Annotated in this window: 50 protein-coding genes (1 of these 50 only partly in view); 24 read left to right on the top strand and 26 right to left on the bottom strand. The window is 67.9% G+C overall.

All coding sequences use genetic code 11. The features are described from left to right. Positions 1–38: 38 nt before the first annotated feature. Positions 39–998: a GntR family transcriptional regulator gene (locus ACLQ28_RS26585; RefSeq protein ID WP_425688993.1), complete on the bottom strand. Its 960-nt coding sequence runs from the start codon at positions 996–998 to the stop codon at positions 39–41. A gap of 138 nt (positions 999–1136) precedes the next feature. Here ACLQ28_RS26585 and ACLQ28_RS26580 point away from each other — a divergent pair, with 138 nt between their 5' ends. Both ACLQ28_RS26580 and ACLQ28_RS26575 read left to right on the top strand, forming a co-directional pair. Continuing rightward, positions 1137–1748: a GNAT family N-acetyltransferase gene (locus ACLQ28_RS26580; protein WP_425688992.1), complete on the top strand. Its 612-nt coding sequence runs from the start codon at positions 1137–1139 to the stop codon at positions 1746–1748. A 38-nt stretch (positions 1749–1786) separates the two neighbouring features. Beyond that, the gene (locus ACLQ28_RS26575; RefSeq protein WP_425688991.1) at positions 1787–2665 is read left to right on the top strand and encodes an alpha/beta hydrolase; all 879 of its coding nucleotides are present in this window, start codon (positions 1787–1789) and stop codon (positions 2663–2665) included. Between the two features lie 40 nt (positions 2666–2705). On the opposite strand, the gene ACLQ28_RS26570 is transcribed toward ACLQ28_RS26575, so the two are convergent. Both ACLQ28_RS26570 and ACLQ28_RS26565 read right to left on the bottom strand, forming a co-directional pair. After that, positions 2706–3461 (bottom strand): MFS transporter, encoded by a 756-nt coding sequence (locus ACLQ28_RS26570; protein WP_425688990.1) that lies wholly within the window; start codon positions 3459–3461, stop codon positions 2706–2708. A 35-nt stretch (positions 3462–3496) separates the two neighbouring features. After that, on the bottom strand, positions 3497–3841 hold the full coding sequence (locus ACLQ28_RS26565; RefSeq protein WP_425689016.1) for a YybH family protein: 345 nt from the start codon (positions 3839–3841) through the stop codon (positions 3497–3499). A 119-nt stretch (positions 3842–3960) separates the two neighbouring features. Here ACLQ28_RS26565 and ACLQ28_RS26560 point away from each other — a divergent pair, with 119 nt between their 5' ends. Next, complete coding sequence (locus tag ACLQ28_RS26560; protein WP_425688989.1) at positions 3961–4851, top strand: LysR family transcriptional regulator; 891 nt, start codon at positions 3961–3963, stop codon at positions 4849–4851. 692 nt (positions 4852–5543) lie between these two features. Further along, positions 5544–8381, top strand: a complete 2838-nt coding sequence (locus ACLQ28_RS26555; RefSeq protein WP_425688988.1) for an immunoglobulin-like domain-containing protein — start codon at positions 5544–5546, stop codon at positions 8379–8381. Positions 8382–8469: 88 nt separating this feature from the next. Here ACLQ28_RS26555 and ACLQ28_RS26550 read toward each other — a convergent pair whose 3' ends face one another. Continuing rightward, on the bottom strand, positions 8470–10224 hold the full coding sequence (locus ACLQ28_RS26550; protein WP_425688987.1) for a family 43 glycosylhydrolase: 1755 nt from the start codon (positions 10222–10224) through the stop codon (positions 8470–8472). 523 nt (positions 10225–10747) lie between these two features. Between ACLQ28_RS26550 and ACLQ28_RS26545 the strand changes: the two genes are divergently transcribed. After that, a complete protein-coding gene (locus tag ACLQ28_RS26545) occupies positions 10748–11110 on the top strand; it encodes a hypothetical protein (RefSeq protein ID WP_425688986.1) in 363 nt (120 codons plus the stop codon). Between the two features lie 132 nt (positions 11111–11242). On the opposite strand, the gene ACLQ28_RS26540 is transcribed toward ACLQ28_RS26545, so the two are convergent. The 6 genes from ACLQ28_RS26540 to ACLQ28_RS26515 form a co-directional block, all read right to left on the bottom strand. Then, positions 11243–12175 (bottom strand): diacylglycerol/lipid kinase family protein, encoded by a 933-nt coding sequence (locus tag ACLQ28_RS26540; protein WP_425688985.1) that lies wholly within the window; start codon positions 12173–12175, stop codon positions 11243–11245. Positions 12176–12288: 113 nt separating this feature from the next. Further along, positions 12289–12921, bottom strand: a complete 633-nt coding sequence (locus ACLQ28_RS26535) for a hypothetical protein (RefSeq protein ID WP_425688984.1) — start codon at positions 12919–12921, stop codon at positions 12289–12291. 376 nt (positions 12922–13297) lie between these two features. Next, positions 13298–13981, bottom strand: a complete 684-nt coding sequence (locus ACLQ28_RS26530) for a hypothetical protein (protein ID WP_425688983.1) — start codon at positions 13979–13981, stop codon at positions 13298–13300. Between the two features lie 150 nt (positions 13982–14131). Continuing rightward, positions 14132–14644 carry a hypothetical protein gene (locus ACLQ28_RS26525; RefSeq protein WP_425688982.1) on the bottom strand — a complete coding sequence of 171 codons (513 nt, stop codon included), beginning with the start codon at positions 14642–14644 and terminating at the stop codon, positions 14132–14134. After that, positions 14634–16433, bottom strand: a complete 1800-nt coding sequence (locus ACLQ28_RS26520; RefSeq protein WP_425688981.1) for a RyR domain-containing protein — start codon at positions 16431–16433, stop codon at positions 14634–14636. Before ACLQ28_RS26520 ends, ACLQ28_RS26525 begins: the two co-directional genes overlap by 11 nt. Before the next feature lie 76 nt (positions 16434–16509). Next, on the bottom strand, positions 16510–20724 hold the full coding sequence (locus tag ACLQ28_RS26515; protein ID WP_425688980.1) for a HEAT repeat domain-containing protein: 4215 nt from the start codon (positions 20722–20724) through the stop codon (positions 16510–16512). A gap of 296 nt (positions 20725–21020) precedes the next feature. Here ACLQ28_RS26515 and ACLQ28_RS26510 point away from each other — a divergent pair, with 296 nt between their 5' ends. Further along, entirely contained in the window at positions 21021–21977 is a 957-nt protein-coding gene (locus ACLQ28_RS26510) for an SCO2521 family protein (RefSeq protein ID WP_425688979.1), read from the top strand. Positions 21978–21983: 6 nt separating this feature from the next. Here ACLQ28_RS26510 and ACLQ28_RS26505 read toward each other — a convergent pair whose 3' ends face one another. The 4 genes from ACLQ28_RS26505 to ACLQ28_RS26490 form a co-directional block, all read right to left on the bottom strand. Then, a complete protein-coding gene (locus ACLQ28_RS26505) occupies positions 21984–22961 on the bottom strand; it encodes an SCO2522 family protein (RefSeq protein WP_425688978.1) in 978 nt (325 codons plus the stop codon). Beyond that, positions 22946–23875, bottom strand: coding sequence for an SCO2523 family variant P-loop protein (locus tag ACLQ28_RS26500; RefSeq protein ID WP_425688977.1), 930 nt, complete (start codon positions 23873–23875; stop codon positions 22946–22948). Before ACLQ28_RS26500 ends, ACLQ28_RS26505 begins: the two co-directional genes overlap by 16 nt. Further along, on the bottom strand, positions 23876–25717 hold the full coding sequence (locus tag ACLQ28_RS26495) for an SCO2524 family protein (protein WP_425688976.1): 1842 nt from the start codon (positions 25715–25717) through the stop codon (positions 23876–23878). It abuts the gene before it with no gap. 163 nt (positions 25718–25880) lie between these two features. After that, positions 25881–26672 (bottom strand): SCO2525 family SAM-dependent methyltransferase, encoded by a 792-nt coding sequence (locus ACLQ28_RS26490; protein ID WP_425688975.1) that lies wholly within the window; start codon positions 26670–26672, stop codon positions 25881–25883. A 398-nt stretch (positions 26673–27070) separates the two neighbouring features. Here ACLQ28_RS26490 and ACLQ28_RS26485 point away from each other — a divergent pair, with 398 nt between their 5' ends. The 4 genes from ACLQ28_RS26485 to ACLQ28_RS26470 all read left to right on the top strand — a co-directional run bounded on the left by ACLQ28_RS26485 (position 27071) and on the right by ACLQ28_RS26470 (position 30484). Then, positions 27071–27547: a hypothetical protein gene (locus ACLQ28_RS26485; RefSeq protein WP_425688974.1), complete on the top strand. Its 477-nt coding sequence runs from the start codon at positions 27071–27073 to the stop codon at positions 27545–27547. A 33-nt stretch (positions 27548–27580) separates the two neighbouring features. After that, positions 27581–29407 (top strand): glycoside hydrolase family 15 protein, encoded by a 1827-nt coding sequence (locus ACLQ28_RS26480; protein ID WP_425688973.1) that lies wholly within the window; start codon positions 27581–27583, stop codon positions 29405–29407. A gap of 299 nt (positions 29408–29706) precedes the next feature. After that, on the top strand, positions 29707–29991 hold the full coding sequence (locus tag ACLQ28_RS26475; RefSeq protein ID WP_425688972.1) for a hypothetical protein: 285 nt from the start codon (positions 29707–29709) through the stop codon (positions 29989–29991). A gap of 241 nt (positions 29992–30232) precedes the next feature. After that, the gene (locus ACLQ28_RS26470) at positions 30233–30484 is read left to right on the top strand and encodes a transcriptional regulator (RefSeq protein ID WP_425688971.1); all 252 of its coding nucleotides are present in this window, start codon (positions 30233–30235) and stop codon (positions 30482–30484) included. Positions 30485–31621: 1137 nt separating this feature from the next. On the opposite strand, the gene iolB is transcribed toward ACLQ28_RS26470, so the two are convergent. The 7 genes from iolB to ACLQ28_RS26435 form a co-directional block, all read right to left on the bottom strand. After that, a complete protein-coding gene (iolB, locus tag ACLQ28_RS26465) occupies positions 31622–32446 on the bottom strand; it encodes a 5-deoxy-glucuronate isomerase (protein ID WP_425688970.1) in 825 nt (274 codons plus the stop codon). Positions 32447–32490: 44 nt separating this feature from the next. After that, positions 32491–33675 carry a glycoside hydrolase family 88 protein gene (locus ACLQ28_RS26460; protein ID WP_425688969.1) on the bottom strand — a complete coding sequence of 395 codons (1185 nt, stop codon included), beginning with the start codon at positions 33673–33675 and terminating at the stop codon, positions 32491–32493. Positions 33676–33758: 83 nt separating this feature from the next. After that, positions 33759–34436: a hypothetical protein gene (locus tag ACLQ28_RS26455; protein WP_425688968.1), complete on the bottom strand. Its 678-nt coding sequence runs from the start codon at positions 34434–34436 to the stop codon at positions 33759–33761. Positions 34437–34441: 5 nt separating this feature from the next. Further along, positions 34442–35338: a carbohydrate ABC transporter permease gene (locus ACLQ28_RS26450; RefSeq protein WP_425688967.1), complete on the bottom strand. Its 897-nt coding sequence runs from the start codon at positions 35336–35338 to the stop codon at positions 34442–34444. Then, complete coding sequence (locus ACLQ28_RS26445; protein WP_425688966.1) at positions 35338–36201, bottom strand: carbohydrate ABC transporter permease; 864 nt, start codon at positions 36199–36201, stop codon at positions 35338–35340. Before ACLQ28_RS26445 ends, ACLQ28_RS26450 begins: the two co-directional genes overlap by 1 nt. A 116-nt stretch (positions 36202–36317) precedes the next feature. Further along, complete coding sequence (locus ACLQ28_RS26440) at positions 36318–37622, bottom strand: ABC transporter substrate-binding protein (RefSeq protein ID WP_425688965.1); 1305 nt, start codon at positions 37620–37622, stop codon at positions 36318–36320. 41 nt (positions 37623–37663) lie between these two features. Further along, a complete protein-coding gene (locus ACLQ28_RS26435; protein ID WP_425688964.1) occupies positions 37664–39667 on the bottom strand; it encodes a DUF2264 domain-containing protein in 2004 nt (667 codons plus the stop codon). A 242-nt stretch (positions 39668–39909) separates the two neighbouring features. Here ACLQ28_RS26435 and ACLQ28_RS26430 point away from each other — a divergent pair, with 242 nt between their 5' ends. From ACLQ28_RS26430 to ACLQ28_RS26415, 4 genes are all read left to right on the top strand, one after another. Then, positions 39910–40326 carry a hypothetical protein gene (locus tag ACLQ28_RS26430; protein WP_425688963.1) on the top strand — a complete coding sequence of 139 codons (417 nt, stop codon included), beginning with the start codon at positions 39910–39912 and terminating at the stop codon, positions 40324–40326. Continuing rightward, positions 40323–41462 (top strand): substrate-binding domain-containing protein, encoded by a 1140-nt coding sequence (locus ACLQ28_RS26425; RefSeq protein ID WP_425688962.1) that lies wholly within the window; start codon positions 40323–40325, stop codon positions 41460–41462. The genes ACLQ28_RS26430 and ACLQ28_RS26425 overlap by 4 nt, the downstream gene beginning before the upstream one ends. Positions 41463–41765: 303 nt before the next feature. Next, positions 41766–42839: an MFS transporter gene (locus ACLQ28_RS26420; protein WP_425688961.1), complete on the top strand. Its 1074-nt coding sequence runs from the start codon at positions 41766–41768 to the stop codon at positions 42837–42839. 40 nt (positions 42840–42879) lie between these two features. Beyond that, positions 42880–43050, top strand: coding sequence for a cation transporter (locus ACLQ28_RS26415; protein ID WP_425688960.1), 171 nt, complete (start codon positions 42880–42882; stop codon positions 43048–43050). A 14-nt stretch (positions 43051–43064) separates the two neighbouring features. Here ACLQ28_RS26415 and ACLQ28_RS26410 read toward each other — a convergent pair whose 3' ends face one another. Then, positions 43065–43592, bottom strand: coding sequence for a MarR family winged helix-turn-helix transcriptional regulator (locus ACLQ28_RS26410; RefSeq protein ID WP_425688959.1), 528 nt, complete (start codon positions 43590–43592; stop codon positions 43065–43067). Between the two features lie 66 nt (positions 43593–43658). Here ACLQ28_RS26410 and ACLQ28_RS26405 point away from each other — a divergent pair, with 66 nt between their 5' ends. The 5 genes from ACLQ28_RS26405 to ACLQ28_RS26385 all read left to right on the top strand — a co-directional run bounded on the left by ACLQ28_RS26405 (position 43659) and on the right by ACLQ28_RS26385 (position 49686). Then, positions 43659–44303 (top strand): NAD(P)-dependent oxidoreductase, encoded by a 645-nt coding sequence (locus tag ACLQ28_RS26405; RefSeq protein WP_425688958.1) that lies wholly within the window; start codon positions 43659–43661, stop codon positions 44301–44303. Between the two features lie 36 nt (positions 44304–44339). Further along, the gene (locus ACLQ28_RS26400; protein WP_425688957.1) at positions 44340–45017 is read left to right on the top strand and encodes a hypothetical protein; all 678 of its coding nucleotides are present in this window, start codon (positions 44340–44342) and stop codon (positions 45015–45017) included. 22 nt (positions 45018–45039) lie between these two features. Next, on the top strand, positions 45040–45753 hold the full coding sequence (locus ACLQ28_RS26395) for a hypothetical protein (RefSeq protein ID WP_425688956.1): 714 nt from the start codon (positions 45040–45042) through the stop codon (positions 45751–45753). 1032 nt (positions 45754–46785) lie between these two features. Further along, positions 46786–47055 carry a MauE/DoxX family redox-associated membrane protein gene (locus ACLQ28_RS26390; RefSeq protein WP_425688955.1) on the top strand — a complete coding sequence of 90 codons (270 nt, stop codon included), beginning with the start codon at positions 46786–46788 and terminating at the stop codon, positions 47053–47055. Between the two features lie 111 nt (positions 47056–47166). Then, a complete protein-coding gene (locus ACLQ28_RS26385) occupies positions 47167–49686 on the top strand; it encodes a S8 family peptidase (RefSeq protein WP_425688954.1) in 2520 nt (839 codons plus the stop codon). Between the two features lie 321 nt (positions 49687–50007). Here ACLQ28_RS26385 and ACLQ28_RS26380 read toward each other — a convergent pair whose 3' ends face one another. The 3 genes from ACLQ28_RS26380 to ACLQ28_RS26370 form a co-directional block, all read right to left on the bottom strand. Further along, the gene (locus tag ACLQ28_RS26380) at positions 50008–50478 is read right to left on the bottom strand and encodes a UPF0158 family protein (protein WP_425688953.1); all 471 of its coding nucleotides are present in this window, start codon (positions 50476–50478) and stop codon (positions 50008–50010) included. 219 nt (positions 50479–50697) lie between these two features. After that, positions 50698–51315, bottom strand: coding sequence for a hypothetical protein (locus ACLQ28_RS26375; RefSeq protein WP_425689015.1), 618 nt, complete (start codon positions 51313–51315; stop codon positions 50698–50700). 94 nt (positions 51316–51409) lie between these two features. Next, positions 51410–51817, bottom strand: a complete 408-nt coding sequence (locus ACLQ28_RS26370) for a nitroreductase family deazaflavin-dependent oxidoreductase (protein WP_425688952.1) — start codon at positions 51815–51817, stop codon at positions 51410–51412. A 391-nt stretch (positions 51818–52208) separates the two neighbouring features. Between ACLQ28_RS26370 and ACLQ28_RS26365 the strand changes: the two genes are divergently transcribed. From ACLQ28_RS26365 to ACLQ28_RS26345, 5 genes are all read left to right on the top strand, one after another. Beyond that, a complete protein-coding gene (locus ACLQ28_RS26365; RefSeq protein ID WP_425688951.1) occupies positions 52209–52853 on the top strand; it encodes an alpha/beta fold hydrolase in 645 nt (214 codons plus the stop codon). 224 nt (positions 52854–53077) lie between these two features. Continuing rightward, positions 53078–53602 carry an NUDIX domain-containing protein gene (locus ACLQ28_RS26360; RefSeq protein ID WP_425688950.1) on the top strand — a complete coding sequence of 175 codons (525 nt, stop codon included), beginning with the start codon at positions 53078–53080 and terminating at the stop codon, positions 53600–53602. Positions 53603–53921: 319 nt separating this feature from the next. Beyond that, positions 53922–54125: a transcription antiterminator/RNA stability regulator CspE gene (cspE, locus tag ACLQ28_RS26355; protein WP_043326981.1), complete on the top strand. Its 204-nt coding sequence runs from the start codon at positions 53922–53924 to the stop codon at positions 54123–54125. A 244-nt stretch (positions 54126–54369) separates the two neighbouring features. After that, on the top strand, positions 54370–55413 hold the full coding sequence (locus ACLQ28_RS26350; RefSeq protein ID WP_425689014.1) for an NAD(P)-dependent alcohol dehydrogenase: 1044 nt from the start codon (positions 54370–54372) through the stop codon (positions 55411–55413). Between the two features lie 188 nt (positions 55414–55601). Then, entirely contained in the window at positions 55602–56531 is a 930-nt protein-coding gene (locus ACLQ28_RS26345) for a cation diffusion facilitator family transporter (protein WP_425688949.1), read from the top strand. 39 nt (positions 56532–56570) lie between these two features. Here the strand turns inward: ACLQ28_RS26345 and ACLQ28_RS26340 are convergent, their stop codons facing one another. Further along, positions 56571–56762 carry the 3' portion of a hypothetical protein gene (locus ACLQ28_RS26340; protein WP_425688948.1) on the bottom strand. The gene runs 156 nt beyond the window's last position, so only the last 192 of its 348 coding nucleotides appear in the window; the start codon falls outside the window, past its right edge; its stop codon occupies positions 56571–56573.

Raw genomic sequence — 56762 nt, 5'->3', positions numbered from 1 at the left:
GCTAGAGGACCCGGGCTCCCGGACGGTCCGTCGCGCCCTCATGGCCTCGTTCGGGCATGCCCCTGTACCAGGGTGGCGAAGCCGTCGAGATGGCGTGCGAGACCGTACTCGAACAGTCCGTTGAGGTCCGAGGCCGTCTCCGGCGGGATGGTCGCCAGCAGGGGAAATCTTCCACTGTCGAGTGTCTGGTCGGCTCGCTTCTGCTGTGCCAGCAACCACCCGTCGAGCGTGACACCGGTCTCCTGCTCCGATTCGACCTCGGCCGCCGTGGACAGCGCGACGGTGGCGACCAGTCCGTGAAGCGTGAGCGCCTCGCGGATCCGTGTCGTCATGGGCAGCTCGAGTCCGTCGAGCGCGCGCAGGATCCACTCGGTGTGCGCCATCATGTTGGGCACAAGCGCCGGACGGGTGAACGAGACGGCTCTGGGCAGCCAGAGGTGTCGCCGGCACAGTTCCCACTGTTGGTGGGCGACGAGCTCGAGCTTCGCCCGCCAGCCGGGTGGTCCGGGGTCAGGCAGTTCGGATTCGCCGAAGACCTCGTCGGCCATCTGCGTCACCAGATCGTCCTTGTTCGCCACGTGCCGGTAGAGCGACATCGGGCCGGCGCCGAGGTCGACCGCGAGACGTCGCATCGACACCGCATCGAGTCCCTCGGCGTCAGCGATCGCGATGGCGGCGCGCAGGACGTGCATCCGGCCCAGTGGCTGCTTGAACGCGCGAGCCTGCCGCTGCGGCACGGCCGGGCTCACCGGGTACTTGCGGCGGGTGTGGCTGCTGACCACCGTGCCGGAACCGACAGTCGTTTCGACCAGCCCGCTGTCGCGGAGAGTCGCCATCGCTCGGGACGCAGTCGCTGCCGCGACGCCCCATCGCTGGGCGATCTGCCGGACTGAAGGTATCCGGTCCCCCGGCCGCAGGTCGCCGGTCAGGATTCGGCCGCGGATCTCTTCGACGATCCGCCGGAACGGCGGATCCGGGCGCGGCGTCGGCGAAGGCATGTCTGCCCTCCGATCTAGTGGTGGGGTTGGCGCAGGACCGGACTGTACTAGGTCAGCCAGCCTCTGGCTAGTACACTTAAACGGCCCAGAGGAGCTGCATCGACGCGGGTTCGCCGGGTGCGGCGATACGTTGTACGCATGACGAAAGAAACGCCGTACGCACCGCTGCGGCAGGCGGATGCCGCAGAACGGCAGACGGTTTCCGACATCCTCACCGAGGCGTTCATGGACGACCCGGTCGCCTGTTGGCTCTTCCCCGCACCGGATGAGCGCGGCCGCCTCCAGCCGCACTTCTACGGTCAGCTGCTGGATCGGAGCGCCGCCGAGGCATACCTGATCGGTCGTGACGAGGGTGCCTCGGTGTGGCTGGCGTTGGCGGCCGGCCAGGCACCCGACGGGGAACATCCAAACGCGCCCGACATGGGCCAGAACTCGATCTTTGGCGAGCACGGCGTGCGGTTGCGGACCCTCGGGCGGGCACTGACCGAACGGCACCCCCGGGGTGAACCGCGCCTCTACCTCTCGTGCATGGGGGTGGTGGGCGAGCGGCAGAGCGCCGGACTCGGCTCGGCGATGTTGCGCCACCGGTTGGAGCGAGCGGACACCGACGGACGCGCCGCCTACCTGGAGGCGAGTTCACCCCGAAGCCGCGCCCTCTACCTGCGACACGGCTTCGCGGACCTCGGCGAACCGGTACGCGTCGCGGACAGCCCACTGCTGTGGCCGATGTGGCGCCAACCGAGCCGTTGACCACCCCAGCAACTCCACAACCACAAGGGAGAATCTCGATGACGACGAAAGACACCGCCGGCGACCGTCGACCGCCGACCCTGGTCTTCGTACACGGCACCAACTCCTCGTCGTACTTCTGCTCGGGACTGATCACCGAACTCACCTTGCGGGGGCACCGGTGCGTGGCCGTCGACCTACCGGGACACGGGACGGAAGGGTTCTTCCCCCGCTCGTACCAGGCCCCGCAGGACCTCGCAGGGCTGGCAACCGAGCCGTCACCGCTCGCCAAGATCACTATCGACGACTACGTCGAGCACGTCGTGGACGTAGTGCGCCGCGCTCGCCGCCACGGGCCCGTGATCCTGGCTGGCGCCAGCCAGGGCGGCGTCACCGTGAGCAGGGTCGGCAACGCCATCCCCGAACTGCTCGACCGGGTCGTCTACATGGCCGCGTACTGCTGCGTCGACCTGCCGACCATGACGGCCTACCTTGCCACGCCAGAGAACAGCGACAGCCTGCTCCCCCTGGTGACCCAGGCAGTGGTCGCCGATCCGGAGATCCTGGGGGTGGCCCGGATCAACTGGCGATCGGCCGACCCTTCGGTGTTCAACGGCATCAAGCAGTGCCTCGCCGGCGACTTCACCGACGAGGCGGTGAGCCGGCTGCTCAACACCCTTGAGCCTGACGAACCCGCCAGCATCCCCCTGGCCGACGGCCGCGGTGAAGCAGGCACCTGGGGCCGGATTCCCCGGACGTACGTGCGCTTCACCCGCGACCGGCTGATCCCACCTGCGCTACAGGACCGGTTCATCACCGAGGCCGACCGCCTCACCCCGGACAACCCGACCGAGGTACGAAGCGTCGCGGCACCCCACGTCGGCCCGTTCGACCGCCCCGAACTGGTGGAGATCTTCGCCGAACTCGCCAGCCGCTGACCAGACCCACAACGACAGCCCTTCACCACCGAGCCCGTGCTCAGCTGGTGGAAGCAATCTGGCTGGTCAGGAGTTCGGCGAAGACTTCTTTGGGTTTCTTGTAGGCGAGGATGCGCCGGGGTCGGTTGTTGAGTCTGTCGGCGATGGCGTTGAGGTGCTCGTGGTCGTTGGGGATGACGGTGCCGGCTGCCGCGGCGGTAAAGCTGGCCATGCCACCGACGTCCACCCTGCCGCGGGCCGGTGCCTGGGCGTCGGCGAGCGTCGTAACGCACAGCACGATGGCAATGGCGCTGAATGGCAGGTTGACGAAGAAGATCCAGCGCCACGACACGCCGTCGGTGAGCAGCCCGCCGAGGATCGGGCCGACCGCGGCCGAGGCGCCTGCCACCGCACCCCAGATGCCGTAGGCGCTACCCCGGTCACGGCCGGCATAGGCGCTGTTGAGCAGCGCGAATGTGGTCGCGAACATGGCCGCCGCGCCGATGCCCTGCACCGTGCGCGCGGCGATCAGCGCGCCCGTGTTGGGTGTGAGACCGCACATCAGTGACGAGATCGCGAAGATCACGAGCCCGGTGATGTAGGCGCGGCGGTGCCCGATGCGGTCGGCGATCGAGCCCGCGCCCAGCACCAGAGCGGCCAGCGCGAGGGCGTAGGCGTTGATGACCCATTGCAGCGCCCCGAAGGACGCGCCCAGGTCGCCGACCATGTCGGGCAAGGCGACGTTCACGATCGTGACGTCGATCAGCAGCATGAACGTACCCAGGCAGACCGTCAGCAGCGGCAGCCACTTGCGCATTCTGATACCTATGCTTCCCACGGTGGACGGATGGTTCAGGGGGTGCGCGAGACGAACTCGGGCTGGTCGAGCATGCGTAGCCAACTGCCGTCAGGCTGGCGCCGGACGACCTGCGCGCGGGCGCCGGTCCCGTCCTTCGCTATGGTCGAGGTGAGGGCGATGTCGCCGCTCACCAACGTCGGCAGCGGTGGTTCCGGCTCGAAGTGGGGACGGTTGGCCAGCACCTTCTCCCACATCGCGCGGATCGCCTCCCGGCCCACCGTCCGGCCGTCGGGCGGGTAGGCAATGACCGCATCCTCCTCGTAGAGTGCGGCGGCTCCGGCCGCGTCACCGGCGTTGGATCGCTCGACGAACAAGCGGGTGATGTCTTCGGGCCGCATGGCCTTCTCGTACTCCGGCATGGATTCCTCCCGATGTGGGGCTTCAGCACGTCCCAGCGTGCTCGCCCACTGATCAGAAGTACAACAGCTAGATCTACTGCGAGCTAGAATCTCCAGTTATGGAACTGAGGCAGCTGGAGTACTTCGTCGCGGTCGCCGAGGAGCAGAACTTCACCCGGGCGGCCGAGCGGGTGCACATCAGCCAGTCCGGCATCAGCGCCCAGATCCGCCAGCTGGAACGCGAACTCGGTACCGAGCTGATTGACCGGTCCGCGCGTACCGCCACCCTTACCGTCGCAGGGAGGGCCGCGCTCGAACACGCCCGTACCGCGCTCGCCGCGGCTGGGGCGCTCAACCAGGCGGTGAGTGAGGTGAGCGGCCTGATCCGGGGCCGGCTCACCGTCGGGATGGTGATCGGCTGCACCGTCACGCCGCTGTTCGACGCCCTCGCCGCGTTCCACCGGGCGCATCCCGGGGTGGAAATCTCGCTACTCGAGGACAACTCCGACCGGCTCGTCGACGGCGTGCGCGCAGGCACCATCGACCTGGCCCTCATCGGGACCGCAACCGCCACCCCCGACGGGCTGGACGCGTTGACGATCATCAGCGAGCGGCTCGTCGTGGCAGTCCCGGCCGGGCACCCCTTGGCGCAACAACGGCGGGTCACCCTGCGCGACCTGGTCGCCTACCCGATCGTGTGTATGCCACCCGGCACCGGCCTGCGCACGCTACTCGACCAGGCCTGCGCCTCGCAGAGCATCCAACCCGTGATCGCGCTGCAGGCCAGCGCCGCGGATGCCATCGCCGACCTCGCCACCCGCGGGCTCGCCGCCGCCGTCCTCAGCGAGTCGATGGCCGAGCGCTACCGCGACCGGCTCACCGCCCGCACTATCGACGACGTCGAAATACCCGCCCTACTCGCCCTGATCTGGAAGACGACGCACAGCCCCGCAGCACGTGAGTTGCTCGTGTACAGCCGGCAAGCATTCACCAAGCCCGACCCTCGTTAGCAGAACGCCCTTCAAGATTCCGTGTGGGTTCAGGCTCACCCGGGGGTGCACAACCCGGAGTGACGATCCACCGATGTCCTCGGACCACAGTGCCCGAAGAGGGCGGAACACCGCGTCTACCGCTTCGCCAAAAACACTCAACCGCCTTGAGTTCGGCGCGGTGGACCCCTCAGAAATCGTGAACTCGGGGCGGTCACGAGGGCATGCACCACTCCTTGACAACGGGTCGAACGGGTAGGCGACCAGACCGCTCCAGGGCTGCCACCCTGCGCACAGTCCCGGCACGTATCGGGTGTTACCCAGCTTCGTGCGGGCCGCTGGCAGCGCGGGCGCCATCCGGCGGCGTACGTCTCGGTGATGACCGGTGCCGACCCGGGACGGTGACCAGCGCAGAGGATCTCGTACCGCATCACCAGCTGAACCCCGACAGGGCGACCGGTGGGGCACATCAGCCACGGGGGCTCCGTGGGCTCGGGGCGCAACTCGTTGCGTTGACCTGGCAGCACACCGTAGTTAGCGTCAACAAACCTCGTCCACTTTAGAGGGAGCCCACCGCCAAGGAGGATCAATTGAGACTGCGACAACGAAGGCCCCGTCCCAGGCCGAGTCGGAAGGCTAAAGGTGTCGCGGTCCTGGCACTGGGTGCGCTTCTTTCGGTCTCGTTCGCGGCGACGCCCTCGCAGGCTGCCGAGGTGCAGCTCAACGAGGGTCTGGTGCACCACTTCGCGCTCGATGAGACCAGTGGGACGACGTTGGTCAACTCGGGTAGCGCGGGCTCAGCGGCGAACGCCACGCTCGTGAATCCCGAGAAGGCGACATTGACCGGCGAAGGAGTCAGGTTCAACCCCGACTCCTACGAGAGCGCCCTCGACGGCGCGTACGTGGCGCTGCCGAACGACATTACCGCCGGTATGTCCAACCTCACCGTCGACTACGACGTGTGGGTCGACCCGGCGAACGTCGGCGACCACCAGATGTGGGGTTTTGGCCGTAAGTCCGGCTCGTGCGACGTCGACACCGGCGCCGAGGGCTCCATCTTCGCGTCGAACACCCAGCGGTTCCGCGTCGCGGTGGGTCCGGTGAACCTGCAACAGAACCGAGTCCGCATGCTCGAGGGAGCGTGGACTCATGTCACCTACACCCAGTCACTGGACTCGAACGGTACGACCTGGACCGGCAGGCTCTACCTCGACGGCGTACTGCACGCGACGTCGACGAACCTGACCACGGCGCCGTCGGTGAACGCTGCGGGGACCAACTGCAACTTTCTCGGTCGCTCGCAGACGTCGGGCCACTACTCGTTCCGGGGAACAATCCGGGACTTCCGGGTGTACGACCGGGCAGTGAGTCTCGACGAGACGCTCGCCCTGGCAGAGAAGACCGTCTCCGATGGCGTTCGCGCCGACGCCGCGGCCATCGACCTCGGCCTGACCAGTGCGGTCGTACACGACATCGTTCTGCCCAAGGTGGGCTCCGTGGCGGGCTCGGCCATCACCTGGACGAGTTCGGACCCGTCGGTCGTCGAGGTCGACACCCCACCAGCCCTCGCCAGCGCACGCAAGGTTGCGGTGACCGGCAGGATCACCCGGCCCGCGCAGGGGCAGCCCGACGCGACAGCCACGCTCACGGCGACTGTCCGCAAGGGCGCCCAGGAGGTCACCACACGGGAGATCCCCGTCGTGGTGAAGGCCGAGTTCGACGATGCGCAGGCGGTCGACCGGGACGCCTTCGACCTGACCCTGGACGCTACCGACGACGTACGCGGAAACCTCGACCTCGCTGCCAAGGGCGAGTTCGGATCCACGATCACCTGGAAATCGACCACCGGCCTCGTCACCCCGACGGGTGAGGTCAAACGCCCGGCCTTCGGCCATGAGGATGTTGCCGCCACCCTGACGGCGACCATCACCAAGGGTAGGGCCTCGAAGAAGAAGTCGTTCCCGGTGACCATCACCGCCATGCCGCGAACCGAAGAGTACGAGCGGTACTTCATGGGGTACTTCAAGGGCGAGGGAATTGCCGACGGCGAGCAGATCATGTTCGCCACATCCAACGGAAACACCGCTCTGGACTGGACCGGTCTGACCGGAGGCCGGCCGTCACTCATCTCCCAGCTGGGCGACCAGGGGCTTCGTGACCCGCACATCGTCCGCTCACCCAACGGCGACACGTTCTACATGATCGCCACCGACCTGAACTGGTACGACCAGGGTGGATACGCCATCAACGACACCCAGTACATCGAGGTGTTCGAGTCGCACGATCTTGTGAACTGGACCCCTCAGCGGCACGTGAAGGTCGCGCCCGACAACGCGGGCAACGCCTTCGCACCAGAGTCGCTGTGGGTCGAGGAGATCGGCGCCTACGTCGTGTTCTGGGCCCAGTCGCTGTGGAACGACCCCGTGAACCGCACCGGTCAGGGGAACGCGCAGATGTGGTATGCCACGACGCGAGACTTCCAGACGTTCTCCGCTCCCCGGGTCTGGCAGAACCCTGCCCCGCTGTCGCGGATCGACACGACCGCGATCCGGGTCGGTGACAACTACTACCGGGTGACCAAGAACGAGGCAGGCAACCAGGGCTCGGACATCTTCTCGGAGAAGCACACCGACTTCCTGGACAGCAACATCGACAACTGGACGTTGGTCGCGCCGGCTCTGGGGCGCACGACGTGGGCCGCCAACCAGGGGTACGAGGGACCGGTCATCTTCAAGGCCAACCCCGGTGACACCTCCTGCCCCGGCCAGTTCTACCTCTGGGGCGACCGGTACACGAACGGTGGGGGTTACCAGGCCGCGTGCCACGAGAACATCGAGGCTCCGACCTGGAACGCCAAGGCGATCACGATGACCAACGCGGGTGTCGTGCGTCCGCGTCACGGCACCGTGATCCCGCTGACCGTCCGCGAGTGGAACGACATCCGTGGAAACCCGAACAGCGACGTCACGACCACCACCGAGGTGGCTGTCGAGCCGTACGCGAGTGGGGCCCAGACGACCAGGGCCACCGTGACAGTCACGGCAGCTGACGGGTTCGAGACCGGCGGTCAGGTGCGGTTCAGCATCGGCTCGTGGTCGAAGCTCGCCCACCTGAGCGACGGCGCGGCCACGGTCACGCTGCCGACGGGTCTGCCTGCGGGTGCCCGGACGGTCAAGGCCGAGTACCTCGGCTTCGACTACCTGAAGGCGTCGGAAGGTACGGCGTCGTTCGGGGTGCCCTCCGGCTCGGCCGCCGTCAAGGTCCAGGCGAAAGCCGCGCCGGCGTCGGTTGTCCGCGGGGACACGTTCCGATTGAACGTGACAGTTGGTCCGGCGGGCGGGCCGAAGCACCACGCTCCGGTCCCGACCGGCGAGGTCACCGTGACCTTCGGCGGCGCCGTGCAAGTCGTGCCACTGGCGGCCGGTAAGGCCGTCGTCGAACTGCAGACCGCCGATCTGCAGCCTGGGGCCTACCAGGTCCACGTTGCCTACTCGGGCAACCCGACCTACCGGCCCTACGCCGCCAACTACCAAAAGTTGACGGTGCGGTAGCCCCGAGGCGTGCTAAACCGCGCCACAAGAAGGAGCGGGCGAGATCCATTGATCTCGCCCGCTCCTACTGCACGGCCCAGCATCCGGACTATGGAGTGATCATGCCCTTCTCGACGGCCAGGTTGTAGTTCTCCCCGAACACGTTGAGTTCGTGGACTCCGACCTTGACGCTCTCGGTCGTACCCAGGACCTTCAGCCTGACTGCGTTCGTCAGCACCCGGTCGAAGGTGACGTAGTCAGCCGTGTACGCGGTGGTGTTCGTACTCCTGTCGACCAGGGGTCGCCACGTGTTGGTGGGGATGTCCTTGTACTCCAGCGTGTACTTCACCGCGTTGTCCTTGGTGAACGTGCGTCCGAGCTCCTTCCACTGGATCTGCGCGGCGGAGATGTGGAAAACGGTCCCGAAGCCCCTGATGTACGTGGGCGCGGTATCGCTGTCAGCCGGCTCCCACCAGGTGGAGAGGGAGCGGTCGCTTCCGTAGTACGGGTTGCGCCCGGGCGCATAGCTGCTTGCCCAGTACGCCTGGCTGTTGGTGGCCACGTTGTAGAGTCCGACGTCGTCCCTACCCGAGATCTTCTTCCCCGGAGCCAGTTGCGGCGTGTTGGACAATTCGCAATCGATTGCTCCCCGCTTCGGACCGGCGGGGGTCACGTTGCAGATGTCCATTCCCAGTCGCCGCTCGAAGAACTCCTCGTACGCGATGACATAGGTGTAGAAGAAGACCAGGTTGCCGGACTTGTCGAGTACGAAACTGCCGTGCCCGGCGTTCGGATATACCGCACTCGGGTGGTTGTTTCCGTAGCCGATCGGGTTTTGCTGAGTGACCTTGAACCCGGATAGCGGTTTTTTCGACGTCATCACGCCGGTCGCGTACGTGGTGAACTCCGTGCCACCGGACGCGACCGAGAGGTAATACGTGTCCCCCACCTTGAACAACTGCGAACCCTCCACGTACCCATGCGTGTAGGTCGCCTTGTTGTCACCGATGTGCTGCCACTCCTGGCGCGGGTCAAAAGTCCAGAGCACGACCGGGTCGCTGATGAGCTGCCGAGGATTGTTCGGGTCGAGTTCGACGCCCATGATCGGCGAGCCGATGTTGTACGTCAAGTACAGCCGGCCGTCCGTGTCGGGGAAGAACTGCACGTCGCCAACGCTCAGGGTCTGGCCGTTCGGGCGCAGGAAATTCCCCATGCTGGTCCACGGCCCGGTGGGTGAGTCCGCTTGATAGACCGGCGTGTTGTTGCCGGCCATGTAGAACTTGTCGCCAAGCTGCACGACGGTTGGTGCGACCAGGCCCAGGTTCATCTGATGGGGCGTCCACGTAAGGTAGTCGGTAGTGGACCAGACGGTGCGGTTGTTGTTCGGTGCATTCTGCATGGCACCGGATGCATAGAGATAGATGGTCCCGTCGACGTTCAGCGCGGACCAGTCCGCCCCGGTCCGTGCAGAGTTCTCCGAAATCCTGCTGAACCCGACGGTGGATCGGCCCGCGAGAGTCCGCCCGGACGCCGCCGTCCACGTCTCCAGGTCCAAGCTGGCCGGGATTTGCGAAGTGTTTGCGACGTTCTCGTCCGTAGGCGGCATCGTCCCTACGATGTTGCGCACGGCCATCCCGGGCAAATTGATCGGGTTCACATACGTCTGGGCCATGTCGACACCGGCCAGTGGCACCTTGGCGGACGGGGTTTGAGGTCCGACGCCCGGCGGCGCCGGCGGCACCGGCTTCTCCGCCGAGGCCGGCAGGATCGGTGTCAGTTGACCCACCCCGACCCCTATCGCGAGAGCAAGGCCAATAGCCGCTAAACCTCGACGTCGATTGCCGGCAGCCCACTCGATAACCATCAGGTCCTACCTTCCGTCTAGGCGTATTAGCGCTAACAACGGGCAGAAGTGTCCGACTTTCCGGATAACCGGCCTAGCATGGTTAATTGCAGGGTGTGAGGCAGCCTTCGAAGGTGCGAAGGGTAGGAGAAAGCTTGTCCGCTCGACCAGTTGAGCTTCCAGCGCGCGCGTCTATCGGCTCGGTCTCGTCCAGCGCGGATCAGCGTCCGGCGGCTGTTAGCGCTAACAATGTTGCGGTGATGTTAACGGTGTTTTCTGGAGCGTGTCAAGAGCATCAATGTCCTATGGCTAGGCTGGATCATGGTGTCGGTCTGTTGTGGTGGTTGCGGCCGGGGTCGCCCGCGCACCGGTCTGGATGACCATCGTCGAAGGCCGGCACGGCCCAAAGGTCCGACACGAAGATGGCCGCTCGCCGGTGGTGGGCCCGACGGTCCGTAGCAGCCCGATCTCTACGAGAAGCGAGAGGTAGAGCACCTCTATCGATATACGCTGGGCTGAAATTCGCCTCTGAGGAGGGAGAACGATGACCACGCGACGAATGAGTGCTCGGCTGGCAGGTATCGCGCTACTCGCGGCGGCGGTGACCTACGTTGTGCCCGCGACACCGGCGGCGGCGGCCTGCGGGCAGGGCTGGTCGGACCGGAGCAGCCGTACGGCCGTGGCGACGGGAGCCGGTGTCCGTTACCGCACCGGGCCGCATACTTCCTGCACAGCCTATGGCCAGGTGAATCGCGGCGTGACGGCGTACCTGGACTGCGCCACGCGCGGCGACACGGTCAACGGCATCGCCGTCTGGTGGCACGCGCGCTTTAGCACCGGCGGATCCGGCTTCATCAGCGCGGCATACCTCAGCCCGTGGGTCCCGTACACCACCGAGAACTGCTGATCGGCCGATCGGCCGGGACCAGGGCTCGACACGACGAACGACCTGGTCCCGGTCGATCGACGGTTCGACGTGGGACTCCGGCTCGGGGCGGGCCGTCGACGCTGTTCTCACCGCGAGGCGAGCCGGCGCAGGTCAGGCGGGGTGCTCGGGGCAGCAGACGGTGAGCGCGCCGGGCACCGAGCGCACCTTGAGCTTCCGAACCGCCGTACGCGCCCCGCCGTCGAGCTCATACGTCCGCGGCTCGGCGAAGCGGACCGTCATCCGGCGGCCCCGGGTGATCCGGACGAAGGGCGAGTCCGTCGACCGGCCGGCGGCCATCCGGCCGAGGGTCCGGGCCCAGTCGATCGCCCCGCTCGCAGTCGAAACGCCCACCTCCAGACAGCCGTCGTCGGCTCGTGCGTCGTCGAAGGCGGGGATGCCGCCGGTGATCGTGCCGACGTTGCCGAAGAGCACGCAGCTCGCCTCGCCGTCGAACCAAGTGACCCCGTCCACCCGGATGCGGGTGTCCACCAGCTCGCCCCGGACGTGCCGCAGCCCCGTCCAGACGTACGCCAGCTGGCCGAGCCGCCCCTTGAGGTCCCGGTCCGCCTCACGGATCAGGTCACCGTCGAACCCGGCCCCGGCCATCACCGCGAAGTGCTCGCCGTTGAGCCGGCCCAGGTCCAGCCGGCGTCGCCGGCCGTGCAGGCCGATCCGCACCGCCTCCGCCAGGTCCTCGGGGATGCCGAGGTTGGCGGCGAAGAGGTTCGCGGTGCCGGCCGGCAGGATCGCCATCGGGGTCCCCGAGGCGGCCAGGGTGTCCGCGCAACGCTGCACCATGCCGTCCCCACCCCACACGAAGACCAGCTCGGCGCCCTTCGTCAGCGCCTTGCGGACCTTCTTCGGCGCCTTGCGACTCTTCGGCACCTCGTACCAGAGCAGGTCGTCGATGCCGGCGCCCGCGAGGGTCGCCCGCAGCTCGTCAAGGCCGCCACCGAGGCTCTTGCGGCGGTGGGCGACCACGGCGACCGCGCCCAGCCGGGCGGCGGTCACGGGCGTGGTGGGGGCAGCGGTACTCGTGCTCATGACCGCCGGTGTTACCCAGCCAGCCGGTCCGCTACGCCTCGGGTCGTGAACGACCATGTTGAGATCAATAGACAAGAGGGCCATACCCTCTGGGTCGTATCCCGGCGCGATGGCTACCCCTCGGGGGTCTCCCAGACCGTCACGTCGGCCAGATACGTGCCGCTCGCCCGGTCGAACTTCTTGATGGCGAGGTAGGCGACCCGATCCGCCGCCGTCCTGACGCAGAAGCGGCTGTCGTCGGCGATCGGGAGGGTCTCGGTCCCCTGCGTGGAGATGAGGTCGGCGCACTGCTCGCGGGTGGGCCGCGGCACCTCCTCCCAGGCGGCGATGCTGGGCTTCGTGGTGAAGAAGCCGCCGTTGAGGCCGTAGAGCACGTTTTCCGAGGTGCCGTAGTTGACCCAGACGCTCGCCTTGTCGTTGCCGCTCAGCACCTGGGCCGGGACCGAGTCGAGGTCGACGAAGGTCAACCGCACCGGATGCGCCCAGCGAACCTTGTCCGCCGACGAGGAAGGTGTCCCACCCGGATCGGAGGGAGTGGGGCTCGCGCTGACGGTTCCCACTCCGGGACCGGCCGGCAAACCTGCCGACGGGCTCGCGGTGTCCACCTTGGGCGCCGAGGCATTTTCCGGAGGGGGAAAGAGGGTGAACACGCCGGCGATGAGGGCGGCCACGATGGCGAAGACACCACCGATGACAGCCGGCAACACCCCTGCCCGGTGCCCCTGTCGTTCCGCAGGTGCCGGCACCGGTGGGACGGACGTGTTCCCTCGTGGTAACTCCCCCATGGATCCTCCGGTCTGACGCGATCGACGGGCGCCAGTGTATCGACCAGGCGCCCCTCGCTGCCCCGCGGACCGGTGCGGATCGCTGCGACCGTGCGGCCGAAACTCGCTCACCGCGCACCGTGGGCTTCCGGAGTGGTGGTGCCCATGACGGTCTGAGGCAGGCCGGCGGGCGGTCTTCCCGCCTGAGCCCGGCCCGGCCGCTGGACCAGCTGTTGCACGCCCGGCAGTGCGCCCACAGGTGGTAGGGCGCACTGTCGGTGACGATCTACCGGTTGCCGCCCTGGTCGTGTGGGACGGTGACGGTGACGGTGCAGCCTAAAGGTGGGTGAGGACGGACTCAGGCCTCCGTTTGGGCCATGACGCTTGGCGGACCGGCGGATGCCGGTGAACTGCGGGTGGCCCCATCGATGTTGTGCTCGGTGATGAGTGCGGGAAACCAGGTGACGTCCTCAGGGGTGCCGTCATGGGTGCCGCGGTTGTCGTTGGCCAGGTCAGCGACTCGTTGTGCATCGTCGAGGGTGGTCAGCAGCGCAGCACTCCCCGGCCGGATGCCGAGCTTGTCGGGTGTCTGGGTGTCCAGCCGGTAGCAGAGCCAGCTGTGGAAGCGGCCGGTGCCAAAGCCGAGTACCTCGAATCCGAGAATCGTGCCGGGTGGGGTGGCCACAGGTTGCGCGAGGTTCATCCGGATTGGATGTGGAAGGTCGCCGATCCACTTCTCGATCATGGTCGCCAGCTCGGTGGCCACCGTTGCCACCACGCTCATGCTCAGCACGTGAGCGGTGCGGGAGTCCGAAGGCGCGTGCCCCACGGCGTTGGCTGCGTGACGGAAGGATCGGTGCCACGGCTCGAACAGAGGCTGTTGCCACGGCTCGATGTCCCGATCGGCCGGGAGAAAATCGGCAAGGCAGTCGCTGACAGTGGGGACGACGCGCGGTAGGTCGGCGGTCCAGTCCTGTCCGGCTGGTATCCAGCGGAAGCCAGCCACGAACCCGGCCAGCGTGTAGCTCTCGGTGCGCGTCACCTGCTCATGATCGGCGAAGCCGAGCTGTTTCCTGCCCCTGTCGTTCGGATGATCCGTGGGGCGTCGGCGGACCGCTGATAGGGACACGGCCACCCGTGTTGGGGTAGGTCTCTTCGTAACGTGGCTGCCGGCATTAGCAGGACCGGCCCATCAGCCCTCGATGGGCGTTCGGCGGGCACCGACGGGCCAGAGGATCGTGGTCGGGACGCCGTGGTGCCGTGCCCTGTCGATGGTCCGGTCCGTCGACGCGGGGTGCCGGCCAGGTTTGCCGTCCCACACCGCCACGAGTCGCTGCACCCGTCGGACCAGCTCCCGGTTGGCGACCACGTAGGCGGCGGTGTCCGAGCGGTCGTAACCGGTGTGGACGACCGCTGCCGCCCGGTCGAGCAGCTCGTCGAAGGCCAGCCGATTCTCCGGCCTGATCACTGCGGCCCGGTAGTCGCGGGCCGGCAGGATCACCTCGTAGGTGCCGCCCAGTTCGAGGATCGTGCGCGCGAAGACCTGGTCCGCGCCGGCCGCCAGGCAGGTCACGCCGTGCACGGGCCGGTCGCTGATCCGGCCCAATTCGACGCGGAGCGCGTCGGCGACGAGCAGCTCGGTGTCGCGGGTCAGGTTGATGTGCCCGGTCACGCCGACGCGGACCGGGCCGTGGTCAGGCGGCATCCCTCGGGCCTCTCCGCTGCGCGGGCACCGGGGGTGCCAGCCGAATCAGCTCGAACCCGCTGTCGGACAGCACGTCGGGCAATGCCCGGATCCCCTCGCGATTCTGCTCCTGCACGTCGGATGGCAACTCTTGCCACGGCCGCAAGGCGGGATGCCGCCGCTGGACGTCATCACGCGGGTCGCCGTACGTCCAGCCGTCCCCGCGCCGTTCCCGGCACCACCGGTCGTGCTCCAGGCGGGCGAGTTCCTCGATCCGGTCGTCGATGGCCTGCCCGGCGGCCGAGGCGTCACCGGTGCCACCGTGCCGGGGCGCCACGACGCAACCGAGATCCAACAGCTTGGCGGCGATGTCCTGCACGTGGGCCCGGTTGGCCCGCCGCAACGACTCGGGTAGTCGTGACCAGTCCACCATCGCCGGGGCATCGCCGAGTCCTACCCCGGCGCGCTGCTGGGCCTGGACGTACCGCTCGTGGATCTGCCGGGCCAGCCGCTCGGTGAGGTCCTCGGCGATCAGCCGGGCGTCGCAGGCGTGGGTGAGCACCGGATAGAGGCGGAGCTTGCCGTGCACCTCGTCGAGCAGGTCGTGACGGGAGTCGCCGTGGAAGGCCGCGGCGAGCGCCGCCTGCCGGTAGACCGGCACGAAGACGGCACTGTCGGCGACCTGCCACAGGGCGGGCGTGTTCAGCACGAACTGCAGGCCGCTGATCTCGTCCGGTGCGCAGACGTAGATGCGGTCGTAGCGGTCGCGGCCGAGACCGACGACACCGTCGAGATCCAGGTCGTACGCGGTCAACTGGCAGACGGTGGCCAGGAACGGGTAGCGCGACGACGCTAGGGCGATCTCGGTGCCGGCATCCGGTGCCACGACGTCCACCCGCAGGGGTGGCACGGCGTGGCCCCCGGGGGTGTCGGCTCGGGATGCGCGCCAGTGCCGGGCGGTCTCCACCAGGAGAGCCCGGCGGAAGGTGCCGGTGCCCGCGATGAGGATCCTGGTTGGTTGGTCTCCCGCGCTGGGCAGCGGGTGGTGCCGGTGCAGTGCGCGTGCGGCGACGTCGTCGACGTGGAAGTAGTCCAGCCGCAGCCGGCTGGACCCGGCGGCACCGAGTCGTCGGGCCTGCAGGGACAGACACATCTCCGAGTCGTGAACCAGGATGTAGACCCGCGGTGGCTGCCGTCGGTCCTGGATGAGCCGGTTGGCGGTGTTGGCGATGGCGTGGTTGCGGTCGTCGTCCTCGCTGCAGGCGTAAATGGTGTGGGCTCGGGGCAGGCCGGCGCCGCGCAACACCTCAGGGCTGGTCGGGTCGCCGACCACGCCGAGGTACCGGCGCCACCGGTACTCCAGCGGCCCGAATGGCTCGGAGCGCACCACCACCACACGTTCACCATCGGCGAAGAGCCGGTCGGCGAGCATGTGGGCGAACTGGGAGTCGCCGCAGACCAGGACGTGACCACGTGCCCGCCGGGCGCGCAGGCGGCGACTCTCGGCGGCCAGCAGCAGCCGGCTGGCCTCGGCCACGGCGAGGAGCGTGAACAGCGGGGCGGCGAACCGGGCGACCTGCAGCTGCCACGGGTAGGGGCCGGCGTTCTGGAAGGGTTCGGCGCCGAAGACGAAGAGTTGCAGGTCGTAGTAGAGCACGTCGTACGGATCGTGGGCGACGTCCGGTCGGGCTTGGAGCAGGCGCTCGAAGCCGACATAGCCGAGGACGAGAGCGGCCAGCCCGATCACTCCGAAGAGGACCCGCAGACTCCAGCCAGCCGGGCGAGACGAGCCGGCGACCGGATCCGTCATGAGCCCATGGTATTTGACGAGGTCGATCGGATCCTCGCTCGACGCGCACGCGCGTGCACCTACGGCTCCGGATCGATCACGGAAAGTCGTCGGGTCGGGTGTCGGGCAGCGTGGCCAGCAGTTGCCCCGCCAGCCGCCGCACCGCGCCGTCATCCTCCTGATGCGCCAGCCGCACGAGCACCTCCCGGGTCCGGGTGTCCCTGTCGTAGTGACGGGTCAACGCGAGCAGCGCGGTCCGGCGGATCTCCCAGTCATCGTCGTCAGCCAGCCGCAGCAGCAGGTCCCGTACCCCCGTGCGGCCGGCCAGGCTGGCGCCCAGCTGCTCCACGGCCCGGCGGCGCACCTCCAGGGCCGGATCGTCGCGGACCAGCCCGACCAGCAGCACCTGAACCTCCGGGTCGGCGCCGAAGTGCTCGCCGAGCGCGGCGGCGATGCGGGCGCGGATCGCCGGGTCCTGGTCCGACAGGCGGCGCATGAGCCGCAGCGTCACCGCCATGGACGCCGAGCCCTGCTCGGTCAGACAGCGTACGGCCGCATCGAACACGGTCGGGTCGGTGTCGGACTCGACGCATTCCAGCAGCACGTCGGTCACCAGTTCCGGGCTCCCGTACGCGCAGAGGGTCTGTACGGCGGCCAACCGGATGCCGACGTAGCTGTCTCGGCGGGCCCGCCGGCACAGTGTCTCCATCAGGCCCGGGGCGTCGCCGTGGCGGGCGAGCGCCTGGGCGGCGGCGCACAGCACGTTCGGGTCGGGGTCCCGACTGACCTGCTCGGCAAGGCACTCCCGCGCCTCTTGGTCTGGTGGGTCGGCGAGACGGGCCAGGCTACGGGTGACCCGCAGCCGGACGATCGGGTCCCGCTCCTGGGAGGCGCGGCTGATGAGCAGATCTCGGGTCGCGTGGCCGAACAGCGGTCGCCCGGTGAGCAGGTCGACCGCGGCGAGCCGGACGCTCGCGGTCGGATCGCGTCGAGCGCTCTCCAGCAGCAGTTCCCCGGTGCGGTGGTCCGGGTAGGCCTCGGCCAGCGCGCGCACCGCGGCGAGGCGTACCGTCGCGTCCTCGTCGACGTGAGCCGAGCGGGCCACCACGGTCCACCCGGTGTCGTCGGCGCGGTCCCGGTCGATCAGAGCGGTGACCGCGGCGGCCCGCACGGAGGACTCCTCGTCCTGCTCAATCTGATCGATCAGCCGGGCCCGGCAGCGCCCCTCCGGGTCGGGTACGAGCGCCAACCGCTGCACGGCGACCGCGCGGACCCGCGCGGACGTGTCCGAGCAGGCCAGCTTCAGCAACAGCTCGGTGCTCTCCGGGCTGGGTCGCTCCGGCAGCAGCTCGGTCAGAATGCAGCGTCGGACCTCGTCCGGGGAATCGCCGGTGACCCGCTGCAACGCCGTGGTTCGTGCGGTCTCGGCGTACTCCGGCAGAATCAGCAGACCCTTCAGCACGCACTGCACCACACCGGGGTCGGTGTCGGTGGCCAACAGTCGCTGCATCGTCTCGGGTGCGTCCGGCAGGTCGGCGCAACGCGCGGTGAGCACTCCGGCGGCGGCTCGTCGCACCGCGACGGCGGTGTCCCCGGTGGCCGTGGCCAACACCTGACGGACGTCGTCGGAGAGTTCGGACCGGCTGCCGAGGGACTGCACGGCCAGCGCCCGCACCGCGAGATCGGGGGAGTTGGCGAGGTCGCGCAGCACGTCCACGAGGTCGAGGTCGGCGCCGAAGTGGGCGACCAGTGCGCGTACAGCGGCCTGCCGCACCGCGGTGGAGACCTCGGCCTGTGCCTGGGCGAGCAGGAGGTCCCGGCATCGGCGACTGCTGCCGCCGGTGGCCTCGAGGCGGCCGGCGGCCTCGGCCAGCCCGGCGACCAGGGTGAGGTGGGCCTGCCGCTCTCGGCCCTGCCCCAGCTCCCGGACGAGCAGCTCCTCCATCTGCTCCTCGGCGGTGGACAGCACCGCCGCGACCCGGGTGGCGAAGGGAGAGCCGGATCGCCAACTGGTCCGGACCCCACGGCGGCGGTACCAGTGCAGGAAGATCTCCCGGCCGGGCCAACTCGGGCCGAGCGCCCGGATCGAGGACAGCAGCTCCTGCTCGGTGAGATCCACCAGGTTCGGGTCGTCGGCGGAGATGCCATGCTCGATGAGACGCACGACCTGGCGCAGCACGGCGTCGCCCGCGCCGGCCAGTTCGGCGGGCTGCGGCGCCTCGGCCACGCACTGCGCCGCCAACACCAGGTTCCACGGCGGCCCGGTCAGGTTCAGCGGCGGCCACGGTTGAGTGGCCTCGGTGGCGAGCAGGGTGACCAGCTCGTTGGCGGTCTGGGCGGGCAGGGCGCTGGCGACCAGTCGGAGCACCTCCCGCCACGACGGATCGGTCCAGTGCTCGCGAAACAGCGAACGCAGATGATCGAGGCCCCAGGTGGTCGGATCGTGCTCGCATCTGTCCACGATCTCCTCGGCACAGAAGAACTCCAGGAACGCGCGGTGCACGAACCCGAACAGTCGCAGTCCGTACCGTTCCAGGATGAAGCTTCGCTGCCGCAATTTGTCGATCATCGAGTAAGCCATGGCGAGCGCCCGCTCATTCTCAAAACCGTAGAACGCGACGAGGTGGTCCCGGAAGATGCGCGCCAGCTCGTCGGATTCAATGTAGTTTCCGGCAGGGCCGGACTCGCGGAACTGCATCCAATACGCCAGGTGGCGCAGCAGCCGACGCTTCGCCTGCAGGTCCAGCGACGGCACGTCGCCGTGGCTCTCGCGCAGTTGCTTGGTCACATCCCACTCGGAGATCAGTACGTCGGTCACGTGCGCGTAGAGCCGGCGTCGGTTGCGGGGCAGCGGGTGACCCCGGCCGACGATCGCCATGAGCATCAGCAGCAGGGGGTTGCCGGCGATCTCGCGCATCGCTCGGGAACTGCCCACCACGTCGAGGATCTGCCGCCGCTGCCGCTCTGCCTCCGCGGCCGGTGTGGGCATCACGTAGCGGTACCAGTTGCCGAGGAACCTCGCGATCTGCTCGTCGTCGAGATCCTCCAGGGTGAAGTGGTCGAAGCCGGTGTTGGCAAAGGTGTGCCGCTGGTAGCCGGCCGCCCGCGAGGTGACCACGGTCAGCACCCCCGGGTACTCGTTGGCGAACGTGGCGATCTGCGCGGCCACCTCTTCCCGCTGCGCCGGGTCGAAAACCTCGTCCAGGCCGTCGAACAGGAACAGCGCCTGGCCGCCCTGGCGCAGGTACGCCTCCAGCACGTCCTGGTCGACACCGGCCAGCCCCTGCTGGTGGCGGTGGCCGACGTAGTCGAGCAAACCGTCGCACCGGCCGTCCCCGTGATGGGCGGCGTAGGAGCGCAGCTCGATCAGGACGGGAAGGTACCGGTCCAGCGCACTCAGTCGAGGCTCGACGCAGACCCCGGCCAGCGTCAGCGCCATGTACCGCGCGGCCGCGGACTTGCCGGAGCCGGGGTCGCCGAGCAGCACGATCGTGCGGCGGCCCGGGTCGGACACCACATCGAACAACGACAGCTCGTCCTTGGCCGCGTACTCTTCCCAGAGCCGCTCCACCTCCTCCGGGTTGACTACCCCGGGCAGCCCGCCGACGTCGTCGCCCGGCGTGGACCCGGCCCAACGCCACCACGCCAGCGGCATCTCCGGTCGCGCGTCCTCGTGGACGCGGGGCTCCACGAACACCTTGGGCAGCCCGACGGTGAGATAGCCGATGGTGGGACGCGGTGAGACCGCGTCCACCGAGACGGCCTGGTATCTCAGCGACAACTGCTTGTAGTACTGGTTGCGGACGGCCGTCGGCAGGTGGGTGTCCGGGTCGGCGGGCTCGCGCGCCGGGGACCTGCCACTGCGTACGTCGGCCAGTGCGGCGGTCACCTTGGCGGTGAGGTCGTCCACGCCGGAGAAGAAGGCGCAGAGGTGGCGCTCCTTGAGCTCACGGCGCAACGCGACGATTTGCTGCCAGTCGGCATCCCGGTCGATCATGTCGACCGGCCAGGGCGTGTCCTCCGCGAGCAGGAAGACCAGGCAGGGCTTGCCCGCCGCGAGCGCCTCCCGGTATTCCAACTCCGTGATGGAGGACTCCTGGCCGGGCGGCCGGAACCCGTACCGCCAGGCGAACAGCCCCACGTAGAGGTCACACCGGCGCACGTCAGCGAGGCAGCGTTCCAGAGGCGGCCGGATGTCGGCGCCGTACGCCTCCATGGCCACGTCGTCGATCTCCAGACGGCGAGCCACGGCGTGCACGGCAGCGCGGTATTCCAGCAGGTCCTTTTGAGTGGCCGAAATGTAGACCTTCATGAACGGCAAACTCCAGGGGGTGGCTGGCGACCGCACCATTGAAAATATCAGCCGTTGTCACGTCCGTCCGACCCGCGAACACTCCGAACGCCCGCCGTAGATGGGATTCCCGTCGACCCCGGGCCTATGATGCCATCAACAGACACGGATCCGGGCGGTCGAATCTCGTACTCGTGAGTTTCGGGTTGTCCGACGCGGATCCGCGTCAGTGCCGGTCGCGAGGGGTGTACGTCAATCAGCATGAGCCGCATCCCGCGGGATGAACGCAGGTCGGTGGCAGCGTTGCGGAGGAAGCCATGCTCACGGTCGGTGAGGTGCACACCAGCCTTCTGCAGCACAGCACGGCGTTGGCCCAGGAGCAGAGCGCCGAAGTACTCAGCCTGATCGAGGGCGAGGCCGTGTTGACCTCCCGGCGTCCATCGCTGTACGCGGTGTCACCCGATGTCCGCACCGGTGTCGACTGCTGGCTCCCGAGCGCCAGAAAGCGCCAGTTACGTGGGGTGGGAGCCGTCGTCACCCGGGCCATCATCACCGGCGGCCGGATCGTGCAGGCCTCCTCGGTCATCCACGTCGTCGCCGGTGAGCGCCGCCAGCCGTGGTCGCACTATCTGGCCAACCCCGGCGTCCTGGAGACGGTCGGCAAGCTGGACGTCGCCGACCTGAGCGCGGGCTTCCTGCAGGGCAACAACGCCGACGTGCTGAACCTGGAGGCGATCACCAGCAGGGTGCTCGACGGTGTGCAGATGTCCGACCTGCTGGACCGACGCCCGCCTCTGCGCACCGCCCGCACACGGCTGCGCTGGACCGCGCAGGCCGACGAGCGTCCGAACCGGGACGTCTCGGCGGTGGTCACCGTGGACTCGCCCACCCTGCGTACGGTCGAACTCGTGCTCGACCCGCAGGACGTGCCGGCCGCCGTGGCCGGGCTCTGCGAAGATCTCGCGTTGCACGACTGGCTGCTGACCGTGCTGTCCTCGCTGGTGGAGTCCGCGGTCACCCGATCGGCCTCCGGGCAGGAGCACGTCGACCGGCTGCGGCCGGTGCTGGAGCACCTGCTGCACCTGTGGCTGCCCGGCGCGCGAGTGCACCCGCGGCTGCGGCCCATCTGGGACCAGTTGGAGCAGGTACCCGGGTTCAGCCGTCAGTGGAACTCGTCGGTCAACTGGATCCGGGATCAGATCAGCGTGAGCAACATGGCTCTGCTGCGCGACCTGGCCGGCCGGGTGGCCGTCGACGAGCCGTGCGGACGCTGAGCACGCTCAGTCGCTGATGAACACGTAGCTCAGCCGGTCGACCAGCTCGCTGGGCAGGTGCAGGCCCTCGCCACCGGCCCGTTTGGCGACCTGCTGCGCGACCGCCGGCGGCACCGCCACCTGGCCGAGGATGGTCCGTACAGCCAGCTCCACCGGCAGGTACTGGGTGCCCATCAGGGTCAGCGTGCGATACGCGCAGAACGGCGCGGCCGCCGGGTTCAGCTGGACGATCGCCGGCAGTTCGTCCCAGTCCGTCGGCAGCTCGCCGGTGAGCCGGCACGGCTGCGTCATCGTCTCGCCCCGATGCCGTAGCACGCCGAGTCGGGTCATCTGCCAGACCGAGGCGAGCAGGGCGCAGGCCCACACGCGGGCGTCCGGCTCGTCGGACCAGAGCTCGATGTCGACGAAGATGGAGTGCCGGGGATCGCCGGACTGCAACGGCGGAGACCACGGACGTGGCAGGGTCATCGCCGGCGCGTCGACGTGCCCGGGGGACCGCTTACCGTTGGACAGCCAACCCGACTCGCTCAACGGTGGACGACTCCCGGTGGTGTGCCGAGGTGGTTCCACCACCAGTGTGTCGACCACCAACCGGGCCAGTTCGGCACCGTCGTGTCGGGCGAAGCTGGACTCCCGGGCCACGTAGTCCAAGATCAGGCCGTGCTCCGCTGCGGCGCTCTGCACCTGCGGGATCACCTCGCGGGGGGTACCGAAGCGGTGGAAGTAGTCGTCCAACATGAAGCAGGTGCTGATCCGCGGCTCCCGGTGTGCAGGCAGCCCTCGTCGGGCCAGAGCCGGGATCGCGGCCGACCAGTCCGCGATCCGCTCGAACTTGCGCCTCAGCTCCTCACACCCGTCGCCGAAGTCCTCCGCGTAGAAGTGCCCCAGTTCCACGGACAGATGCGAGTACGCCACGCTCTCTGTACGACGCACCGCAGCTGCCTCCTGGAACCTGACATCCATGCCGATCACGCGGTGTCCCATGCCGTCTCGTCGAAAAGCTTCTCGGTCAGGTCAACGAAGGCGTCCACCGTCTTGACGTTGGCAATCTTGGATTGCACGTCGTGATCGGAGATCAGCTGCTCCCGCCACTGCAGCAGAGGATCCAGCGGCACCACGCCGAGCAGCGTCGTACGCCCGACACCTCGTCGTCGGGCCAGCTCCGACAGCTCCGCGTCGCACTTACGCAGGAAGGCCTGCTGGGCGAGGCCGAGGTGACCGACCTCCGGGCCACGTGAGTCGATCACCGCCGTACGGATGAAGCGCAGCGACTCCCGTAGCCTGTCCGGCTCGTGGCCGTACTCCTTGCCCATGGCCACGATCCCACCCGCCTCGAAGGCCAGGTCCGCCGCTGCGGTGACGTGCTGGGGAGTCCACCGGTGGAAGACCAGCCAGCGCACGGAGACCTTGCGCAGGGTCGAGGTCGCGGTGGCGGCCAGCGCGATCTGACTGGCGTACGACCGGCCGGCGCTGAGGTCCACCAGGGTCAGGTCGAACTCCTCCTCCAGCCGGAGGAAGAGCTCGGCGCAGCGCTTGGCGATGTCGTTGGTGAAACCGAACTCGCTACCGTTGCGTTGCCCCGGCAAGAGCACCAGCGGACCGGACCCGATGGGCCTCTGACGCAGGCTGGCACGTTCGGAGGTGCCCCACACGTCCAACTGCTCCGGAGACGGGATCTCCCCGCGCAAATATCGGTGCAGGCCGCCACCGTTGGGCCCGGCGCCCTCCACGCCATTGACGGCCTGCGGAATCTGGAACGTGATGCCGGCGGTCGGCGAGCCGAAGTCGTAATCCAGGTAGCAGGTGGGGCGACCGGACAACGCGCTGCGGTAGGCGATGTTCGCCGCGGTCACCGACCGTCCGGTGCCGCCCTTGTGCGACGTGACGAAGACCAGCATTCAGATCCCCTCGCTGGCCTTCTGCTGCCCGGTGGCGACGTCGTTGAGCAGCAGCAGGAGAGTGTTCACCAGAGCGGCCGCCGTGCCGGGACGCTCGTCAACCAGCAGCTGTGCCTGGCCCAGACTGGCTCGGATGCTGCGCATGCTGCGCTGCATCGCGTCACCGTCGAAGGTGCCGCGCATCAACTCCCGGTCGAACAGGTATTCGGCCTCGTCGATGAGATCCTGCGCGTAGCCGGCCAGCCGGCCGGCTCGTGGGAACGGCCGCTCCCACAGCAGCTGACCGGAGGTGACCAGAGCCTGCACCACCCGCTCGGTCAGATACCAGGAGGGTGCGTCCGGCTTCGGCGCCAGGCCGGGAAAAGCACCACCGGCGTGGTCCCACAGCCCCTGGTGCCGGCCGTCCGGGATGCGCCGCAGCAGCAGGTGGTCCCACACCTCGTCGGCCAACTCGAGCAGTTCACTGCGCCGTCGGGCGTTGCTCAGCAGACCGGCGACGGTGGACGCCCGCTGCAGCAGCACCGTGGAGAACTCGTTCACGTTCCACGTCATGATCGGCTTTGACGTGTCGTCGTTCAGGGTCACCCGCTTGCCTGGCGCGTGCACGAACAGCGCTGGCTCACCGGGCGACGCCCGCCGGGTGATCCGCGCCCGCTGCGCCAGCTCCACCAGCACCGAGGCGATCCGCCCGAGCTCCTCGTCACCGCCGCGCCCGACGGCGATCAGGCCCTTCACCGCCAGCGACGTGGCCTGGAGGGTGTAGTAGTCGGTCCGGTCACCGTCGGTCGTCCGCCAGGGGATGTCCTCGATGGGCCACCGCCGCCGGTTGCCGAAGGTCGCCACCGTCGCCCAGTACGTCCGGGTGAGCTCCCAGCGCAGTTGCAGCGCCCGGGACAGCCGCTGCTGCTCCTCGTTGAGCAACCCGAGCAGCCGGGTGCGTTCGGAGTTCAGGTCCTCGATCGCGTCCATCGCGATCACCGTGAAGTAGAGGTAAGGAGCGTTCTCCGCAGAGCCCTCACGCTGCGGGCCGATCGGCTCGGTGGTCGGAACCTCCTCGGCCCCGGAGATGATCCCCCACGACCAGCCGCACTCGAACAGCATCTCGCTGTTGTCCAGGTCCTCGGTCACCCGACCCGACCCGATGACCACGCTACGCAGGCTCGCCATCGTGTCCCGCAACTGCTCGCGCAGCGCCGCCACCAGCTCGCGGCGCGGCAGCTCGTCCTGGTTGACCATGTCGCACAGACGAATGCCGTACTCGTCGGTGGAGGTGAAGACGAAGGTGCTGAAGCTGCGGAGCAGGCCGACCATCGCCGCCGTGAGGCGCGCGCTCGCCATCGCCTCCAGTTCATCCAGTTGCGCCAAGGTGTCGCGCCGCTGGGTGGAGCTCCGGTAGACCTTGGCGAAACCGATCGTCGCCAGCGTGAGCGTGATCGACACCGCGAACGAGTCGACGATGTCCAGGGAACGCTGCTCGTCGGTGAGCTCCGGGCCGCCTTCCAGTGGGGTGAGGTAACTGCCCCCGCCGAAGACCGGAGTGCCGGCGTCGTCGGTGTACCGCCGGAAATAGTCGATCATCACGCTGACCAGCCGGCGGGGAATCTCGATCGCGCCGCCGAGCGGGCTGAGCGCCTCGATCACCTTTTGGTCGGCGCGGTCCGGGTCGTCCAGTGACAACACGGGGACCTTGGCCGCGGGGAGCAACAGGGTCAGCAGTTGCTCAGCGTCGCTGATCGAGTTGCTACCACTTCGGCTACCCCAGTGCCATTCACCGTTCGCCCAGCAACTGCGAACCGTAGCCCGCCAGATGTCGAGAATCGCCTGGCGCGGCTGCATCCGCATGATCCACCGCCGTCTGTTGTAGTCGTCGACTCGAAACCTCTGGTATTGCCGTGCCCACGATGGTCCACGATGACGTACAGCATCATGGTAGCGGGCCAGTCGAGTGCCACTTGAAAGGCTTCGATGGCCGTGTGTCGGCGCATCCCACAGGCACGCATCGGCGCTATCCGCGGGTACGGCCGGTGGCCAGCAGCATGCTCAAATACCCGTCCCGCAGCGGCGGCTTGGGCCGCACCTCGTGGACGTCCAGGTCGTCGGCGCCCGCCGCGATGCTGGCCACCACGTCGGCGCGCTGCAGTGCCACCGCCGGGAACATCCGCCGACCGACGCTGTAGCCGACGGACCCGAGCATGACCGTCACGGCGAAGGGCGACCCGGGCCGCAGCGCGTCCAGAAACCGACCGATCGCGCGCTCGGCCTCGGCCCGGTCGGCCGAGATGGAGCAGGCCACGAAGAACATCGTGCCGGCGTTCCAGGCGTGCCTCGGCAGGGTGAAAACGCTGGCCCGCACCACCCGGCCCACCTGAGCCAGGCGCCGGCGCGGGTCCGCCAGTGCCGCGTACGCCGGGTGCTCCGCGCACACCTGCCAGTACGGGTCCCAGAGCTCATCGTACCTGTCGACCTGCGTGCGCAGCCAGTTCACGTTCGCCGTCGACCATTCACACAGGTCGACGGCCTTCGCGAACGGCAGAAGCGACAGCGCCGGGTACAGATTCGCTCCCGACCCCACGTCGACGCACCGCGCGTCGGAGAGCTTCGCCTCCGCGAAGAAGTCTCGGGTGCGGCAGAGGATCTCCCGATCGTCGGACCGCAGATCCGCGTAGTTGTGCCGGACATATGCCTGCGGGTCGAAGCTGTCCCACTCGACGTCGGAATTGACCGGACTCGGCGACTGAATCGGCGAGTGTGGCGTCGACTCGCCGCAACCGCCACCAGTCGCCGGGGTCAACGCCATAGACGTGCCTCCATCGGGTCGGCGGATCACATTCGGCGCTGAAGCGGCGCTCAGTGCACTGCCCATTATGTATCGGAGGTGGTGTTGGCTCACAAGTGCAGGAACTTCACCATCCACCCGGAATGACGACGACAGGACGGTGGCCGACTGCCGACAACCCGACATCTCGGCGAGCAGGCCACATCTCCCAGCACTATGACTTAAGGTGAAAAGCAGACACGGCCTCTGTCATCCGATGCGCGACGCGTGCGGTGTGCGGCGTCGCGACAGCCGACGTCATCCGACCTGGCCCGGGCGTCCCGAGAAGGGCCGCCGGCATTCACGTTTCCAGCCGAAGAACGGACCGATGACCGAGGGAACACTGACTGCCGACGCCCGCGTCCTCCGCCCCTGCTGAGATGGACTGGGCAGGATGGGCGCTGTTCGGATTGGTCGCCACTGCGGCGCTCACCGCGGTGCTGATCACTGCTCAACTGGCCGGCCTCACTCGCCTCGACTTTCCCCTGGTACTCGGAACCCTCGTCACCGAGGATCCCGACCGGGCCCGGGTCATCGGGTTCTTCATCCACCTCTGCGCCGGTCAGGGCTTCGCGCTCGGCTACGCGGCCACGTTCGCCCTACTGGACCGCGCCACCTGGTGGATCGGAGCACTGCTCGGGACCGTTCACGTCGGGATCGCGCTGACGGTGCTCCTGCCGCTGCTTCCGGGTGTCCACCCGCGCATGGCGTCCCAGCGGGCGGGCCCGGCCAGCACGGCCGTCCTGGAGCCACCCGGCCTCTTCGCCGTCAACTACGGCGTCCAGACCCCAGTCGTCGCGGGTGTCGTCCACGTCATCTACGGGGTGGTCCTGGGGCTGCTCCTTCACACCGACTGACCTGCACGCCAGGTCTCGTCAGGAGCGAGCTCGATGGCCGGTGGGTCCGACACGACGACTCCCCCTCGCCCAGCGCCGATCAGCGACTACGGGCTGCTGGGTGACACCCGCACCGCGGCCCTCGTCGCCGGTGACGGCGGGATCGACTGGCTCTGCGTGCCCCGCTTCGACGGCGAGCCCCTCTTCGGCCGGCTGATCGGGGGCCCCGAGGCGGGAACGTTCCGGGTCGGCCCCGCCCGACCGGCCACGGTCGCCGAACGACGCTACCGGCAGCACACCGCCACCCTGGAGACCACATGGGCGGTGGGCAGCAGCCTGCTCACCCTCACCGAGGCCATGGTGGCCGAGGTCAGCGGCCGCCTGCTGCCCACGACACTGATCGTGCGACGGCTGTCCGTCGAGGACACGCCGGTCGAGGCCGTCGTCGAGTTCGATCCCCGCCTCGGCGTACGGCACCGCCGGCCCCGGGTCCAACACCGGGGCTCGGACCTGGTTTGTCAGTGGGGGTCGCTCGCGGTCTCGCTGGGCAGCTCACCCAAGCTCACCATCGAACCAGGTCGGCCCACCCTGATCAGGGTTCGACCGGGCAGACCGGTCACCCTCGTGCTGGCCGTGGCCTACCGCGAACCGCTGATCCACGTCGAGCCCGCATGGGCCTGGGAACTGCTCGACGAGGACGAGGAGCGCTGGCGCGCCTGGACCGCAGAGGTCGACGGGTCACTACCCTTCCGGGAAGAGGTCATACGAAGCCTGCTGACCATCCGGCTGCTGACCTACTCGCCCTCGCGAGCGCCAGTGGCCGCACCCACCACGTCACTGCCCGAAGACCCCGGCGGGGGACGGAACTGGGACTACCGCTATGTCTGGCCCCGTGACGCCAGCATCGGTGTGAGTGCGTTCCTCAGCGTCGGCAAACCCGACGAGGCCCGTGGTTTCCTCGCGTGGCTGCTGCACGCGAGCCGGCTACAGCGGCCACGCCTGCCAGCAATGCTCACCCTTCATGGCCGCGACGTACCGGCAGAACGGGAACTGCCCGGTTGGCCCGGCTATCTCGGCAGCGTCCCGGTACGGATCGGCAACGGCGCCGCCGGGCAACACCAACTCGACGGCTACGGCTGGCTGATCGACGCCGCCTGGGCGTTCACGCAGGCCGGACACCGCCTCCACAGCGAGACGTGGCGGGCGGTGCGCGGTTTCGCCGACGTGGTCGTCACGTGTTGGCAGGAGCCCGACGCCGGCATCTGGGAGGTCCGCGAACCCAGCCAACACGTCCATTCCAAGCTCATGGGTTGGCTCGCCCTGGACCGCGCCCTGGCCATCGCCGACACCCACCCCCTGCCGGACCGCCAACGTCGACGCTGGCAGGAATCCCGAGCTGCCATCGCCGCCGAGGTCCGGACGCGCGGCTTCGACCCAACGGTGGCCAGCTACGTTCGCACCTACGGCTCCCCGGACCTCGACGCGGCCCTGCTCGTCCTGCCGCTGCTCGAGATGGACAGCATCGATTCGCCCCGTGTACGGGGCACCATCGACGCCATTCGCGAACGGCTCTCCACCGGCGGCCCGCTCCTCTACCGCTACCCGCCGGGACGTGACGGCCTCCCCGGCAGCGAGGGCGCGTTCCTGCCCTGCTCATTCTGGCTCGTTCAAGCCCTCGCCCGTACCGGACGCCGCCGCGAGGCGATCGAGCTGTTCCAGACCATGCTCGACTACGCCAGCCCACTCGGCCTCTACGCCGAAGAGCTGGACCCTGAGACCGGCGCTCACCTCGGCAACTACCCCCAGACCCTGACCCACGCCGCGCTCATCCAGGCCGCACTCGCCATTCGAGACGTCCCCACCGGTGATCCCGGAGCCTGATCCCGGGCCAGCCCTGGTCGAACCGCTGCGCAGCCGACGGCCGCGGCGCCGGAGAGCGCCGCTGCCGTCGACCGTCCCGATCGCTGATGGGGCCGGCCTGCGCAGTGTGCGGAGTGTCAGCCCCTCACGCCGATCCTCGTCCGAGTGCCCTCCAGCGCCGCCTCTGCGAAGATCGCTTCGCCGAGGCGGCGCCGCACTGTCTGCAGCGTCCGATGCCGCCACCGAGCTGGGCATCTCCACGCGAGCGGGCAACGTGGACCGGCTACCACCACCTGTACCCGTACGGCAGAATTCGGTTAGTGAAGTTCAACTTTGACGTCGGTGTCCGGGAGCGGCACGAGGTGACCTTCTCGTTCAGCAAGTTCTGGGGAGGCCTGTCGATCCTGGTAGACGGCCAGCCCGTCCGCCAGGAGCTGCGGGTCCTGTCGGTCGAGCTAGTCAAGCGGTACGAGTTTGTGGTCGGCCAGGAGGAACGTCACTCGGTGCTCATCGAGAAGGAGCGCAAGCTTCTCTTCGCGGGCTTCCGGCCGCAGCAGATCAGGGCCTATGTCGACGGGCATCTGGTCGCCGAGCACACTGCCTGAGCAAGGCCACGTGCCTCCAACACGCCGCCCCACAGAAGGTGGCGGCTGCAGCACGATGTGTGAGCCGATGTCGGTGGCGGGGCCATCGGTCGGCGTACACGGGGGCTTGGCTCATGGGTTTTGCAGTCGACGTGGCCGCGCTGCGCGGCCTTCCGCCGTTGTTCGAACGCTTCCACGCTGCTGACCACACCGTCAGCTGCGCCAGGCGATCGTCGGTGCTGGTTACCTTTATCGTCGAGGCATGCCCCGGGAAACCATTGAATCCGTCGCTCGCTCCCATGCCATCACCGCGGCGGCGGTTCTGCAGCAACTGGTCGATCTACGCGCCTACCCCCACCGGCACCTTGCCGTGGCCGCCTATGCCCCTGGCGGGGGCAGCATCAGCCAGGCGCTCGCCGCCGCCGACTACCTCAGCCACACGGGGTGGGAGCTCGTCAATGTGACGGAGGTTGGGAGCAGCAGGACACTGCACGCGATCATGCGACGCACCTGAGTCAACAGATGTCGGACCCGTCGGCACGTCAGCGGTCGACCTGACGGCATAGCCTGGAGAGATAGGCGAAATTCAACGTCACCGTTGTGCGAGAGGAGAGCGTAGTGGACGGATCTTCCACGACGTCTGTCACCACTCCGCGCACGATCACCAAAACCATCCGGACGCTCAGTGCAGAGGGCTGGTTCCACAACAGTCTTCACGCCGCTGGCTGGGCGCACTGAACGCAACCACCCCGCAGGCCTTTGAGGATCGTCGGGCCACAAGTGCGGATCAGGGCTCTTGCCTCGACCTCGAGGGCAACCCCCGTAACCAGTGTTAGAGGCGTTCCAATGGTGGTAGCAGTACGGGGCGTCGCACTGGCTGCAGAATCCGGCGTCGTCGTCGAAGCCCGCGGAGGCTACGGCGGCGGAGGTCCTGAGACCCGACATCGCCGGCAGCTGGCTGTCGTACTTCGGATGACGGGTTACACCTTGGCTCCGCTTGATGGGTTATCAGGACGTACGTTCGCCCCCGCCGGCGGTCCGGACATACTGTCGCCGTGCTTCAGCAGGGCGATAACGCGAAGAGCCGGTACCTGGTTTGCCACGACTACGGCATGGGCGGGTTGTGGTGGTGGGTTTGGGCACGGTCGCCAGAGGAGATACGACGGCACGGCCTATCTCACCGAGGTGGGGCCAGACGGTCGCCGCCTCCGCCAGGTCGAACAGCGTCCCGACGGTGACGCCCTCCAAACCGAGGATTGGCCATTCAACCCACCCATTGACCTGCGCGATCCGCAGTACGCCCCGATGGAGATCAGCGCGGAGGCATTTGAAGACGCCTGGCGACGCGCGCGACCAGACCCGGACGCCTACTAGCGACCTGCCGACGCTCACGTCTGCTGAAGGTGACCGTCACCGGACGCAACTGGAACACCGTCAACAAGCTCTCCGGCTTGCTCTCCTGAGGCACGCCCTCACGACGCGGGCGGTCGATGCCCGGAGCGTCGGTGTGGTCGCCGTGCGTGCCGAATCGGTCCGCGGCACCGGGCGATATCAGCGCCGGCCTGGTCGCGATGGTCTGGTCTATCCCACGGATGTCGCTGGTGACCATCGCGACGCGGCCGTCGAGGCGAAGAAGTGTCCAGGACCGTCGCTACAGGCCCAGGTTGCGCAGGGTTGGCACGGTCTGGCCCACCCAGGCGAGATCGGCGTCTTCGCGGGCGCCTTGGGTGCGTTGTGTGCCGGCCAGGAACCACAGGAAGTAGGTGGTGTAGCCGGGCGCGCTGACCACGGTGTGGTAGCCCTCGGGCATCATCTGCATCACGTGATCGCGGATGGTGACGTTCTCCTCGTACCCGTCGTCGGTGTAGACCCGGCTGATGCCGAACCCGTTCGCCGGGTTGACGCGGTAGTAGTACATCTCCTCGTGTGCGGCCTCGGCGGGCAGGTCGTCGACCTTGTGCCGGTGTGGCGGGTAGGTGCTCCAGTTGCCCGAGGGCGTGTAGGTTTCGCCCACGATGAGCCGGCGGGCGGGCAGGTCCGGTTGGGCGACCTCGGTGAGGATCTGGTGGTAGGTGCGGCCGAAGTTGGCTGCTCCCCAGCGGCCGGTCGCGACCTGCTCCGGTGCGATGACGTAGGGGTCGGTGGCCAGTTCGCTGGGGGCGCTGGGGAGGGCGATCTCCACGTCGGTGGTGGCCTCGATGGTGATCGAGGAGCCGGCCGGGAGGTAGACGGAGTGCGGTTTGCCGGAGAACACGTCCGGACGACTGCCGACCTGCGGGAAGTGGTGACCGGCGACGGTGAAGTTGGCGGTGCCCCCGAGGATGACGGCCAGGATCTCCCGGTCACCGGACTCGCCGGTCCAGGACTCGCCGGCCGGCAGCCGCAGCAGGGTGAAGTCCAGCAGCCGGCAGGGATTGACGGGCAGCGTGTTCCGGCCGTCGGCGGCGGGAATGGTGCAGTGGTAGCGGTAGTTCATGGTCACCTTTCGGGATGCGGGGCGGTGCGGGTCGGTCGCGGTTATTACCAGGGGCTGGTCCAGCCGGGGATCGTGGCGCGGGTGAGGGCTTCCAGGTAGAAGTAGTCGCCCCACAGGGTTCCCTCGTCGACGCCGACGTCCTTGGGCTTGTCGTAGACGCCGTGCAGGATCAGCGCGTTCGAGACCGGATGGCCGCCGGTGGAGTAGTTATCGATGAGTGAGCGCAGGATCTCGGCGGCGGCTGTCCGGTACCGGCCGGCGTTGGCCAGGTCGGTGAGGCTGTCGGCGAGTTCGAGCAGGCCGCAGACGGCGATGGCGGCGGCCGAGCTGTCCCGTTCCTGGCCGCTGCCGTCGCCGAACTCCAGGTCCCAGTACGCGACGCGGTCGTCGGGCAGGTGGGCGAGGAAACGGTCGGCGCAGATCTTCGCGGCGGTGAGCAGCGCGGGATCCCCGATGTGCCGGTGGTTGAGACTGAACCCGTAGATGCCCCAGGCCTGCCCGCGGGCCCAGCAGGAGTTGTCGGCGTGGCCCTGTTCGGTTTCGCCTCGCAGTGGCACACCGCTGTCCGTGTCCCAGTAGAACGTGTGGAAGGTGGTGCCGTCGGGGCGCAGGATGTGCTGGCGCAGTTGCGCGGTGTGCCGGCGGGCCGCGGCGGCGTAGCGGTCGTCGCCGGTGGTGTGGCTGGCCCAGAAGAGCAGCGGCGTGTTCATGAGGCTGTCGATGATGGTGCGGCCGCGTTGGCGCGGATCGTTGAGGTCGCCCCAGGCCTGGATGATGCCGGCGGGTTCGAGCACGCGCGTCATCAGGTGGTCGGCGGCGGCGAGAGCCGCGCCTCGGGCCTGCGGGTCACCGGTACGGCGGGCCGGGGTGACGCAGGAGAGGGTGTAGAGGAACCCGAGGTCGTGGGTGTCCAGGTCGATGCCGCGGTTCACCCGATCCGCGAAGTTGTCCACGTGGGACAGTGCGGCCCGCAGGTGGCGGTCGTCACCGGTCAGGTCGTGTGCCAGCCAGAGCTGGCCGGGCCAGAAGCTGGTGGTCCAGCCGACGTTGGCGCCCTCGGGTTGGCCGGCGCTCGGTGGCCGGAGCGGGTAGCGGTTGGCGGCGGTGGTGTCCGCGGGGTACCGGTCGCCGAAGGTGGCGATGTTCGCGTCGACGGTGCGTATCGCGGCGGCCACCGCGGCCGCCGTGGCCTCTGCGTCGGAGCTGGGACGGACGTCGGTCGCCGTCATGGTTGCTGTTCTCCCTCGTGGGTCCGGTCCGTGCCGGGCAGGTGTGTCATCGGTGTCCCGGCTCAATGGCCGGAACGTGGTGGTCAGGTGCGCTGGGGTGCGGGCGTCGGTGGGTCGAGGGCGGCGCGCAGGGTGAAGCGGCTGTTGGCCCAGACGACGTAGAGCAGCGGCGCGGCGGCGAGGCCGAGCGCGATCGCGGGGCGGGCCGCCAGAAGCTGGGCGAGCAGCACGAGCACGAGCAGAGACACGGCGGTGAGGTACCACCGACGTACCGCCAGATACACGCAGGTGCGGGCCACCTCACGCAGCCGCGCGGTGGGCCGGTCGGCGAGGGTCACCAACCCGAGCAGCGCGGTCGCGACGGTGAGGATGATCAGGGTCGCCAGGATCGGCAGGGCGAGTGCCCCGACCCGGTGGCCCCACGCGGCGCGGGCGTCGACGGCGAGCACGAGCAGGGCGGCCATGGCTGCCGCCGTCCAGAGCATCGCCGGCCTGGCAGTGGCTCGCCAGGCGCGGCCGTAGGTGCGCAGCACGCCGCCGGTGTCGCCGTCCGAGTAGGCGGACATGACCGCGAAGGCCGCACAGAGCCCGGGCGCGCAGAGCGGGGCGGTCAGCGCGTACAGAGGCCAGGACCGCGCCGCGTCGGTGGTGAACGCGAGCGTCACCAGTGGCAGGCAACCGAGCACCAGCAGCAGGTTGGTGACGAGCGCGACGTAGAACCCGTCGAAGACGGCGGTGAGGGTGTGGTGGCGCGAACGCATGGGCCTCAACCCTTCAGTCCGGTCGAGGCGACGCCCTCGATGAAGTAGCGCTGGCCGAGCAGGAAGATGACAGCGACGGGCAGCACGGACAGCACTGAGCCCGTCATGATCAGCGCGTACTCGGCGTTGTACTGGGAGATGAAGGTGTTCAGCCCCAACTGGATGGTGCGCAGCTCTGGACTGCGCAGGTAGACGAGCGGGCCGAGGTAGTCGTTCCAGGTGGTCGTGAACATCAGCAGGGCCAGACTGGCAAGCGCCGGCCGGGACAACGGCAGGATGATCCGTCGGTAGATGCCGTACTCGCTGAGCCCGTCGACCCGTGCCGCTTCGCTGAGTTCCTCGGGGATCGTCTCGTAGAACTGCTTCATCAGGAACACGCCGACCGCGCCGAACGCCTGTATCGCGACGATCGACCACAGCGTGTTCGACAGGTGCAGCTTCGACATGAGGATGAACTGCGGAATCATGTACGACTGCCAGGGCACCGCGATCGTCCCGACGTACGCCAGGAAGAGCGCGTTGCGGCCGGGGAAGCGGACGCGGGCGAAGCCGTAGGCCGCGAAGCTGCCGGTGAACACCTGCAGGAAGGTGACGATCACCGACAGCAGCAGCGTGTTCCACAGCCACGTCGTCATGTCCGAGCGCTGCCAGATGTCGACGTAGTTTCGCCACACCACGGGATCAGGAAGCCAGGTGATCGGGATGGTGAAGACGTCGTTGTTGGTCTTCAACGACGTCACCACCATCCAGAAGAACGGCAGCAGCAGCCCGGCCGCCGCGAGCACGAGAGCGACGTACCCGACGAGCCGCCAGCCCCGAGACCTGACACGTCGGGCGGACGTTGCGTGGTTGCCGGGCGCGGCGATGGCCGGGACGGGCGTGGAGAGGTCGGTCGCGGTCATCAGCTGTTCCTCCGCTTGTTGACCCAGAACTGGATGACCGTGATGCCGAAACAGATGGCGAACAGGACGACGGAGACCGCCGAGGCGTAGCCGAACTGGTTCTCCTCGAAGCCCTTCTGGTAGATGTACTGCGAGAGCACAAGTGTCGACTGGCCCGGTCCGCCGCCGGTCATCACGAGGATGAGGTCGAAGACCTTGAAGCTTTCGATGGTGAGCAGCACCGTGACGAAGAAGGTCGTGGTTCGTAACCCGGGGAGGGTCACGTGCACGAACCGCTGCCACGGTGAGGCGCCGTCGGTCTCGGCCGCCTCGTAGAGCTGGGCCGGGATGGTCTGCAGGCCGGCCAGGAACAGCAGCATGTAGTAACCCATGTACCGCCAGGTGCCGACGATGATGACCGCCGGCATCGACCAGGTCGCCGACGCGGTCCAGCCCGGTGGGTTGTCCACCCCGACGGCACCGAGAAGAGCGTTGATCGGGCCGTACTCCGGGCTGAACAGCTGGTTCCAGACGACCGCGATCGCCACGATCGAGGTGATGTAGGGGAAGAAGGCGATGGTCCGGAAGAACCGTACGCCGCGCAGTTTGCGGTTGAGCAGCAGCGCCAGCCCGAGTGCTGCCGCGAGGGTCAGCGGGATGTGGAAGACGGCGTAGTAGACGGTGTTGCGCAAAGCGGTCCAGAAGCTCGCGTCGCCCCACATCCGCCGGAAGTTGGCCGTGCCGGTCCACTCGGCCACCCCGAAGACGTTCCAGTTGGTGAAGGCCACGTAGAACAGCACGACGACGGGTAGCAGGGTGAGCGCGGCGAAGCCGATGAAGTTGGGAAGGATGAACGACCAGCCGGCGACCGTGTTGCGCGACACCAGCCGCCGGTTCCTGGGTCTCGTGCGCGGCAATGTTGCCATAGGGAGTCTCCGGAAGCGTTCGGCCTGGGGGCGGGACCGGCGTGCCGCGCAGGCGCGCCGGTCCCGCCATCAGCTCACTGGTTGAGGACTTCGTTCTTGGCGCGGTCCTGCGCCTTGCTCAGCTCCGCGTCGACGCCCTTGCTGTCGGAGAGGATCGCCGAGTGCGTCTCGTTGAGGAGGTTCTGCAGGCCGGCGGTGTGCTTCGACACCGGGTTCTCCGGCTTGATGGTGTGCTTGGAGTAGGCGAACTTCGACAGCTCGTCCTGCGGCACGCCGTCCAGCCCGAACAGCGTCGCGGTGACCGCGTCGGTGATCTGGGCCGGGGTGATGCCGATCCCGGTCAGCGCCTTGCCGGCATCCGGGCCCGCCGCGTACTTGAGGAAGTCCTTGGCCGCGGCGGTCTTGGACTTGCTGATCTTCGGGTTGATCCCCAAGCCGGTCGGATCACCGAAGGTGACAGGCGTGGCGGAGGTGCCGGTGGTGGACTTGTCGAACTGCGGCGCCGGCGCCATGCCCCACTGGAACTTGTCGGCGTCACCGCTCTTTTGCTGGTTGAGCAGCGTGGCCACGTACCAGGTGCCCATCAGCAGCATCGCCGACTGCTGCTTGCCGAACTGCGCCTGGTAGGTGAGCTTGTTGGTCTTCGCCGTGCCGAAGGTCGGCTGCGCGCCGGAAGCCTGCAGGTCCAGTGACCGCTCGTAGTACGGCTTCAGGAAGCCGAAGTCCCCGGAGAGCAGGTCCGCGTTGGGGGTCTGCGCGAGCGCGAATCCCTGCACCGTCGACTGGAAGGTGTGCTGGTACGCGCCCGTCGCGTTCGAGCCGGCCCCCTTCAGCCCGGTGTGCAGTCGCTTCGCCGCGTCGGTGTACTCGTCCCAGGTCCAACTGCCGTCCGGCGGCGTCACCTTCGCCTTCGCGAACAGGTCCTTGTTGTAGAACAACACCCACGAGTCCTGCCGGTACGGCACCGCGTACGCCTTGCCGTCCACCTGGTACGACGCGAGCCCCGGGACCGAGCCGAGACCGGATGCGGCATCGGAGACGTCGAGCAGCTGACCACCGCTCTGGTACGTGTAGAAGTTCTTGAGGTTCTTCATGACGTAGACGTCCGGGGCGGTGCCGGCGGCCAGGTCCGTGATCATCTGGGTGTCGTAGTCGTTGCCGGGGGCGTACTCCTTGAGCTCCACCGTGACGTTCGGGTGGGTCGCCTTGAAGCCGTCGGCGAGCGTCTTGAACTCGGGCGTGGACGACAGGGTCCAGCCGGCCAGGGTGATCGTCACAGGGGCGTTGGGGTCGACTGGCTCGTCTCCGCCCCCGCAGCCGGCAAGAACAAGCGTCAGGGCCGTCGCAGCGCTGATGACGGCCGGTATCGCACGCTTCATCCCTTTCTCCTTAGGTCAGGGGCCCGGACGGGCCCGCACTGCTACCAGGCCGCATGGGTGGGCCCGGCATGCTCCATGTCCAGACGGGTTGACGTGCTGATCCCGTCGGGCCAGTCGACCGCCAGGTGAAGGCCGTCGGCGTCCTCGTCGGCCACGACCTGGCATGCCTGCCCGGCCGTCGCCGACGACACCGTGGACAGCTCGATGAGGGCAGCAGCCCAGGCGCCCGGCCGGACGGGGTGGTCCAGCCAGGGCACGACCAGTCCGCCGGCCAGCGGCCCGCCGTGCGGTACGGCGGTGGCACCTGCCGTTCCGCCGCCGTGCACGCTTTCGAGCCTGCTGGTCAGGCCGGCCCCGGTCACGGCCGCCACCCGGTCGCTGAAGGTCGCCGTCGCGTCCCCGGGAACGGCCCAGCCGCCGATCCGTAGCCGCAGCGCAGCCGCCTCGACACCGTCGGCGAGGCCGTCGACGCGGGTCAGACGCAGCTCCCAGGGGCCGCGGACCAGCGAGTACACCGTGAGGTGCCCGGCCGGTCGGGACCGGCCCACGAGGCCGCCGCCGTGATCGCGCTGACCCGGATCCGGGTCGACCCAGTGGGCGAGGGCACGTGATCCGGCCACACCGACGCCGTCGGTGTCGATGTGCACGGTCAGCAGGCTCATGCCGGCGCGGTGGGTGACCCGACCCGCGTCGTCGACGAGAGTGACGGACTGGTCGAGCGGGCTGGCCCAGCCGCTGTCGTCGAGGACGGGGGTGGTGGCGGTGGAGTAGCCCAGTCGGGCGTAGAGCGGGGAATCTGAGACGGTGGCACCCTCGACGGCGTGGTCGGTGCCGTGGTTGACGACGCGGACGATGCCGTCGGCACGGGTGCCGGAGACCAGCCAGCCGGGCGCGTGTATCGCCCGCAGCGTGTCCCGCTCCTCGACCGGCAGCGGCTCCTCGGAGGTCGTCCACACCGGATGGTCCGCGGGTAGCGCGATGCCGAGCAGGCCCTTGCTGGCCCAGTACGGCGAGCCCGGCCCGGAGTACGACTGCGCCAGTCGCGGCCACGGCCCGTGCCAGCCGAGGGTGAGCAGGCCGCGTTCGTCCGGGGCGCCGTTGGCGACGAAGTGGCGCACGATGCGGGTGGCCGCGCCGCGCAACCGGCCGAGGCTGACCGAGGGCACGCCAGCGATGGCGCCGACCCAGAACGGTGCCGCCGCGGCGAAGCGGTAGGTCAGGCTTCGCCCCTGGATCAACGGAGATCCGTCGGCACCCACGAGCGCGACCGCGTCACTCAGGAAGCGGTCGAGGCCGGCCAGGTCCCGTTCGCGGCGCTGCTCGGCCAGGTCCGCGGCACCGGCCATCCGGGCCCACAGCGTCGGGTAGAGGTGCAGGGCCCAACCCACATAGTGGTCGTAGGCGCGGTCCGGCCCGTCGGACATCCAGCCGTCCCCGCGGACGAAGCCGTCGTGCGTGCGCAGGTCCTCGGCCATCTCGTCGAGCGAGTGCGGCCCGCCCACCGACCGCAGGAACGTCTGGACGACCAGCCGGAACCAGACCCAGTTGATCCGTGGGTACGTGTCGTCGCCGACCGCCGGGCGGAGATAGTCCACCACCCGCTCCCGTACCGCCGACGGCAACCGGTCCCAGATCCACGGGCGGGTCAGGTCCAGGACCAGCGCGATGGAGGCGGCCTCCACCTTCGCCTGGGGGTGCTCGTCCAGGCGCACCCAGCGGTCCGGAGAGCTCGGGTCGGTGCCGGCGGCGATGCCGGCCGCGTACCTGTCGACGAGTTCGTCCACGCCCACTCCCTGGGCACCCGCGATGCGGAAGCCGGCCAGCAGGAAGGTGCGAGCGAACCCCTCCAGGCCGTCGACGGCCCGCCCGTAACCGCCCACCGGCCCGGGAAACGTGACGAGGGCGTGCCCGGGCGACGCGAACGGCCGAGCGGCGGCGAGCATCCGGTCGGCGAGGGCCAACCAGTCATCCCGATGCCAGGTCGCGGCGGCGGGGGCATCCGGGTTCGTCCCCGCTGCCAGCCGGCCGGCCGTCCCGAACATCATCCGAGGTCCTGTCGCATCGAGCCGTCTCCGTGGAATGTGGCGAGCGGGGCGGTGCCCATGAATGTGACGGACAGACATCCGCCGGGTTTCCGAAGTAAAACGCTCACAACAGAGCAAGTCAATGCCCGTTCTCAAACCGATGTGGACACAACCGATCAAGAAGGCGCATGAAGCTGGCATGACGCGCCAAGTGCTCTGATACGATCACAATCGTTCATAGCCGCTCTACCGTCCGAGGAGTCATGACCGTCGCAGACCGCCTCGCAGACCCGCTGGCTGCGGCGTGGCGCGGTCACCGCACGGCACTGCCGGCACGGGGGCTCGCGTCGCCGGACGACGCCTGGGACCTCGACCCGGACCAGGCGACCTCGCCGCCCCACATCCACCTACTCGTCGCCGGCCAGGCACGGCTCGGCGACGGCCGCGCCGAGGCCACCGCGCTCGACGGCGTCAGCCGTCTCGGCCTCCACCGGCAGCCGGGTTCGGCGCCGTGCGCCGCAACGACCCGGCGGAGCACGACTCCTATGCTCTTCGACGGATGGGGAGATCAGCCGATCCGGCTCGCGATCGACGTCACCGCGTTCGACCCGGCCGGCGAGCCCGTCCGCGCCCTGCAAGAGCTCTCGCCACACGACGCGTTCCCCGGAGGTCCCCCATGACCAAGGACAGTCCTGTCGTCGCCACGGCGGAGGGCTCCCGAGGGCCGCTTCAGGTCGCCCGCCGCCAGCAACTGTTGGCAGCCCTGCAACGGGACGGCTCGATGCGCATCTCTGACCTGTCCCACGTGCTCGGCGCCGCACCGGTCACCATCCGACGCGACATCGCGGAGCTGGCCGCCGAGGGGTTGGTTCGCCGCGTCCACGGTGGGGTCGCCCTGATCCAGCCGGACGACGCCCCGGCAGCAGACGAGGCACCTGCCGCCGGCCTGGACCCGCTGGTCGGACGCGCCCTCGGCATGCTCGTGCCCTCATTGGACTACTACTGGCCGGACGTGGCTCGCGGCGTCGAGGGAGCAGCCCGCGAGCTCGACATGCGCGTGGTTCTGCGCGGCTCCTCCTACGACACCGATGACGACCAGCCGCAACTGGCCCGCCTCGTGGAGCGGATGGGCGTCGACGCGCTCATCATCGCGCCGAGCATGGACGCACCGAGCGCCGAGCGCACCATCGAGTGGCTCGACCAGGTCGGCCTCCCCGTCGTCCTGCTGGAACGCACCGCCACGGTAGGCAGCCACCACGCGGTCATGGAGTCGGTGGTCACCGACCACGCACTCGGTGCGGCCATGGCGGTACGCCACCTCACCTCGCTCGGACACCGCAAGGTCGGCCTGGTGCTCGACGCCAACAGCCCCACCAGCCAGCACGTACGACGCGGCTGGCTCGACGCCACAACCGAGTGCGGCCTCGACTCGGACGCGACGGTGGTGGCCGTGGTGCCCGACGCGCGGTCACCGGAACGGGACACCGTACTCAACGACGTCCTCGACCGGTGCCAGGCGACCGGGACCACGGCGCTGCTGGTGCACGCCGACGCCGAGGCCATCGCGCTGGTGCAGCACTGCGAGGAGCGGCACCTCTCCGTTCCCGGCGACCTCTCCATCGTGGCGTACGACGACGAGGTCGCCGGGCTCTTCAGCCCGCCGCTGACCGCGGTCCGACCGCCGCGACGCTCGATCGGACGGGCCGCCGTGCGTCTCGTCGCCGACCGGCTCGTCGACCCCGACCGCCCCACCCACCGGATCGTCATCAGCCCGTCACTGCGGATCCGGGAATCGACCGCGCCGCCACCCGCGTAGGTGCTCCTCCGCCCTCGGCCGCCGGCGGCGGACCTGGCACGATGGCCGTGCCCTGCGCCGCCGGCGGCCGGGCGCGGCACATCACGTGAGATGTCACCGTAGAGCACTGGTCACGGTCACGGTCACGGTCGGCGCGCAACGCGTCTCGCGCTTCCAGGCTCTGGCCCTAAACGTCGATCGAGGAGATACGCAACGCCTTGTCGCCGGCGTTGGTGACGGTAACCTTCCGCACCTGCACCGAATGCGAGACAGTGCCCTTGCTCGGACCCTGCACAGAGCCTCGGGGCCGGTATATTCGCCGGCGTGAACGCGCCCTCCCCCAGCACCGCCAACCAGGTCTCCCCGTCCGGTTCACGCTCCGTCGTGCTCGGTGATCAGTCGCACGTTCTCCGCCCAGTCTGGCTGCTGATCGGGCCGACACTCTGTGCGTCGCTAGGTGCCTTCCTGCTCGCCGTCACCGTCGGGCCGCAATGGGCTGGGATCCAGCGGGACATGGGCCTGCCGGCCTCGGCAGTCCTCTGGATCTTCGTCGCTTACCTGCTGCCGGCGATACTGGCGGTTACGGTCGGCGCTCTCGTCGGTCGGCGGTGGCCGAATGCCGTCGCGTTGTCCGCGATCGCGCTGCTGGTTCCCGGGTCACTGCTGACCGCGCTGGCCTCGGGGGACGCTTTGCTGCTACTCGGCCGTGCGGTGACGGGGTCCGGGGCTGGTTTGGCGTGGGGCGTCACGGCCATGCTGGTGGCGCAGATGGGGGCACGACGCGTGTGGGTAACGCCCCTCGTCGCCGGCGTCGTGGTGCTGGCGCTGGGCCTCGGGCCTGTGGCGGGGGTGCTTGTGGGGCGGGCGGTCGGTTGGCGGTGGCCGTTCATGCTGGCCGTGCCCTTTGGGGTGGTGGCGTTGCTGGCCACCGCGGTGAGCGGGATCGTCGTGCTGATACAGCGCGCGTCCCGGCCGGCTCAGCCTCAGGCCACGTCCACTCAGACCGTGACCGCGTCGACAGGCGGGCCAAGCGATCGCCGGATAGCACATGAACGTGGCAAGACGGCCGAGCTGCTGCTGGTGACCGACGGGGGCGTCCAGCAGGTGACGACACCCTTCTTCGGGATAGATCTCGTGCGGGAGGTGGCCCGACTGCTCGGCTCGGAGAACATCCGATCCAACAGGCTCGGCACCAACCTGACCTTGTGGCACGCCGAGGACAGCTCTGGGCGGACCCAACCAGGGCAGCCCAACCCCGCAGCGAGCCTGCTCGCCAGCGAGCATGGCTCGCCGCCGGTCACTGGCCCCGCCGTTATCACCGGCCCAATCTTGGACGGCGGCCCCTACCCCCTGGACGCCGATGAGGCCGCCCGAATCGCGACCCGCCTGCGCGGATAGCGGAATGGGCCGAGGGCGACCCGGCCCCTAGCCTGGCTTCATGACCGAATCGGGCGGGCAGTCGCGGAGCGTCCGCACGGTGATCGTGGCTGGTCTCGTCAACATCGCTGTCGCTATGGCCAAGGTGATTGCGGGTCTACTCTCGGGTTCGGCGGCCGTACTGGCGGAAGCCGCGCATTCGTTCGCCGACACCACAACCGCCGCTATGTAGATCAGAAACAGGCTCTATGGAGCACCCGACGAGTCGTCCGGATGGCGAAATCGGGCGGCTGACTGGTGCAGACCCGGGTGGACGCCGGCCGGGCTCCCCGTGTGCTCGGCGAGCCGTTGCAGGACAGTGATAAGCCGGGCGCGTTCGCTGGCATCGAGCGGGGCGAGGATCTCACCCTCGTGCTGGTCGGCGACCCGGCGAGCGCGAGGCAGCAGCTTGCGCGAGGCTTCGGTCAGGTGGATGGCGTGGGCACGACGGTCGCTGGGATGCCGCCGACGTTCGACCAGATCGCGCTGTTCGAGGTCGTCGAGCAAGCCGACCATGACCTTGCGGTGGATGCCCAGCGCGTCGGCGAGCTGTTGCTGGGTGTTGCCTTCACTTCGTTCCAAGTGCATGAGCAGCCCGAAGTGGTTCGGCGCGATGCCCAGCGGCGCCAGCCGCGCGGCGAACGTCTGCGCGACGTGGAACCCGAGCTGTGACAACAGGAAGTTGGCCCGACCGGCCAACGGCCGGTCCGTGCCTGGTGTGGAGTCGTCGAACACCCCGACATTGTACGTCCTAGTTATTGTCGGCTACGGTAACAGTCACAGATAATCCATACTTAGGAGATGCTGATGAAGGTGACCGTCTTCGGTGCGACCGGCGGCATCGGCAGCCACGTCGTGCGCCAGGCACTCGACCGCGGGCTAACCGTGACCGCGGTCGTCCGCGACCCGGTCCGCCTCGACGTGCGCCATCCGGCACTGGAGGTCACGACGGTGTCGACGCTCGACGACGCCGACACGTTGGGCCCCGTGGTGCGCGGCAGCGACGCGGTCCTGTCCGGTGTGGGCCCACGCGGACGCCACGACGGGCCGGTCGCCTCCACCGCCACGCGCGCGATCCTGGGAGCGATGCACGCCGAAGGTGTCCGTCGACTCGTCACGGTCAGCGCCGCCCCTGTCGGCCCGACACCCGACGGGGACAGTTTCCTCAACCGCCGCATCGTTCTGCCGGTCATCAGCGCCCTACTCAAAGATCTGTACGCGGACCTGCGTGCCATGGAGCACGCGATGGCGAACAGCCAGGCGCAATGGACGGTGGTACGGCCGCCGAAGCTCGTGGACAAAACGATGACCGGCCGGTACCGCACCGCCATCGACGGCAACGTCGTCCGCGGTTACACGATCTCGCGGGCCGACGTGGCCCACGCCATGCTCGCCGCCATAGGCGACCCCGCGACGATCCACCGGGCGATCGGCATCGCGTACTGACCGACCACCCTCACCGACGATCCCGAAGGAGGCACAATGACCTATCCGCTGCCCCAGTTCGCCGAACCGGAACCGTACGGATTCCTCTATCTGGGCTTCCAGGCCGAGCCCGCACAACGGTCACCCGTCTACACCCGCACCCCGCGCCGGCAACGGGCGGCGGCGCAACTCGTGCAGGCCATCCCCGCCCTCGTGCGCCGCGAGGACGTCGTGTCCGTCCGTATCTTCCGGGCGGTGTTCATCCCGCCGCTGCCCGGCGCACCGCGGTACGACCTCGCCATGCTGATCCGCACAAGGCGCGTGGACCACCTGCAAGCGGTGCGTACGTGTGCCGAGGTCTCGGCCCTCGCCGGCGAGCACATTCTCGCCGGCGTCAACGTGGCCCGGATCGGCGAGACCGAGGCCCGACCCGACGGCGCCTTCCTGTTCAACCACTTCACCGCCGCGCCAGACACCGACGCTGAAGCCGTCTGGCGCTCCGTCACCGGCTGGTACACCACCAAGACCGGAGTCGACAACTCCACCGCCCTGCGGCCCATCGGACCCTCGTCATTCGCGCTCGTCAACTACGCGCGTCTGCCCGCCGGACCAATCCGGTTCCTGGCCGGACAACTCACGCGGCCGAGCTTCCACCGCTTCGTACGTGCCACACTCGACGCCCATGGAATGCGCGCCCTGCCCGCCGTCCACCGGCTCGTCCACGCGTCGGCGTAATGCTCGATCGAAGGAGACAGCCGTGAGCTTCTCTCGCCTTGCCGGCATCGCCGGCATGGGTTTTGTCGTCATCCTCATCGTGGCGAACCTGCTGCTGACCATGGCGGGCTTTCCCACCCCGTCCGAAGCCGCGTCCCTCGACGAGATCACCACGGTCTTCGCTGCCGGATCCGGGTCACTGCGCCTCGCCTCGGCCCTGCTGCCGATGGCCTGGTTGCTGGCCACGGTCTTCGCCGTCGGGGTGTGCGTCTGCCTCCGACGCGACGAGCGGACCTGGACGGACCCGTGGTCCCTTGTCGGTCTCGCCGGAGTGCTCATGCAGTCGGTGGTATTCACCAGCGTCGAGGCCACCCGCCTCGCACTGATCTCCGCAGCCCAGCACGACAGTGGCAGCATCGCGGGCCTGTGGGGCCTTCACACCGCCCTGTTCGGCTTCAACCAGGTCTTCCTGGCGACCGCACTCCTCGGGTTGTCCATGTTCGGCATCCACACCGGCGCCATAGCCCGATGGCACGCCGGCACCGGCCTCCTCGCCGCCACGCTGCTCTTCGTCACCGCGACGACCAGCCCGTACGGCGTCGGCAGCGTCAACCCACTCGCCCTACTCGGCCTCGCCGGTTGGCTCCTCTGGCTGGTATGGATCGTGGCATTCAGCGTCCTCCTGATCGGCCGTGCACCCAAGCTGTCCGCGCCGACCAGCGGACCCGACACATCGGTCGCGCCCGCCAGCACATAGCAACACCAGGCGGAACATAGCTTCCGCTGATCAGACGAGGCATCGTCTGAGCACCGGGGTTACACCCCTTCGGGCCGTGCTCCCGCCGCGCCGATTTTCGCTCTGACGGCTCATATCTGCTCCTCGTCGACCCCATGGCCCCAGGCAACAGCCAAGCTCTTCTCGCCAGTCATTACGTGTCGTCTTCTTCGTCGTGGTGCCGAAGGAGGGAAGCCGTCCGCTCGCCCTCACCCGCCCCCTCAACGAGCTGCCAGCTGGAGCGGGGCGGCCCCTCCTGCGGGACCGCCACCACGATCCAGCCCCAGGATGGGCGTCGCTCGGGCGGCTCGTACGGCCACGACTTTCCTCTGGCGGCCCGTTCCAACCGTTCCCGCGTCCGGCGTTCCTGTTCCGCATGCCGCTCACGCTGGACCTCCCGCCGCTGTGGCGTGCCGGCGCGCAGACCCAGCCTTGCGGAAGGCCACCACCGACACCATCACGGTACAGCAGCTTGATCTTCGGCCAGGTTGCCGCCACTGTGACGCCCTCGGCGCCCTCGTCGACCTCGAACGCCGGGCCGTTGGCGGCGAACGCCGACGCGTTCGGGCCGAACCCGGCGGCGACCGGATCACTGGCGTCGAGGTTGAGGTTCAGCACCGACCCGGGATGTTGTAGATGGCCTCCCGGCCCCGGGTGCCTGCGCGAACGTTCTGATCATCGCCCGCAGCAGATCCAGCGAAGCGCCCGCGATCTGCTCGCACAGCAGGTCAACAGGGTTCACACCGTCAGATGCGGCCACCGCGCATCACACTCCTTCACTCGGACTTCGCCGTCTCGAAGGATCGCGCGGTGGCCGTCTCTCATCTACGCAACAAGCCCATCACGGGCAAGTCGTACACGACTTCCGTGGACGAAACCCACAGGCCAGTGCATAACAGTTATGTGAATCGATATAGACGGGCGCTCAAACCGCTTCCGGTGGACAGATTTTGCCCTCTTGACGAGGGACTTCTGCCGCAGTCTAATTTGGTGAACATATAGGGAGGCCCACTCGTGGGAGCGTTCCAGTTCGCTGTTTTGACGTGGCAGTGGTTCCTTCTGATCGCGGCTGCCCCCGCAAAGGTGCGCGCACCGCGTCGGTTCGCAATGGCCGTTGCCGGTTACCGGCCTGCGCCGTCTGCATTGCCACCCGCGTGGAGCGTTCCCGGCGTCGAAATCACCCTCGGCACTCGCCTCATCAGCAGTTGGCACCCGACGTTCACGCTCCGGCTCGTGCCGCAGTCGGGATCCCGAACAAAGCCGTCGACATCCGCCGCCTGGTAGCGGCGGAACGGCACATCATTCGTCTCGACCAGCGCGTGTAGACAATGGCGCTGGGACGCAGCAGGCCGCCCTGGTCTGTTAGAGATATTGACCCCTCGGAAGGAGTCGGAGATGAGCATGAGGTTCGTGAATCGGCGGCAGTTTCTAAGTCGACTGGGAGGTGTCCTTGCTGCCGGAGGAAGCATCGCGTTATTTCCGGCCGGGTTCGCCTCGGCATCGTCCAAGACCGGTCCAACATCGCCCCCTGGCCATACGGGTGGCGGGCCGGCGTACCCGGGTGACCCCGGCTTTGTCGCCACGAGGCCAGAGGAACTAGATGCCGCTAAAGCCAGTTGGGAAACGCCGGAATATGGTTATTATACCGGCCATAATCCTGCCAACCCTGGCACAGCGGTCGATTCCCCATGGCAGCTCGTCGCGGTAAACGCGTCCACCGCCTACGCCCTGGGGTACCGCGGGCAGGGCGTCGCGCTGGGCATGATGGATTCGGGATACAGGACTACACACGAAGCATTTCAGACCCGGCTGATCGTTCCGGTGAGAGCGGAGGGTGTCTACGGCACGTCCGGCTTCGGGTATCGAAACGCAGCAACCCCGGCGAACCCGTTTACTGCGGGCCAGCCGTTCACCGTGGCCGGTGATCGGGCGAGAACAACTGACTTCTCGCATGGGACTGGCATGCTTGGGGTTACCTCCGGCATCCGCGATGTCAAAGACCAGCACGGCATCGCCTTCGGATCGACGATGTATGTCGCCATGACCGGCGGCTCCGATACCCAGTCCCACGGCCCCTTCCACGACTACGTGTACTGGCGTACCGCCAACAAGGCCCTGGTCGACGCAGGCGCCAAGGTCATCAACAGCAGTTGGGGCTCTTATGTCCAGACTCTTGACAGAAGCCGCTTTGACGGCCTAGGAAACGACCTTGGAGTCAATGGCAACCTCGCCAACGCATACCAACTGCGTGGCAAAGACAGCGCCAGCGCCACGGCAATGGCGACCATTATCCCCAACGAGTACCTGAAGGATCTGGAGTACCAGTATTTCCTCTTCAAGAAGAGCTATTCGGAAGGCGGCATTCAATACAATCCGAGCTACCCCGGACGCTCCTTCATGGATGCCATCTGGGACGCTATCAAGGACAGCGGTACGGTCAACGTAAGGTCGGCCGGCAACAACGACTGGAGCAACCCGTATTTTCGCCCGGCGTATCCCTTCTTCAATCCCTTGGCGGAGAAGCAGTGGGTATCCGTCGGCGGGGTGCAGCCGCCCACTGCGGACACTCCCGAATACACAAAGCAGTCCGGGTACAACGAGGCGGGGCTCGCCAAGTGGTGGACCGTGTCCACCCCTTCAAACAGTGTTCGGACCACGAACAGCGGTGGTGACACCAGCTATTCAAACTCGAGCGGCACATCTCCGGCAACGCCCGTTGCGACAGCGGTGATGGGGGTTCTGCTCTCCCGCTATCCGAACATGGACGCCAAGCAGGTCCGTGAGCTGATGTTCACCACGGCGAATAACAAGATGTCCGACGGCGTGAGATTCCTCGGCACCGGGCAAACCTCCCCCTCCGGGGCGTCCATCGCCTGGACCGCTCCCGACGGCCTTCCGGACGAACGTTGGGGCTGGGGGATCCCCGATCTGGCCAAAGGCATGTATGGCCCCGGCCAACTCCTGGGCCCCATGACCTACAACATGAACAAAGCGCCCCTGGACGTCTGGTCGAACGACATCAGCCAGGTCGCGATCAAGGAAAGGGAGAGGGAAGATCTGGAGTGGCTGGCGGGCTACAAGAAGCAAGGCATTGCCTACGCCGGTGAATTCAGCCCCAACGTACTGAACCCGGACGGCGCGCTTAACGAACAGGCCTTCATGCTTCAGGGCATTTTGGCTGATCCTTACATCCAAGCTATCACTAACGGCCATCCCGAACTGTACGACAAGATCGTCTACAAGGACGCCGTCAAGTGGCGCAAGGAATGGATGGACAAGCGCGCAGCCTACATTCAGAACAACATCGACAACAAGCTCTACACGGCTTCTCTGACCAAGCAGGGCCCCGGGATGCTGATCATGACGGGCGACGACACCTACGGGGGCGGCACGACGGTTAAAGGCGGCAAGCTTTCGATCACCGGCTCGCACGCAAGCTCGATCGACGTCAAGGGCGGCACGCTCGGCGGCAGCGGTTTCGTGGCAGGCAGCATCGACGTCGACAGCGGTGTTCTGCAGCCCGGTCTGTCGTCCGGGGAAGCGGCGTCCGCGGCGTCCATCACTCTCACCCGCCTCGCACCGGGCAACGTCCTGAACGTCGGCGGCGACGTGACCCTCAGGCGAGCGGGTCGCCTCGCCATCACCATCTCCGGCGACCACGACTACACGAGCGTGCGGGCCGCGGGTGACCTGGTGCTGGACGGCGAACTCGCCCTGGACATTCGCGCGCGCCTCACTCCGGGCACGGTACTGACGATCATGAGTGGGGACTCGATCAAGGGCCGCTTCCGTTCCCTGCCGGAACGGCGGGTCCTGAAGAAGGGCCACCACATGTTCAGGGTGTCCTACCAGCACGGCAAATTGACGCTGACCGTCGTGCGGACGCTGCCCGGGGCACAGTCCGACGGCGTCTAGCCGCACGTGGCCTGGCCCAGCCAGGCTCAGGTTCGCCTGAGCCTGGCTGGCCAGGTCTTCGCCAACGTGGCCGCGTTGACGAAGCTGCCACCACTGCGCAGGCGCAAGGGCGGCTCGTGGACGAGCGAACAGGCAGGGATGTTTTTCGACTCCTCCCGCGACGGCGAAGACGACCTCTACGCCTGTCCTACTCCAATACTCGGTCGCGGCTCGTGAGCTGCGTTTCGAGCGTCGGGCTGTGTCTCACGGCGCTGACGTCGCCCGGTGTTCGGAGTAGGGACCACCTGCTGCCGCACGCATCCGCCTACTCGCCCGCTCGCCTCACGGCACGTCCGGATCTCGGTGCTCGCTCCGACAGTTACTCGCGGCAGGGTCATCGATCAGGGAGTTGTCGAGAAGCCAGTCAATGGCCCGGCGGGTCGCCCGGGCCCGCTGAAAGGCATGCCAGGCTGTCAGCAGGTGCGGGTACTCCTCGTGCAGTTCGTCCTTGAACCGGCGGAACGCGCCTCTGCCCTGGATGGCTCGCTGAAGCCTTCGGCGCGGCTGCTCGTCGCTGACCCGCTCGGCGAAGTCGGCCATGTCGCGGTGCCAGACGGAGGACGGTAGTGCCTCGATCTGGACCAGGTCGAGGTTGTCGAGGTCGACCTGTGTCTTCCCGTCGATGCCGCCGTCGGCCGTCCACATCACGATCTCCCCACTGGCCGGGTCAATCAACCAGCGGTACTCGTATGCGCTCTGGTCCTGCAGCGCCGTGGCGATTTCCTCGAGATCGAGGTGGCGTACGTCGAGCATGGTGCCCACTCCCGTTGCCGTGGTCGTCGGCAACCACGGTAGACCCGCTTCCCTCTCGGCCGCGAGACTGCCGGCCCGGCCGATCGCCCGGCACCGCCGCCAGGTCGCTACCGAAGAATCGCACGAACCGGTCACGATCCTGACGTTGCAGCTCCCACGCCTGAGCCAGCTTCTCCGGGTTCCGGTACACCGCCTCCGGCGCGCGCAGCGACATCAATCTCAGTTGGCCCAGGGGTATGGCCCCTGCCGGAGGACGTCCACGGGCTCGGCCTCGAAGCTCGGCCACATCTCGATCAGGTAGGTGAAGTGAGCCCCCTCCACATCGAGGTCGGAGCTCGGCGGCGGGGCCGCCGGTACGTATGACACTCGAACGCGATGCTGTCCCGGCTCGACTTGCAGCCCCTGATCCGGCTCTGGCGACTCAGTACAACCCAAGACGAAGAGTGCTCCGCTGACAACTTCGAGCGACGCCTCGACCACATGCTCGGCCTCTGCTACCAGCGCCGGGGCAGTCTCGTAGATCTTCAGTATCGTCTCGACGAAGTCTGACCGTGCTGCACCGACGGAGACGGAGTGAGGTTCCAGTCCGATGCGGTGAAGCCGCACGGCGTCATCCGTCCAGCCACCCGCTGCGCGGGCAGGGTCCATTGCCGCACCCGCGCGCATCACGGAATTGTGCGCTTCGACGTCCTGAAGATAAAACTGTCCATAATCAGCGAACACCGTCGCATGCCGCGCTCTGGTCACCGTCCCGACTCCAAGGCTCGTCAGCAAAACCATGATCCAGTTTCCGCTTCCCGGCACGTCCGAGAAGCCCTCGGACGTGCCGGGGAGCACGGTTCGCAACGCGCCGCCTACGGCGATGAGCGGATATGCGCCCGACCAGCGGCGCGGCCCGCACCGGCGGTCACTGGGGTTGTACCGTCTCTGCCTACGGCGCAGGTTCCAGTACGACGACTGGGATCTGACGCGTGGTCTTCCGCTCGTAGTCGGCGAAGCCTGGATACGCGGCCTTCTGCGCGCTCCAGATCCGTTCCCGCTCGTTCCCGGCGGCAACTCTGGCGACCAACTCGACCTTATCCGTGCCTATCTCCGCTTGGGCCTGCGGGTGAGCGAGCAGGTTGTAGTACCAGTCGGGATTGGTGGGCGCACCGCCCTTGGACGCGAACACGGCGTAGCCGCCGTCCACCTTCTGGTACATCATCGGGTTCACGCGGGGCTGGCCGCTCCTGGCGCCGACCGTGTGCAACAGCAGCAGCGGCGCGCCAGCGAACTGACCGCCGACCCGCCCACCGTTAGCGCGAAACTCAACGATGATCTTGTCGTTCCAGTCGCTCATGCCCTCTCCTTGCCTCCGCGAATCAGCTCCTTATAGACGATCCTGACAGTATCAACCGGGGCGTGACGCTGCGACCTGGCACCAACAATCCCGACGGCGACGATGCGTAGCGCTCGGTTTGCGGCCAGATCCGGATGCTGCTGCCATCCAGGTCGTTTCCAAACCGACGCTGCCGGTGGCGAACAGTACTTATGAAGAGATCGGCTTCACGCAGGAAGGCCCGGGGATCTACCGCCGGGCGCTCCGCACCTAACCCCCGGCTCCCGCTTCCGCTTCCGCAAAATGCCGAAAATACGGCGCACGGCAGCGGTAGCCCCAGGACGATCCGGCGCACTGTCGTCGGCAAAGCCGCGAGCGGCGGCTGTCGCAACCGTGTGTGAGGCTCCGGGGTATGGCGACTTTCGTTCTGATCCACGGCGGCGGGGGCAGCGCCTGGGACTGGCATCTCCTTGTCCCCGAGTTGACCAGCCGCGGCCACGACGTGGTGGTCCCGGAACTGCCAATCGAGGACAGATCCGCGGGGTTCGCCGAGTTCTGCCAGACGGCCATCAACGCGATCGGCGACCGGAGCGACCTCGTGATCGTCGGACACTCGTACGGTGCGTTCACCGCGCCGCTCATTGCCGACAAGCTGCCGGCGCGGCTACTCGTCCTGCTCACACCGATGGTCCCCAAGCCCGGTGAGAGACCCGGGGACTGGTGGGCCAACACCGGTTACCGGGGCGCGGAAGGGCTCAGCGAGGAGCAGCAGTTCTACAACGGCGTGCCGGCCGAGATCGTCGCGGAGGCAGCGACACATAGCCGGGACCAGGTCAGCGCGGAAGGGAACGAGCCGTGGCCCCTGGACGCCTGGCCAGACGTGCCGACGACGGTACTCATCGCACGCGAGGACCGGTTCTTCCCGGCGGACTTCCAGCGCCGGGTGGCCGTGGATCGACTCGGCGTCGTCCCGGACGAGATAGACGGCGGACACGCAGTGGCGCTCAGCCACCCGAAGCAACTCGCCGACCGCCTGACCTCGTACCCGCTGCCCTGAAGGCGGGACCAGGGCGTCACGGTCCGAACCTTCGGGCGCCTCAGGGAGCCGAAGTTGGTGAGTGTCCTGTCCCGGTTGGGGCTGCGGAGTCCCAGTGAGATTGGCGGCGGCGGACCAACTATCTGCTACCCGGCCCACTAAATCTGCGTGGTGGCCGGGACAACTAGAGGGCGCGGCTTGGGACTAGGTCTCGACCGATGCACTTGATCTGCGAGCATCGTGCGATGGAGCGCTTGGATAGTCGGACCGTCTACACCAACGCTTGGATGACCGTCCGGGAGGATCGCGTTCGCCGGTCAGACGGCTCGACTGGTATCTACGGGGTGGTGGAGAAGCCGGACTCCGCGTTGGTCCTACCCCGCTGGGCCGAGGGCTTTTGGCTGGTCGAGCAGTTCCGCTACCCAGTTGGCCGGCGAGCCTGGGAGTTCCCTCAGGGCAGTTGGGGACACGGGGTCAGGGGCAGCGCCTCCGCGCTGGCTCGTCAGGAGTTGGCCGAGGAGACCGGATTGCGTGCGGAGACGGTCACCCCTCTGGGGCACCTGTACGAGGCGTATGGCTTTTCCACCCAGGGCTTCGACGTCTACCTGGCCACCGGGTTGACCGAGGGAGAGCCGGACCGCGAGGCGACCGAGCAGGACATGGTGCACCGGTCGTTCACCGACGCGCAGATCCGTGCCATGGTGTTGGCCGGTGACATCGTCGATGCGCCGTCGTTGGCCGCGCTGACCCTCTACACAATGTCTCGTTGACCCCGCCGCTCGACTCACGGCAGACCGACCTAATAACAACTTTCAGGTCTCCGTCGTGGTCCCGATGACCCGTCACCCAACCGTTGGTGGAGACGCCAAGTGGCCAGGCACGCTCACCTCCGTGGGATCTGCGGAGGATCATGTGCTACCGTAGCCGGGTTGCAGTTTTGATTTCCGTAGACGTTTCCCGGCGCCTGATGGGGCATCTGAAACCCATCCGGGCGCTTTTCGTTTTTCGTGTCGTTTCGACGCGGGTGATCAACGCAGCGGCGTAAGGGTCCGCACAGTGCGGTCTCTAACAGCCTGCGAAGGAGCAGACATGACTACAGGCACCGTGAAGTGGTTCAACGCCGACAAGGGCTTCGGCTTCATCAGCCCGGACGACGGCGGCGCCGACGTCTTCGCCCACTTCTCCGCGATCTCGGCGAGCGGCTTCCGCAGCCTCGACGAGAATCAGAAGGTGGAGTTCGACGTCACCCAAGGCCAGAAGGGCCCGCAGGCGGAGAACATCCGCCCGCTCTGATCCACATTCTGCGAAAGGCGGCCCGACTGATTCAGCGGGCCGCCTTTCGGCGTTTCATGCGCTCACCACCGCATCTCGAAAATCGCCTGATCGGCAGAAGTCCGGCCAACTCGGGGTGCAGCCAGCTCGGCATATCCCCGCGTTCTGAGGGGTACTAGCAGTACGCGCCTTGACAGAGACTCGCAGCGCCGCCACGGCTCTGGTGAGGTGCAGGTAGGTCAGCATCACGTCACCGGAGGACATCATCTTCACCGTCAACGCCATCGCCGCGCCGTCTGCCACCGAACCGCTCGTGCGTACCACGATCGAGCGGCGGGACCTGGGCCCGCGCGATGTTCTCATCGAAATCCGCTACGCCGGCATCTGCCACTCCGACATCCACACCGTGCGCGGCGACTGGGGCAGCGTTCCCTATCCGCTCACCGTTGGCCACGAAATCGTCGGCCGGATCACCGAGGTCGGCGCCGACGTCACCCGCCACGCGGTCGGCGACCGTGCTGGTGTGGGCTGCATGGTCAACTCGTGTCGCGAGTGCGAGAACTGCCGCATCGGAAACGAGCAGTACTGTCTCAAGGGCAACACCCAGACGTACGCCGGCGTCGACCGGGACGGCACCGTGACCCAGGGCGGGTACTCGACCCACGTCGTCGTGGACGAGGACTTCGTGCTGCGGGTGCCGGAAAGCATCCCGTACGAGGCGGCCGCGCCGATGCTGTGCGCGGGCATCACCACGTACTCTCCGTTGGCGCACTGGAACGCCGGTCCCGGCAAGAAGGTCGCCGTGGTGGGCCTGGGTGGACTGGGCCACATGGCTGTCAAGATCGCCGCGGCGATGGGCGCCGAGGTGACCGTGCTGTCGCAGACGCTGGGCAAGAAGGACGACGGCCTGCGCTTCGGAGCCGAGCACTACTACGCCACCAAGGACCCGGCGACGTTCGAGGCGCTCAAGGACAGCTTCGATCTGATCATCAACACGGTCAGCGCACCGATCGACATGGCCAGCTATCTCGGTCTGCTGCGTCTGGATGGCACGCTTGTCAGCGTGGGTGCCCCGGCGGAGCCGCTGCCGGTGCCCGTCTTCGCGTTGTTCGGCAATCGACGTTCGTTCGCCGGCTCCAGCATCGGCAGCATCGCCGAGACGCAGGAGATGCTGGACTTCTGCGCCGAGCGCGGCATCGCTCCCGAGGTCGAAGTCATCGGCGCCGAGGCAGTCAACGACGCGTACGAGCGGGTGCTCGCCTCGGACGTGCGGTACCGGTTCGTCATCGACATCGACACCCTGCGCTGATCTTCTCTGTTGTGCGCCAGGGTCCGCCAAACGGCGGGCCCTGGCCACAGTCGGTCGCCACCCACTCCCCCATCCTGCTGGCCGTCCCGCACGCCAGGATCCTGCAGATCGAACCCGACGGGTCCGTGGCACCGCGTGTGCCTGTCGGTTTTTCCGCCCGGCCGACACCCGGCCCATAGCCTGGCTTCATGACCGAATCGGACGGGCAGTCGCAGAGCGTCCGCACGGTGATCGTGGCTGGTCTCGTCAACATCGCTGTCGCTACGGCCAAAGTGGTGGCGGGTCTACTCTCGGGTTCGGCGGCCGTACTGGCGGAAGCCGCGCATTCGTTCGCCGACACCACAACCGAAGTGCTGCTGTTCGTGGCGCTGCGGCGCGGCGGCCGCCGCGCCGACCCCGGGCGCCCCTTCGGCTACGGCCGGGAGAGCTACATCTGGGCCCTCCTCGCCGCGGTCTTCACCTTCGTCAGCGGCGCCGGCTTCTCCATCACCCACGGCCTGCACGTCATCGCATCGGCCAAAGAAACCGGAGACTACTTCGTCTCGTACGCGGTGCTGGCCATCTCCTTCGTCCTGGAGTCGGTGTCCCTGCTGCGGACGGTGCGGCAGGTACGGCACCGGGCCAAACGCTGGGGCATCAGTCCAACCAGGGTCCTGCGACGCACACCCAACACCACCATCAAAGCCGTGTTCCTAGAGGACAGCGCCGCCCTGACCGGCCTGGGCATCGCCGCAGCAGGCCTGGGCCTCGCCCAGCTGACCGGTAACCCAGTGTGGGATGGCATCGCATCGGTCGCCATCGGTGCACTACTCCTCATGGTGGCCATCATTCTGGCCCGCAACAACCTCGATCTGCTCGTCGGCCGATCAGCAAGAGAGCCAGTTCAGGACGAGATCCGCCGGGAATTGTCAACCCTGCCATACGTGCAAAGCATCGTGGAACTACTGACCCTGCAACTCGGCCCCGACGACATCCTCGTTGTCGCGAAAATCAACTTCGCCGACCACATCAGGGCCGCCGACATCGAGGACGTGGCCGACGAAGCCAGGCGACGACTCACCACGCGCAACCCGGCAATCCGATACGTCTTCCTCAACCCGACCGGCACCGGCTCCTAACCCGCCATACCCACCTAATACTCCAGCCGGGGATTGTGATCACGGCTCGGTGAGGGCTTGCCGGGCGTAGTGGCTAGTCATGGCTCGTGCTTGGTGACGGCGTCGACGTACGGACCAGAGCAGTGGGTCACAGCCGCGGCGGCCGGGTTCGATGATCAGGATGTTGAACAGGTGACGTAGTTCGTTGACGGTCAGCGCGATCAGCCCGGTCGGGTCGGGACGGCTGCGGTG

This window comes from Micromonospora sp. DT201, from assembly GCF_049841575.1.
In the GTDB taxonomy this organism is placed as follows: Bacteria; Actinomycetota; Actinomycetes; order Mycobacteriales; family Micromonosporaceae; genus Micromonospora.
This window is presented reverse-complemented; position numbering and strand designations above follow the sequence as displayed.

Bases quoted from the DNA above. Each gene is read 5' to 3' on its own strand.
- ACLQ28_RS26585 (WP_425688993.1), bottom strand. From the start codon at position 998: ATGCCTTCGCCGACGCCGCGCCCGGATCCGCCGTTCCGGCGGATCGTC.
- ACLQ28_RS26580 (WP_425688992.1), top strand. From the start codon at position 1,137: ATGACGAAAGAAACGCCGTACGCACCGCTGCGGCAGGCGGATGCCGCA.
- ACLQ28_RS26575 (WP_425688991.1), top strand. From the start codon at position 1,787: ATGACGACGAAAGACACCGCCGGCGACCGTCGACCGCCGACCCTGGTC.
- ACLQ28_RS26570 (WP_425688990.1), bottom strand. From the start codon at position 3,461: ATGCGCAAGTGGCTGCCGCTGCTGACGGTCTGCCTGGGTACGTTCATG.
- ACLQ28_RS26565 (WP_425689016.1), bottom strand. From the start codon at position 3,841: ATGCGGCCCGAAGACATCACCCGCTTGTTCGTCGAGCGATCCAACGCC.
- ACLQ28_RS26560 (WP_425688989.1), top strand. From the start codon at position 3,961: ATGGAACTGAGGCAGCTGGAGTACTTCGTCGCGGTCGCCGAGGAGCAG.
- ACLQ28_RS26550 (WP_425688987.1), bottom strand. From the start codon at position 10,224: ATGGTTATCGAGTGGGCTGCCGGCAATCGACGTCGAGGTTTAGCGGCT.
- ACLQ28_RS26545 (WP_425688986.1), top strand. From the start codon at position 10,748: ATGACCACGCGACGAATGAGTGCTCGGCTGGCAGGTATCGCGCTACTC.
- ACLQ28_RS26540 (WP_425688985.1), bottom strand. From the start codon at position 12,175: ATGAGCACGAGTACCGCTGCCCCCACCACGCCCGTGACCGCCGCCCGG.
- ACLQ28_RS26525 (WP_425688982.1), bottom strand. From the start codon at position 14,644: ATGCCGCCTGACCACGGCCCGGTCCGCGTCGGCGTGACCGGGCACATC.
- ACLQ28_RS26520 (WP_425688981.1), bottom strand. From the start codon at position 16,433: ATGACGGATCCGGTCGCCGGCTCGTCTCGCCCGGCTGGCTGGAGTCTG.
- ACLQ28_RS26515 (WP_425688980.1), bottom strand. From the start codon at position 20,724: ATGAAGGTCTACATTTCGGCCACTCAAAAGGACCTGCTGGAATACCGC.
- ACLQ28_RS26510 (WP_425688979.1), top strand. From the start codon at position 21,021: ATGCTCACGGTCGGTGAGGTGCACACCAGCCTTCTGCAGCACAGCACG.
- ACLQ28_RS26505 (WP_425688978.1), bottom strand. From the start codon at position 22,961: ATGGGACACCGCGTGATCGGCATGGATGTCAGGTTCCAGGAGGCAGCT.
- ACLQ28_RS26500 (WP_425688977.1), bottom strand. From the start codon at position 23,875: ATGCTGGTCTTCGTCACGTCGCACAAGGGCGGCACCGGACGGTCGGTG.
- ACLQ28_RS26495 (WP_425688976.1), bottom strand. From the start codon at position 25,717: ATGCGGATGCAGCCGCGCCAGGCGATTCTCGACATCTGGCGGGCTACG.
- ACLQ28_RS26490 (WP_425688975.1), bottom strand. From the start codon at position 26,672: ATGGCGTTGACCCCGGCGACTGGTGGCGGTTGCGGCGAGTCGACGCCA.
- ACLQ28_RS26485 (WP_425688974.1), top strand. From the start codon at position 27,071: ATGGACTGGGCAGGATGGGCGCTGTTCGGATTGGTCGCCACTGCGGCG.
- ACLQ28_RS26480 (WP_425688973.1), top strand. From the start codon at position 27,581: ATGGCCGGTGGGTCCGACACGACGACTCCCCCTCGCCCAGCGCCGATC.
- ACLQ28_RS26470 (WP_425688971.1), top strand. From the start codon at position 30,233: ATGCCCCGGGAAACCATTGAATCCGTCGCTCGCTCCCATGCCATCACC.
- iolB (WP_425688970.1), bottom strand. From the start codon at position 32,446: ATGAACTACCGCTACCACTGCACCATTCCCGCCGCCGACGGCCGGAAC.
- ACLQ28_RS26460 (WP_425688969.1), bottom strand. From the start codon at position 33,675: ATGACGGCGACCGACGTCCGTCCCAGCTCCGACGCAGAGGCCACGGCG.
- ACLQ28_RS26455 (WP_425688968.1), bottom strand. From the start codon at position 34,436: ATGCGTTCGCGCCACCACACCCTCACCGCCGTCTTCGACGGGTTCTAC.
- ACLQ28_RS26450 (WP_425688967.1), bottom strand. From the start codon at position 35,338: ATGACCGCGACCGACCTCTCCACGCCCGTCCCGGCCATCGCCGCGCCC.
- ACLQ28_RS26440 (WP_425688965.1), bottom strand. From the start codon at position 37,622: ATGAAGCGTGCGATACCGGCCGTCATCAGCGCTGCGACGGCCCTGACG.
- ACLQ28_RS26435 (WP_425688964.1), bottom strand. From the start codon at position 39,667: ATGATGTTCGGGACGGCCGGCCGGCTGGCAGCGGGGACGAACCCGGAT.
- ACLQ28_RS26430 (WP_425688963.1), top strand. From the start codon at position 39,910: ATGACCGTCGCAGACCGCCTCGCAGACCCGCTGGCTGCGGCGTGGCGC.
- ACLQ28_RS26425 (WP_425688962.1), top strand. From the start codon at position 40,323: ATGACCAAGGACAGTCCTGTCGTCGCCACGGCGGAGGGCTCCCGAGGG.
- ACLQ28_RS26415 (WP_425688960.1), top strand. From the start codon at position 42,880: ATGACCGAATCGGGCGGGCAGTCGCGGAGCGTCCGCACGGTGATCGTG.
- ACLQ28_RS26405 (WP_425688958.1), top strand. From the start codon at position 43,659: ATGCTGATGAAGGTGACCGTCTTCGGTGCGACCGGCGGCATCGGCAGC.
- ACLQ28_RS26400 (WP_425688957.1), top strand. From the start codon at position 44,340: ATGACCTATCCGCTGCCCCAGTTCGCCGAACCGGAACCGTACGGATTC.
- ACLQ28_RS26385 (WP_425688954.1), top strand. From the start codon at position 47,167: ATGAGCATGAGGTTCGTGAATCGGCGGCAGTTTCTAAGTCGACTGGGA.
- ACLQ28_RS26380 (WP_425688953.1), bottom strand. From the start codon at position 50,478: ATGCTCGACGTACGCCACCTCGATCTCGAGGAAATCGCCACGGCGCTG.
- ACLQ28_RS26370 (WP_425688952.1), bottom strand. From the start codon at position 51,817: ATGAGCGACTGGAACGACAAGATCATCGTTGAGTTTCGCGCTAACGGT.
- ACLQ28_RS26365 (WP_425688951.1), top strand. From the start codon at position 52,209: ATGGCGACTTTCGTTCTGATCCACGGCGGCGGGGGCAGCGCCTGGGAC.
- ACLQ28_RS26360 (WP_425688950.1), top strand. From the start codon at position 53,078: ATGGAGCGCTTGGATAGTCGGACCGTCTACACCAACGCTTGGATGACC.
- cspE (WP_043326981.1), top strand. From the start codon at position 53,922: ATGACTACAGGCACCGTGAAGTGGTTCAACGCCGACAAGGGCTTCGGC.
- ACLQ28_RS26345 (WP_425688949.1), top strand. From the start codon at position 55,602: ATGACCGAATCGGACGGGCAGTCGCAGAGCGTCCGCACGGTGATCGTG.